Here is a 57671-nt window from a genome sequence, read left to right as displayed (position 1 = left end):
TATTAGATTTGGGCGTTTCTAAATTATATTTGTCATTTTCTCTTGATCTTTATAATGAAATTTCATCATTTGCATTTAATAAAAAATCAAGTTTAAGATTTAATAAGGGTAATAAGAGCTTTATAGTTGAAATATATAACTTTGAAACTTTAGCTTTTGATGAAGATCAAGGTGAAGAAGATAATGAAGACTGGGGAGAAAAAACATATAAATTTGGTTATGAATTCCGAGCTTATTTGTCATCTGAATATAATAATCAAAAGCTAAACTTAAAAAATATTGATGAGTATTTTAACACAAGAAGAGATATAAGGCTGTTCTAGTGAACCTACTCTGATGATACTCAAGTATTACGCAGGGTCTTCACGTGATGATTTATATCTGACTTATACTCATTGACCACCTTCAATCAGCGGTCTAGCTTTATTGGATTCACTCAAGGATGAGGAATCTCACATGTCAAAACTATCTAATCGCCAAGCTCCAGTGTCGTCTTTCTTTAGATATTTCTCCTTTCCCTATCGTGACCTTTAGATCGAATTCATGTGCCTAAAAGAGGTAAATGACGAATCTATTCCCAAATTGGGAAATATTTATTGACGAATAAATGATTGTTTCCCATAATGGGAAAAGGAGTTTCTATGAGAGTCATATCCAGAGCCCATTTGCGAGACTTCTGGTTACACGCTAATTACCAAGATGCGGAACAGCCTCTGAAGTCATGGTATGACGAGGTTAAGAAGGCTCATTGGAAAACACCGCAGGATATAAAAGCACTTTATCGAAATGCGAGCTTAGTGGGAAATAAGCGTGTGGTTTTTAATATCCATGGCAATAAATATCGGCTAATCGTGGCAGTTAATTATGATTTTTCCATGGTTTATATCCGTTTTGTGGGAACTCATGCTCAATATGACAAGATAGATGCAGCGACCATCTAGCCCTAATTAAGGGGGTAAATTATGAGAAGCCAGATCACAACAGGTCAGATACTAATGTCCAGAACAAGCAGAGCCAAGCTATAAAAAGTTAAAATAGAGAAGGTTAGAGGAGGAATAGAATATGCACATTAAACCGATCAAAACAGCCGAAGACCATAAAGCCGCCCTAGCCCGCATAGAAGAATTGTGGGATGCAGAGCTAAATACACCAGAAGGTGATGAGCTAGAAATACTAGGTACACTGGTCCATGTCTTTGAAGAAGTTCACTTCCCCATTGATCCGCCCAACCCTATTGAAGCCATTCGATTTCGTATGGAACAACAAGGCCTTGAAGATAAAGACCTAGTACCTTTTTTAGGTACCCGTAGCCGCGTCACAGAGATTCTAAAATTTCAGCGTCGTTTATCTTTAAATATGATTCGAAAGTTGCATAAAGGCTTGAATATTCCTCTGGATATTCTCGTAAAGGATTATTGAATTGCCTGAAACTCTGTACTTTAACTCTGCATTTTAACTCAGTAATGTAAAAACAGCTCTTTGAGCCCTTGTTTCATTCTATGCACTATTTTATTAAGACGATAAATAGTCCTTTCTTATCGCAGTTCAAATATAAATATTTATCACTTCATTCATAACAGACAGTTCTTAGATCTCACTATTTTAAAATTTATTCTTGTACATTTAATATTTATGTACAAGAATAAACTTATACAAATTTTCTTGTTGTATAGATAACTCTGTTTTGTACAGCTTGATGAGTCTAGTGGAGAGGGCTATGTCTTTAGAAAGTGAAGTACCTGTCGCAGAAGAAGCGGTAAGCCGTGAAACCGCGGCGGAATGTGTTGATGTGGCGATTGTTGGCGCAGGGACAGCTGGATGTTTGATGGCAAATCTGTTGCAAGAAGCAGGTGCTAACTGTGTTTTGATCGAAAAAAGTCGTGGTCTAGGGGGGCGTTGTAGCCGCCGACGTGTGAGCATTGCTGCGCCTTCTTCAGGTCAGTTGTCTCGCAAGCGAAACAAAAATAGCCTTAGCAATAGTCAGAATGAAACGACTCAACTCAGCATTGATCTTGGAGCGGCGTCATTTTCTCCAGAGTCCATTAAGCACAAAACCCTTGAAGATCGTATTCATAATTGGCAAGAAGCGGGTATTTTAACCTCTTGGCGCTATCAAACGTGTCATTTTGGCTTTGAGGTGTTTGAACCTTTTGAAGAGCCTACTCATGGGCTGACGGCGCTCCCTTCTATGAATACCTGGCACAAACATATGGCGGCTGGAGTGAAGCAAATTACCGCATGTAGGGTGTGTCAAATCGAGAAAGTGAGTTCAGTATGGTACTTGTACGATGAAGAAGGTGAACTCATTGTGATGGCAAATAAGGTGGTTATCACAAGCCCTGCTGAGCAAACCTTAGGCTTGTTAACTGCTTCTGGATTATTCGAAGAATCTCTCGAATATCAAAGAGTTAAAGCAGCGTCAGAGATGAGTTTAGGCCAGTATGTTTGTGCCATAGAAACACCTTCTTTGCTTGATCACAGGGTAGGTGTATATCAAGGAGGGCATGGCATTTTAGCTAAAGCAACTCGACTATCTCATAAAGGCATTCTGCATGAGACGGCCAACCATAACATTGATAAAGACATCTGGATGTTAGAGAGCAACTATCAATGGGCCAAAGCGCAAGAACAAGAAGGAGTCTCCCAAGAAGAGGCCGCGTTAGAGCTGGTTCAAGCTTTTTGTTCGCAGTTTGCTATTCATGATCCTGTTCGCATTTTAACCTCCCATTATTGGCGCTTAGCGAGACACAAGATGGGTTCAGATACAGGTCCATCTTATATTTTAGATACAGATTCAAACTTAGGGATCTGTGGAGACTGGTTAGATTCAGGTGATATTGCGGGAGCGCTCAACAGTGCTCAAAGCCTTTTTAATGTTATGAATCAAAAGTTTATAAGTGATGAGCTAAACCAACAAGAGGAAAGGGCATGAGCATATTCGAAGTAAGAGCTGAGCTAGCTAATCTGAAAAATATCGCCGTTATTGGTTGCTCTGGTGCTATAGGTAAAGCTTTAGTCGAGGTGCTTATTAGTCGCTTTCCCGATGCGCGTATTTATGGTTTTTCTCGCGCGGCTTCACTCCACTCTTTAGAAGATAAAACAGATAAATATCAAGAGGCTAGGATTGATTATGATGATGAAGAGTCAATTGCGAAATGTGCTGACTTAGCCGCTCACACTGGTCCTCTTGATCTCGTCATAGTGGCGACAGGCATATTGCATCAAGGGGAGATAACGCCAGAGAAGTCATTGAGAGAGTTATCTGCCGAAAAGATGATGGCGCTTTATCAAGCCAATTGCATTACCCCTAGCCTATTAGCGAAACACTTCATCCCGCAGTTAAATAAGCAGTCGACCTCAGGATTTGCTGCTTTGTCCGCCAGAGTAGGTAGTATTTCTGATAATGGGTTAGGCGGTTGGTATGCCTATCGTGCTTCTAAGGCCGCCCTTAATATGGTGATTAAAAATGCGGGTATAGAAACCGCAAGGCGAAATAAGAGCGCCATTATAGTGGGTTTGCACCCAGGCACGGTCGACAGTGATTTATCTAAGCCGTTTCAGGCCAATGTCCCCGCAGGAAAGCTCTTTTGTCCTCTAGATTCAGCTAACTATCTTTTGGACACCTTATTAACGTTAACCCCCAATCAAACCGGCAAGTGCTTTGCTTGGGACGGTCAGGAGATAGCCCCATGAACAAACCTTTAGTGATTCATTGGTTTCGACAAGATTTACGCTTATCTGATAACCCTGCATTAAGTGCTGCTGTCAGCCAAGGCGATGTGCTGCCAATTTATATTTTGGATGATAAAAATGCGAATGAATTTGCCATGGGAGGAGCTAGCCGCTGGTGGTTGCATCATTCTTTAACGGCGTTAGATGCCTCATTAACAGCTTGTTTAAATCTGTATAAGGGTGAGCCGCTTGAGGTGTTGCTAGAGCTTATTGAGCGATTGGATGTGACCCATGTGGTTTGGAATCGATGTTATGAGCCTTGGCGCATGCAGCGGGATGAGAAGATAAAGCAAACGTTGAAAGAAATAGGTATTCAAGTGCAAAGCTATAATGCCTCGCTTTTATGGGAGCCTTGGCAGATTAAAAAGCCAGACGGCACAGCTTACAAAGTCTTCACCCCTTTTTATCGTAAGGGCTGTTTAAAAGCCGAAATGCCAAGGCAGCCTTTACCAAGGCCAGATAATCAAGCGGTTTATCTTAAGGATGATAAGGGGCAGGCGTTAGATGGGTTAAACCTCTTGCCGACCATTGCTTGGGATGAGCCCTTTAAAGATCTGTGGCAGATAGGTGAAGACAAGGCGCAAAGCCAGTTTTTCAAGTTCTTAGAAGAAGGATTAGCTAGCTATAAAGAAGGGCGTAATATACCTTCAAAGCCCTTTGTAACACGCCTTTCTCCGCATATTCACTTTGGTGAAATCTCACCTAATCAGCTTTGGTATGGGGTGCAAAGTGTGGCAGATAATGAGCATGTGGATCATTTTTGTAGCGAGCTTGGTTGGCGAGAGTTTTCCTATAGTCAGTTGTTTGTTAATCCAAGTTTACCCACACACAACCTGCAATCTAAGTTTGATGCTTTCCCTTGGCGAGAGGAAGATACTTCGTCTAAAGATTCTTTATTAAGGGCCTGGCAACAAGGTAAGACTGGTATTCCTATGGTAGATGCCGGCATGCGAGAGCTGTGGCAAACCGGTTATATGCATAACCGAGTACGCATGATAGTCGCGTCTTTTTTGGTTAAAAATTTGCGTATTCATTGGCATCAGGGTGAGCGTTGGTTTTGGGATACCTTATTAGATGCAGACCTTGCTAACAACAGTGCCAGTTGGCAGTGGGTCGCAGGTTGTGGCGCCGATGCAGCACCGTATTTCAGAATATTTAATCCTGTGGTTCAAGGGCAACGTTTTGATGCTGAAGGGGACTATATTAAAAAATTTGTACCTGAAATTTCTCTATTACCAAAAAAGTACCTGTTTTCGCCTTGGGAAGCGCCTGAATTAGTGCTGCAAGAGGCCGGAGTCAAATTGGGTGAGACTTACCCTCAGCCTATTATTGATTTAAAAGCCTCCCGCGAAGCCGCACTAGAGGCCTTTAAATCACTTAAATAAGCACTTTTTACTCGGTTTTAACTACCAAGTATCTTCATAGGAAGTGAAAGGGCTTCGTTATCGCCTTGGCCCAGTACATAAATAATGCTGGCCAGGGCAATCATGGTACCCAGATACCAGACGATGGAGAAGATCTGACCATATCTATCTAGTGGCAATAGCTGATTATGCTTGCGCATTTTCCATTCCATCATGATTTCACTACTCCCAATGGCCAACATCAAGGCTAATAAGGCTAGGCCAAAGTAATAACTCGTCAGTACACCTAACGCGGCCCCCAAAATACATAGCACCAAGCCCACCACAGAGTGCATGGAGAAGGTGATACTCTTCATAATATGTCCCCCATCTAAGGGCAGAATAGGTAATAAATTGAAGAGGTTAAGTAGGGCGTTATACACCGCGAGGCCGGCAAACATTTCTATGCCAGTGAACCAATACACAACCAAACTGGCTAAGGATAAAAGCAGGCCAAAGAAAGGCCCCATGATGGCTATGACTACTTCTTGCCAGCGGGTATTTATCTTGTTTTCTGAAAGTGCCAAACCACCGACAAAAGGAATTAAATAAATGCCTTTGGTTTTCATGCCAAAGTATTTCATGGCTCTAACATGACCGTATTCATGGACAACAAGACACAGAATTAGGCCTAAAGCGAAAGGCAGTGAAAAAAGCCAAGAATAAGCGGCTAGGCTACCAGCAACTAATAAGGCCTTGATGACCTTAACACTCTTAAATAATTTAAAGGCTAAGGACATTAAACCAAAGGGGCTAATCTTCTCTTTCGGCCCTTGCCTTTCTACAGGTACCTGTTTTTCGATATCGGACTGTTGTACACGATTAGAGCTCACTGTTTCTTGGTTTATTTTGAGCTCATACTCTAAACCAAAGGGTTGCCAATCGAGCTGGCAATTGAGCTCACATAAATACTCTGTCTCTCCCCTATTTAAACTGAAAGAATGTTGAGACATAGGGTCTGGATCTGCACTGGCATTCTTCTCTGATACAAGCTGATTATCCCAAAATAAAGCCTGCCAGCCAGATAAAGTGCCTTCTAGTCTGAGCTCTCGGCCTAGACAATCAATACTGAGTAATTGCAATGCAAACGTCCTAATTTAAAGAGGTGATGGCTCATTATCATTAAAAAATGGGATGTGACAAGGCATGGCATAAAACATTTGTTTCACAATTGTGGATTTATGTGAATTTCCCATTATTCGGTGTTCAGTTTTTTGCACTCTTGTTACTATGATTAAGTGAAATGGATTCAACACAAACAATAAAAATTTAGCCTGTTATGAAAAACCCTTTAGTAAAGCTCAAAACAGCCGTATGGATATACGACATTGATAATTTCTGTATTTCTTGGGCAAATGATAAAGCATTAGATCTTTGGGAAGCGGATAGCCTTAAAGAGCTGCAAACGCGTGACTTTAAAAAAGGGTCTTCTGATGCTGTACGTTCTAGTTTATTAGATTATCAACAGGCCTTTAAAAAAGGTGAAACTCGTGGTGAGTTTTGGACCTTTACCCCTAAGGATATTGTCAAAAAAGCCTTATTAATTATGAGTGGTTACAAACTCGAAGACGGGCGCATGGCAATGTTATGTGAGGCACTGACTTTGGACTTAATTCCCGATATGGAGCTAGTAGGTTCGACCGTGATGATGTCGAGTTATAATGTCGATGGCACATTTATTAGTGGCAATCCGCCTTTTAAAGAAGACATTGGCACTGATGATATTGGTTTAGATGAACTCATAGTCTTAAATAGCAAGTTGACTCAGATTTACGCTGAACTTAATAGTAAAGGCTCTTTTAAAGGGGATGTTTTATGTCGACGCCAAGGGTTAGAAGTCTGGTATCACTTAGAAGCCACACTTTCTTCTCAGGACAATGATAAAAAAATCCTGATTCATCAATACAATATCCATCATCGCAAGTTGCAAGAGCGCGCGTTGGAAAAAGATTCCCATACTGATCTGTTAACCGGCTTATTAAATCGCCGTGGTTTATTTGATCGTTTACAAAGTTATCGCGATAAGAAAAAGCCATTCGTCATCTTCTACCTAGACCTTGATGGTTTTAAAATGATCAATGACTCTTTTGGTCATGGTTGCGGTGATCAAGTGCTAAAGTCCGTATCTGCAAGACTATCAGCGACTCTTTTCTCAAAAGGTTATGCTTGTCGTTTTGGTGGTGATGAATTTATCTGGACCTGTGGTTTGGATGATCTGCCATTACCTATGGATGTGTTGAGTGAAAAACTACTCAATGCCGTATCTCACACCTTTTACGGTGACTTTGGGGTACCTATGGATGTTTCAGCCAGTATTGGTTATGCATCTTATCCAAAAGATGGCACCAATACACAAGAAATAATCAGTTGCGCCGATGCGGCCATGTACATTGCAAAACGTACGGGTAAACGACGTACAGTTTATTATCGTCCAGGCATGGAGAAAGAGAATAAACGTCTGGGTATTTTGGCGCAAAACCTCGCTCAAGCCATTAAAAACCGCGAACTGAGTCTACATTATCAACCTATTTATAATGTTGAAACGAATAGCATTGATTCTTATGAAGCCTTAATCAGGTGGCAGTGTGAATCCTTGGGCTATATTTCTGCTGATGAGACAATTCGTATTGCGGAGTCGACAGGCTTGATTCATAGCATTGAAAACTGGGTAATCAGACAAGCGCTGCAAGATCTAAAAGAGTTCCGTGAAGGGGCTGACCAGACAGTACGCATGTCTATCAACATCTCAGGATTACATTTGGCTCAGGTTGATTTTGTGAATAGTCTAGAGGAAAAGATTATCCAGGCAGGTCTTGTACCGCAAGATGTGATCCTAGAGCTGACCGAAACCACCTTACTAGATGGAATAGATGATGAAGACAGCAACCTTCATCAACTGCATAAATTAGGGGTGGGTATCAGTATTGATGATTTTGGTACGGGTTACTCTTCCTTGGCTTACTTGCATAAAATACCAGCGGATGTGGTCAAGATAGATAAGTCTTTTGTAGAGCAGGTAAGCAAGGACAAGCGAACCATCGACTATATCCATCGCCTGATTTCTTCATTAGGTAAAAAGACGCTAGTAGAAGGGGTTGAAACCCAAGAGCAAAAAGAGATAGTGCAATCTCTGGGTATTAATTTACATCAGGGTTATTGGTTCTCAAGGCCTCAATCTCTCATGTTCTTCAAGAGTAAACCTATTGAGCCGACTGTGATTGAAATCCGCTAGGCTTCCCTTTTTAATAGACTTGTTTCAAGTCGATATTGAAAACAACGACTACCCTATTGAAAGCCATCTCGCTTGATAATAGGGTAGGCTGTTGCCACTAATAATGAGCAAATACGCTGTAAATCTCGCAAAATATCCACATGAATCTGAGACGACTCTAAACTAGCTGATACCTGCTCCCGTAAGCGCTGAGTGTGTTGCTCACGACATAAAATAATTTTATTTCGGTACACATGTTTAGCATCCACTAACTCATTTGCCAGCCCCGGGTTTTGCGATACATAAACGGCCTGAGAGAGGCGGAAAATTTCAAACAACTCCTCAAATAAGGTTTCCAGCTCTTGCTGACCATTATCAGAAAAGGCTATGTCGGCCTTGTGCTTCTTCCTTGCTAATACCATTAAACTGGAATCGACTATATCGCCTACATGCTCAAGGTTAGTGGCAAAGTTAAACGCGTCTTGCCAGTTATTTTGCGCTTCTTTGGTGGTTTTTAAGTTCTCAATGGAAGAGAGGTAGTAGGTGACTTCTCGGTGGATATGATCGATATCGTCATCCAGATTTTTAATTCTTGCTATGTTCTTAGGGTTATTAAATGCATCTGGTATGCCTTCTAGCATTTGAAAGGCAATATCGGCAATACGCAGTGTTTCATTTCGAACATTAGCCATGGCCCTTACTGGATGGCTAATGTCATCCGGTGAAAGGTAAACAGCTCCTACAGATTTTGTATTTACGCTAGGAGTGGGTACAGGGAAGGTGTGTTCTAAAAATTTTGCCAGATAAGGAAGGCTAATTAAAAATATAATTGCATTTATCACATTGATAAATAAGTGAAAAATCATAGGTGAATTAAGGTTTAAGGCTGTTAAGGATATAAGATGATTAATTTCTAGCAGATAGATAATTAGGCCGATAACCACTACACCTGCTCTAATTGTCAGGTTCCCCAGAATAATTAAACGCCCCTTTTTATTTAAGCTCCAGCCAGAGCTAAGCGCGGGCAGTGCACCACCAACATTCGCACCTAATACCATCATAATGGACATTTCTAAGGGAATCGCGCCCGAACTTGCCAGCGAAGAGACAATGAGTATGACCGCTAGACTGGAATGGACTACCCAAGTAAAAAGCGCCAGTAGAAAAAGCGTGAGTGCCGCGTCATGGCCTAAAATACTGAGTAGTATGTCCATGCCATTACCGCTTCGCATCCCTTGGGTTGCTTGAGAAATTAAGCTTAGGGCCAATAACAGCAGGCCCAACCCCATACAAATTCGCCCCCAGTATTTAAAGCTACGCTTTTTGGCTCGTTGGAAAAAAACATAACCTGTCAGTAGTAGAAAAGGTGAAAACAAGGACAAATCATAACTTAGGATAAGTGCCATCAGGCTGGAGCCAATTTCAGCTCCGACAACTAAAGAAAGTGCGGGAATGATACCTAAGGCGCTGGTGGCAACAAAGCCAGCAGCAAGTAATACAACGGCTGTTCCTGACTGTAACGCGGCGGCCGAAACAAGGCCTAACATCATTGCTTGAGGTCGATTGCGTGTCATCACGCGAATGGTGTTTTCTAAGCGTCTTCCATAGGCTCGTTCGAAGCCTGTTTTAACCATGCGAATCGCCCAAAGAAGGAGAGCAATTGCGCCTGCCAGATGTATCAGTTCATTCATTTAAATTTTCCAGTCGTAAAAATCACTCCGAGTAACCACACATTAATCTTAAGTCGTGAGGGCGAAAATCCCCAAGTTTTTGTAATAAAAACAAGGTAAATCAAATAATTCAGTTTCAAATTTATGCTTTTTAAGGTTTTCATTCTTTCGAACGAAAATCAATTTAAATGTTACAGAAATGTTAAATTTTCGAAAATTAGACAGTTAAGTAAAATTAATTTTCAATCAAACGAAAATAAAATGGGTTTCAAATAGATGTTTTTGTGTATAAAAAAACAATAATAAGTGGTTTTTTTCATTCGAAAGTGAATTTTGGCTTTCATTTGAAATAAAAGTTAGGTAAAACTTAAGCCCGAATCAAATTATGCGCCATTTTTGAGCAATTTTATGCCTGCTCAGTTAAATAGAAATGTCATATTTGATTGTTAAATTTCGCCTCGAATTACAAAAAAAAGCTCATACGAGGAGCCTTGTTATGCAAAAACGTAAATTGTCTGCCCTAATCTTAGGTGCATCTATTGCTAGTTCTGGTTTTGCTGCGACTGAAATTGAATGGTGGCATGCCATGGGTGGTGCGCTTGGAGAAAAAGTAAATTTAATTGTTGCTGACTACAACGCATCTCAAGATGCCTTTAAAGTGAAAGCAACATACAAAGGAAACTATTCTGAAACCATGACTTCAGCGATTGCTGCATTTCGTGCGAAACAGCAACCTGAGCTAGTGCAAGTTTTTGAAGTAGGTACAGCAAGTATGATGGCGGCAGAGGGTGCTATCTATCCTGTGCACAAATTAATGCGTGATTCGGGGCAATCTTTTGATGGCTCTAAGTATTTAAGTGCAGTAACGGGTTATTACACAGACAATGATGGCAATATGCTATCTATGCCGTTTAATAGCTCTACACCTGTTTTGTATTACAACAAATCCATGTTGGCTAAGGCGGGAGTGACACCACCTAAAACATGGGAAGAAATGCAAAGCGTGGGTGAGAAGCTACTGGCGTCTGGCGCTAAATGCGGCTTTACCACTGCATGGCAGTCTTGGGTGCATCTCGAAAACATGAGCTCACGTCATAACCAGCCTTTCGCAACTCAAGCCAACGGCTTTGGTGGCATGGATACACGTTTAGCTTTTAACAGCCCCTTGCAAGTGAAACACGTGAGCAAGATGGGTGAATGGCAACAAAACGGCATTTTTAGCTACTCTGGTCGTCGTAACGATGGTGCTGCTAAGTTCTACAGCCAAGATTGTGCTATGTACACCGAGTCTTCAGCAGGCTATGCGGGTATTAAGAAAAATGCCAAGTTTGACTTTGGCGTTGTTGAATTACCTTACTGGGCAGGCGAAGTGAAACAACCTTCTAATACCATCATAGGTGGTGCTTCTTTATGGGTTCTTAAAGGCCATAAATCAGAAGAGTATAAAGGTGTTGCTTCCTTCCTAAATTACCTTTCATCTGCAGATGTTCAGGCAGATTGGCACCAATTCAGTGGTTACCTACCTATCACAACAGCGGCGTATAACTTGACCAAAGGTGAAGGCTTTTACGCTAAAAACCTAGGCACAGAAATTGCGGTGCAACAGATGACAACAGGGACACCAACAGAAAACACCAAAGGTTTACGTCTAGGTAACTTTATCCAGATCCGTGGTCTGATCGATGAAGCCCTAGAGTCTGTTTGGAATGGTGATGCTGATGCTCAATCTGCATTAGATAATGCGGTTGAACGTGGCAACCTGATGCTAAGTAAGTTTGAAAAAGCGAATAAATAGGAATCCATTCAACCCTCTTGAATAAGCTGGTTGAATGCCTTTTTTATTACATCTAGTCGCCTCAAATATGTGGGGTGGCTAGTCGCTTTAACTCAAATATTGGAACACTCATGACGGTAACTTTCCCGCATAAAACCTTGCCTTGGCTTTTGATCGCACCACAACTTCTGGTGACCTTGATCTTCTTTTTATGGCCAGCAGGACAAGCAATCGAACAAGCTTTTTATCAAGAAGATGCGTTTGGTCTAAGCCGAGAATTTGTCGCTTTAGAAAACTTTATCGAGCTTCTACAAGACCCTTATTATTACAACTCTATTGGCGTGACCTTAGTCTTTAGTATGGCTGTCGCGGTGAGTGGGTTATCTATCGCGCTTGTTTTGGCCACCATGGCGGATCGTATTATTCGCGGACAAATGGTGTATCAGACCCTGTTGATTTGGCCTTATGCGGTCGCGCCGGCATTAGCGGGTGTGCTTTGGTGGATACTGTTTGACCCAGCCCAAGGGCCGATTGCCCTGTGGCTTGAATATATGGGCATCGAGTGGGATCACTTTGTCAATGGGGGTGATGCCATGATCTTGGTCGTGATCGCCGCTACTTGGAAACAAATAAGTTATAACTTCTTGTTTTTCTTAGCGGGTTTGCAGGCTATTCCGCGCTCTTTGATTGAGGCGGCGGCAATAGATGGCGCCGGCCCTGTCAGACGCTTCTGGGATATCGTTTTTCCCTTGTTATCTCCAACTGCTTTCTTCTTATTAGTGATGAATATTGTATATGCCTTCTTCGAAACCTTTGGTGTGATCGATGCCACCACAGCTGGTGGCCCGGGACAAAGCACTAAGATATTGGTTTATAAGGTTTATGAAGATGGTTTTGTCGGCTTAGATCTAGGTGGCTCGGCTGCTCAGTCCGTTATTTTGATGATGATAGTTGGCTTGATGACAGTGGTTCAATTCCGTTTTATTGAACGTAAGGTACAGTATTAATGAGAAGTATAATATTGGTAACAGTACTAATGAAAAACCGAGTAAGTACCGCTTGGAGAGTCGCATGATAGAAAACCGCCCTTGGCTAACCTTTATTAGCCACAGTGTACTTATTTTGGGGATTATCGCTGTCGCCCTACCTATTTGGGTTGCGATAGTTGCTTCTACTCATCCCGCTGAAGCATTTGGGCAAGGCAGTGTGCCCCTATGGTTTGGTAATTATGCCACTGAGACTTGGCAAACTGTGCTCTTTAGCGCAGCAGGTAATGGGGTCGATGTGCCGGTATGGCAGATGATGTTTAACTCACTTGTGATGGCACTGGGAATTGCCTTTGGCAAGATCGTCATCTCTTTGATTTCAGCCTATGCCATTGTTTTCTTTCGCTTTCCATTCAGGTCTTTATGTTTCTGGCTTATTTTTATGACTCTCATGTTGCCAGTGGAAGTGCGTATTCTGCCAACTTATGAAGTCGTGGCTAAGCTTAACCTGCTTAACTCATATACGGGTTTGGCTTTGCCATTAATTGCCAGTGCGACAGCGACCTTCTTGTTTAGGCAAGCGTTTATGGCCATGCCTGGGGAGTTGGTGGAAGCGGCACGTATGGATGGTGCCGGTCCGATTCGCTTCTTCTTTGATATTTTATTACCGCTCACTCGAACGAATATCGCGGCTTTATTTGTCATCCTATTTATCTATGGTTGGAATCAATACTTGTGGCCCCTTTTGATCACCACAGATGATGCTTATTACACCTTGGTGATGAGTATTAAACGTATGGTGTCGGTTGCCGATGGGGCAATCGAATGGAATAGCATAATGGCCACCACAATTTTAGCCATGTTGCCCCCAGTTGCTGTCGTTATCGGCATGCAAAAAATATTTGTTAAAGGTCTAGTTGATTCGGAGAAGTAAATATCATGGCTGCAGTAGTTTTAAATAAAGTAGGTAAAAAATACCCTAATGGCTTCCATGCAATTCCGTCAATTGACCTGGATATTAAGGATGGGGAGTTTATTGTTTTAGTGGGCCCCTCTGGCTGTGGTAAGTCGACCTTATTACGTATGGTGGCTGGCTTGGAAACCATTAGTGACGGAGAGTTAAGCATTAATGGCACACGTATGAACGAGCGTGAACCCGCTGAACGTGACATCGCCATGGTGTTTCAAAGTTATGCGCTTTATCCCCATATGAGCGTAGCGGGCAATATGGGTTATGGCCTTAAAAACCGAGGCGTCGATAAAGAGGTTATAGAGCAAAAAGTCAATGATGTAGCGGCTATGTTGGATCTTTCTCATTTATTGGATCGAAAGCCAAAGCAGTTATCTGGCGGTCAAAGACAAAGGGTGGCCATGGGACGTGCTATGGTGCGAGATCCTCAAGTCTTCTTGTTTGACGAGCCTTTGTCTAATTTGGACGCCAAACTTAGGGTTCAGATGCGAGTGGAAATTCGTCAATTACAGCGCAAATTGGGAACAACGACCTTGTATGTTACCCATGATCAAGTGGAAGCCATGACGCTGGCGGATAGGCTGGTGGTGCTCAATCAGGGGCATGCGGAGCAAGTTGGCTCACCGCTAGATTTATATGAACGACCTGCAACACCTTTTGTCGCTGCTTTTATTGGATCACCCGCGATGAATTTATTTAGTGCTCATCTACAGCAAAATAAACTCATTTTAGGCCAAAACGAATCCATTATGCTTGAATGTGATCATTCATTTGAAGGCCAAGTGGTGTGGGGGATTCGCCCAGAGCATCTGGAAGTGACTGAAACTGAAGGGGATTTCAAAATGCGTGTAAAAGCAGTTGAATCTTTAGGCGCAGAAACCCTAATATATGGCGCCATTGAAGGGGTCAATGAAGAAGTGGTTTTACGTTTATCTGGCCCTCATCAACCGGAAATTAATTCTAATATTGAGTTAAACGCACCACAGGATAAATGGCACCTGTTTGATGCCAATACACAACAAAGGCTTTAGTCTCGCCTTTGTGGTTTTAGGAAAATAGTAATGACATTTGAAACAAAAGTAATGGGACACAGGGGCGCTGCTAAAATTGCCCCTGAAAATACCTTAGCGGCAATGACTGCAGCGGCAAAAACAGGCGTCAAATGGGTTGAGATAGATGTGACTTTGGCAGCCGATGGACTTGTTATCTTTCATGATGACACCTTGGATCGTTGTTCAAACGGCACGGGCTTAGTCAAAGAAAAAACCTTAGCTGAGTTAAAATCCTTAGATACTGGCCTTTGGTTTGATGAAGCGTTCGCGAATGAAAGGATTCCGACTTTAGTTGAAGCCTTAGAACATATCCAAGCGCTAGGTTTGTCGTTAAATCTTGAAATCAAATATGAGCAAGAAGACATCGACAGCATAGTCCCCGCTGTTATGGCGACTTTGGCTGAACATTGGCAAGATAAATCCAAGCTCTGTATTTCAAGTTTTAATGAAGCGGTGTTGGTGCGCGTACGCAGTTTAGACAGTGAGCTAAGATTGGGGCAGTTGTATGAAGAGATCCCAGCTAACTGGCGCGAAACACTGGCTAACATCCAAGCCTTTAGTCTTAACTGTGATCACACATTACTGAAAGAAGAGACAGCGTTAGCGGTTAAAGAAGCAGGCTATTTACTGTTTTGTTATACCGCGAATGACCCTGAACTTGTGACCCATCATTGGTCTTGGGGAATGGATGCAGTTATTACGGATGATCCAAGTATTTTCTTTAATAGCGGATTAAAATAATGAGCTTAAGTGAACGTCAAAATCAAATTCTCAACTGGGTACAACAGGTTGATTACTTATCGATTGAAACCTTAGTGACGCGTTTTGATGTTTCTTCTCAAACCATACGTAAAGATGTGAATCATCTGGCTGAGTTGCATTTAATTCGACGCCAGCATGGTGGCATTACTTTGATGTCTACGGCGGAAAATCTACCCTTTGATAATCGCCAATACCTAAATGGCGGTGCCAAGCAAAAAATCGCAGAAATATTGGTAGCTCAAATACCGGACGGTGCTTCGCTGATTTTAGGTGTCGGAACCACAGTGGAATATGTCGCTAAGGCCCTAGAGCATCATAAAGACCTGCAAGTCTTCACGAATAACTTAACTGTGGCGGGTATTTTGTGTGCTTTTCCTGGAATTCAAGTGCGAATGACGGGAGGTAAGCTTAGGCACTCCCATCGTGATCTTGTGGGCGAAGGGGCAGTAGAACAGCTTAGAAAGTACTATTTTGATTTTGGCATTATTGGCTGTGGTGGCCTAGACGAAACCATGGGAGTACTGGATTTTGATCCAGAGGAAGCGGCCATAAGTCGTGTCATTATCGAGCAAAGCCGTACCAGTGTCCTTGTCTGTGACCAACACAAATGGGGACGCAAAGCCATGGCGAGAGTTAGCCCTTTTAGCCATATAAATCAATTCTTTACTGATGTTCTTAGTGAGCAGCAAAGCGCGCTTTTACAGCAACATAATGTACAACTAAACCTGATAGATTAGATTATTCATGCCAGATACCAAGATTCCAGAACTGCAACAACTCAAGGCTAATCAGCACGGGAGTGTAAAATATATTCTGACCGATGTGGATGATACGCTGACTTGGGAATCTAACCTACCTGTCGCAACCTATCAGGCGATGAGTGACTTACTTGCTGCAGGTTATGTGGTCATCCCTGTAACAGGAGGGTGTGCAGGCTGGTCTGATCTGATGGCACGTTTATGGCCTGTCTCTGGTGTGATTACAGAAGGTGGCGCCTGTTTTTTACAAAAACAATCTAATGGCAAACTGCAATACCATTATTGGACAAGTGCCAATGACATGCAGGCAAAGAAGCTCGAACTTTTACAGAAGGTACAGGACCTATTGCCTGAGTATGCGCCTTTGCAACTTGCTCAAGACCAAGCTTATCGTTTAACCGATGTGGCGGTAGATTATGCCCAAGATCAAGTGCCAGCCTTGCCCGAACTAAGAGACAGCCTGCTAGAGAAGCTAAAGACCTTGGGGATTCAAGCCAAAGCGAGCTCGATTCATATTAATATTTGGCATGGGGATTATGATAAATTTGCCATGGCTGAACGCGTGCTTAAGCAGCAATATGGTTTGAGTGATGAGCAAATTTTGCAACAGGTAATCTATGTGGGCGATGCACCCAATGATGAGAGTATGTTTGCAAAATTTCCTTTGAGTATTGGGGTTGCCAATATCGAAAAACACCTTAAAGGCATGCAACATAAACCCAATTGGCTCACTCAAAGCCCAGGTGGTCACGGCTTTGCAGAACTTGCCAACAAATTATTAGCAAAATAGCCTTTAAAACCTATTCTACTCAAAAAAACAAAAAGCCCTATCGCAAGGGGAACGAAGGGCTTTTTGCTTTCTATTTCAATGGTCTTGCTCTTCTATGCGGCTTTTGTGTCTAAGCTCGCATTCAAATCATCAAAACCACCCACATACTCCTTACCTTTAAATATCTGTGGCACAGTGCGTACGTCTTTACCAACGAGAGCGGATAGAGCATCTTGGGTAATGCCTTCATCGTGAATATTTACATAACGATAGGGTAAACCTTGCTCGTCTAAAAGTTGCTTAGCACGACGGCAAAAACCACAGTTATCATGACCAAAAATAGTATAACGAGACATAATCTATTCCTCTTAATCTGCTAAAAACTAATGTTTAATTTGAGTGCTTGGCAGTGCATTTGGCCAGTGCCTAAGCGATGTAGTCATAATAGGGAATGAGACTTGTTAGGTGAAATTAATTAAAACTAATTGAATGTTAGTTTTTTGCTATTAGCTTTAAATACAAAGTGAAAGAACGTCTAACAAGCACAAAAAACCGTCTGACAAGAACAAAAAAATAAAGATTAAAACGTTATATTTTCTTTCTCATATTTGTAGCCATTTGGCAAAGGGGAAGAGAAATGTCATTGAGAACCGATAAGTTAAGCCCATCTATATTGCCATTTTTAGCCCCTTTTCTTTTTTTACTTATGTGGAGCAGTGGGGCTGTTATGGTAAAGGTTGGTTTACAATATGCCTCAGTATGGAGTTTCTTAACCGTCCGATCAGCCATCTCACTTGTCGCAATAATATGTTTGTATTGGCTGATGAAACGGGTTTATCAGGTTGAATTTAGAAAACCTAGGGCGCTTGATTGGCAGGTATTGCTCTTTGTTGGCCTCATGGTGCAGGTGCTTTATCTAGCCTTTTACTTCCTTGCCATTGGCAGTGGTATTTCTCCGGGGTTGGTGACTTTAATTTTAGGATTACAACCCCTGCTTACTCCGCTTTTTATGGGTCAAAAAGTCTCCGCTACCAAATTGGCTTTATTGATGTTGGGCTTTGTTGGGTTAGGGCTTGCGGTAGCTGGGTCTAAAGCCTTAAATGAATTAGCGTTATCTGGTTTTATGTTTGCCATTTTCGCAGTCACTGCGATTACCTTAGGGACGATTCAGCAGGCAAAAATTAGACTCAACCCTGTGCAAGCCATGCTGTATCAAAACAGCCTATCATTGATTATCTTTAGTCTAATTATGGGGTTGAACGACTGGCAAGTTACTTGGAGTGGCGACTTTATTCTGGCAGCGCTATGGATGGGGCTGGTCGTGTCGATAGGAGCGCTTTTGCTATTAATGTATATGGTTCAACAAGAAAGTGCTCATCAGGTGAGTGTCCTTTTTTATGGTATTCCCATGCTAGCTTATTTGTTTGATTATCTTATATTTGGCGAAACACTGGGCCAGCTCACCTTTATCGGCATGATACTCGTGGCTATTTCCATTATGTTTTATCGACGTACAAGCGCTCGTTAAAGCAAAGTAAAACAAGTTGAGGTGTTATGCCAAACTGGTGTTTTGTCGATAAAGCTTGGGTGTTTGCCCTAACGATTGGGTAAAGCTACGCGTAAATGAAGACTGGTTAGCAAAGCCGACTTCTTGAGCAATCTGGCTAATAGGCAAATCGGTATTTTGTAGCAGGGTTTTTGCTTTCTCAATGCGAAGCTTAGCTAAATATTGTAGGGGAGGCATTTTCATATTCTTACTAAAGACATGCTTAAACTGGGTGGGGCTCAAGCAAGCGATATTAGCAAGCTCTTCAATCGAATGGGGTCTCGCAATATCTTGTGCTAAAAAGTTGAGGCAGGCCTGCACTCTTTCATCTATTTTCTCCCTAAAATCCTGCTGTATTAAGAGGTCGAATAAAAGCTTAATTAAGCTCTTTTCAAAGTCGGGTTCAAGTGGGTTTTGTAGCTGCTTTTCAATAAACTGAATATAGTGAATCGCCGCTTCATTCAAGCTCACCCTGCTTGTCTCTAGTTGCATCAATTCAGGTGGCATCTCGCTGACATCAATCACAATAAAGCGAAACTCTTCATGGGCCTTAAACTCATGAAAACATCCCGCCTTAATCACAACACAATGACCTGAAGACGCCTTACTCTCAATGCCATCGAGCTTCAAATCGATAAAGCCTTGTGTCGGTATCAGGATTTGATGAAAGTCGTGACTATGAGCCCTAGAATGCGGGTTATAGGTGCGTATGGTTATCTTGCCTAACACAATGTGCTCCTAGATTTACAATGCCGCACAAGTTTGTGGGTAAACGCCCTTAATGGCAATAAGTGAGTAAAGCGAAAACATCATTTTGTCTAATATAGGCTGACAGACTTTACAGAAGTATGTCAAAGCCTGTGGTTTTCGGTTGAGTGTAGCGATTGAGGAGTTGGGTTAGCTGTTTTCAAATTGAGCTTCTATGACTTCGAAATTTTTATCATAAAGTTCGAATTGGTTTACATAGACAGTGAACGCTTCATCGCTTTGTTCTACTTTTTCTCTTTCTTCTATGTTTTTAGGTTTCTCCATAAAGAGAGAGACGGCATTTTCTTTATCATTGACACTCTTGATACGCCAATATTTGTCAAAAATTTCATCGATTCTGGCTTGAAATGAAAATTTATAATATTGGTTATTTGGGATTAATAATAAGTCAATGGGTTCAATGACAAGGTAATAATGATAGCTAGGCTCATTAGCCAACTCTTCTTTATCAGGTTTAGGGTTTTGCATGGTCCAGTTGGTAAATTTGAAGCGCATTTTATTAAGACCATGCGTTAACTTTGTCTCGAAACTTAGGTAGTCTTTATTTTCAATTCCCTCGGTATCCTTTTGCTCGTGGAGATCAATTGGTATTGTTAATCTTGATTTCACATATTTGTAAGCACCTGTCTTTCGAATATCGATAACTCCATTTTTATCAAAAGCGCTGTCCCATGTTTCTGGGATATAAAAATCATTAATACCAAAGGCATCCCAAGTACTTTCGGCGGTATTACAGTCCTCAATTATTTTCTTGATAAAGTTACTAAGATATTGAGGTTTATAAACGAATAAATACAGAATTGATATAGCATCTGGAGGGATATAGGAGTTGCTTTGAAGTTTGGATTTTAAAATCTCCTTATCATGTGCAGAGCTAGTTAAGTGGTAGAAGAAGTTACAATCTAGATTGCAAATCAATTTACGGAATTCTTGCTGCCAAGTTAACTCGTGGCCGCTGGCTAACGCTATATAATCTTTATGAGTTAAATTTACTTCTACTTCTTTGGCCTTAAGTATCCTTTTAGCAGCGTTTATCCACGACATATTATCATTTGTTGCTGTTATTTCGTTATCAGTTCTCAAAGCAACGAAAGCACGTTCATAGTAGGAGTTGATTTGATCTGTAGATATTTTGTTAGAGTTGATTTTTTTATTTTCATCAAATACCTTGCGTGCAATATAAGCTGAATAAAAGGCTGCAATTACAGAAACAGCGGCTATGAATGAAAATACTACTAAAGCTTTATCTGCCCAATTTGGCTCCGCCAACGCCTCAACAGCTTGAACTAAGTTTATTAAATCTGCTTCATTCATTTCTGGGCTCCATATTGGCCATAAGAGGCTTTGTAAATAATGGGCGAGCTGGATATCGAGGTAGGATAAAAAGAGGCCAGTCGTGACGCCAAAACCAAATGCATGTTTTTCAAAATCCATCCTTAGACTCTTTTTTAAAAATAATTAAACCAATGAGTTAGCGAGTTTAGAGGAAAAGAGATTTAAGGGCAAAACCAGAAATAAGGGAGGGTTAGTAGTGGTATCTAAGCTGGGCAATTAAGATTGTGTAATCTTGCTGTTTGTAAACAATGCGATGTTCATCATTGATTCGACGAGACCAATACCCTGCCAGACCGTGTTTTAGAGGCTCAGGCTTTCCTATGCCTTCATAAGGTTGTCTTTGAATATCTTTGATTAATGTATTGATCCGCTTGAGTATTTTTTTATCAGTTGCTTGCCAATAGAAATATTGCTCCCAAGCGGCTGTAGAGAAGGTTAACTTCATTCAATGAGCTCTCTTTCCGTGCCATTTCCTGACTCTAATTCAGCAATTGATTCTAACAGAGATCTAGCATTCGCCGGAGACCTCAATAGGTAGGTTGTCTCTTGCATCGCTTCATAATCTTCCAAAGATATCATGACAACAGGACGCTCACTTTTACGAGTAATGATGACAGGTGAGTGATCGTCACATACTTTTTCCATTGTTTTCGCTAGATTTGCTCGGGCAGCGGTGTAGCTCATAGCATCCATTATCTTATCCTGTACGTAATTCTGTACCAATCATTTTAGGTAAAGGTTAAAATTAAATCAACAGAGACTCTGTCTAGTTTAGTTTTCGGTTGGCAGAGCCTATCAGCCTAGTTATTATGCCTTTTTCGTTTTTTGAGAATCATTCCCAGTTTCTCTTTATTTATCATGCTTCATGATCACAAGGATTTTGCTTTGCCCGACTCTTCACATCTCTCCTCTCAACTTAATGTGTTTTTAAAGACGGTCTTACCGCAAGATGTGTTTGCTTATGCGATGCCGCTTGAGGTTTCTGATGAGTTTAGAGGTGAGTTACTAAAACAAGGCATTGCGCTCAAAGTAGCGGATGGTGCCGTGCTCAAGCGCCAATGTGAGTATTTAGCTGGGCGTTATTGTGCTCAACAGAGCTTGCTAAAAATAGAAGAAAAGGATGCCATTAAGCTAGCAAATAAAGAGGTGGGAACAGGAGAAAGTCGAGAGCCAATCTGGCCTGAAGGCATTATCGGTGCGATTACCCATTCTAACCGTTTTGCCATGGCTATCTTGACTCAAGCCCAAGGCGCTTATCTTGGCATAGGCTTAGATATAGAAGAGGAAATGAGTGAATCTTTGGCGCAAGAGTTATCGGGGCAAATCTTGTCAGAAGCTGAAAACCGACTCAACAAAAGCAATGAGATTTTTGACAATAAAACTATTGTCACTTTGGTTTTTTCGGCTAAGGAGTCGATTTTTAAGGCGATTTTCCCAAGTGTTGGGGAGTATTTTGGTTTTGACGCCTGCGAATTGATAGAGCTCGACCCACTTGAGCAAAGCTTGAGTTTTCGCCTTGTCTCTACTTTAAGTCCTGACTGGCAAGCAGGAAAACGATTAAAAGTTAAATACTTCGCATTACCTTCTTTACCTTTATCTCTAGATAAGAAAGCAAGCGAGCCAGCCCAAGCAAGTTGGCTGACATTGGCTTTTATTGCTTGATTAGTCTTTCTTTTTAAACGCTGAACCAAGTTGTCTAGGGAACCTGCGAATAAGTCCTCCCGCCTCAGCGTGTGGATAAAAGCCGCTAGATTTATGGCGAGGAGCGCAATTTAATAGTTATTCTATTGATAAGCTCTTCAACGTAAAGATAGGGCTTTTAGACCACGCCCTTCGGGTCTTTGAAGAATACCTAAACGGCATTTCAGAAAAAGTAACACCCTGTGTTGTCACTTCTCGAAAGGTACCTACATTACGTCAAAGTAACGCCTTGTGTGATACTTTTTCTGATAAGACTGAGAAGAGGTGACTTAATCGCAGGTTCCCTAGGTTATCGAAACGAGAGTGTTAGAAGGTGGCGATATTCAATTTTTAGTTTAGAAGCGCCTAAAAGCGTATTGGAATTTGTGACAGGTCGCTTTGGTGTGATTAAAGGTCTTGAGCAAGCAGTCTTAAAAAATGGCTAGGAAGGGTGACAGGCTTACTGCGTGCGCGCCACCTTTCCTAGCAAGTGCTGCTCTTTGATGGCAGCTTGGTGTTTTCCCCTTTCTTCTTATGCGTTAAATCTTAAGCTTTAATGCTATTTACCCTAATAGCAGTTTCTCTAGCGTTGTTTTACTTGCGAATAATTAGTCTAAATATAATTCTCTAGCCTCTTGAACGGCATTGATCAAAAGGGGTAAGGCTTCAGAGAGTTCTGTTGGCCTAGCGAGTTTTTCATCTAATTGAGTGCTGGATAGCTGAGGTTTGATAGCAAGAAAAGTATGATACAAGGGTAAGAACTGGGCTTTTAAATGAGTATTATCTGCCTCATCAGAAAATATTGCCTGATCTAAAAACTGCCAATTCCCATTGGCGATAAAAACAAGCAAAAGCTCCATCAACCATGCATCTTCTATCCCCCATTCTGTTTCTATGACAAGGGGCGCGTTAATTTCTTTTTTGGCTCTGTAGTTTAGATAGCTTCTTAATAAGGATTGTGACTCTGGTGCATGTCCTGCGATTAAAGAAGCAAAGCTTGCTTGTAATAACAATAGGGGCTCCGTCTTCTGTCCGCGAATAATCACCAGTTGCATGGATAATTGATAAGCCAGTTTGAGCTCTTTAGCCTGACTTAAATAAAGTGAAATTAGCTTATCTTCAAAGTCAAAACCCTTAGCTTGAGCCAGTTGGCAAATCGCTAGCTTGATTCGATAAGCAAGGTTTGCTTCTAGCTCAGTATTGGCTAAATCAAATAGGCTTAATAAGCCTAAATAGGCTTGCTCGTAGCCTCTACTTGCTGCCGTGAGCAGAAAGCTTAGGCGCTCTCCTGGAAGATGCGTTTTAAAATACTGACTGGCACTTTCACAATAGGCTTGGCCATCAACCTCTTCTTCACCTTGGTGTAAAAATGCATGGTGGAATAAGGCGTCTAATTCAGTATGGCTCACATCTTCATTTGCTGTTAACGCGGCTTGATAGGCGAGAGAATCTAAACGAGAGCGTGTTTTAGCGGCTTCTTGCTGGACCTTGTACTCATCCATAAAGGGAATACCTAAGCTGAAATAACTCAAGGTATTAAGACTATGGGCAATCAAGGTCTGTGTAGAAGGAAGAGAGAAGCGGGTTAAATAACTAATATGAAAGCGTTTATCTGAAATACGATAGAAGTGATTTTTATTTTGACTTGAGACCTTCTCCACCCAGGACTGCTTTTCTAATTGGGTAAGTTGAGCTGAGATGGTCTTACTTGCTAGGTCACACTCTTGTGTCAATTGAGCGACTTTAATTGCTTGCCAGTGACTTCCTAGGGTATGGACAATGAGTTGCTGCTGAGAGGAAAGGTGCTGCATTTTAAAATCATATTGCGCTTGATAGCGACCTAGTACATAACCTAAATACTGATAGCTGGTTTGTACGGAATTATTTAGAAAACCTTGGTAAAAATACTCTAATGTCTGGGCGTTGGCATGACTGAAGCGTCTGATGGCTTCTAATTTATGGGCTGTGAAGTTAAGGCAAATATATTCGCTTGTTTGTATTTTCTTTTCATGATGGCTTTGGCTATTAGGCTTGTCACTTTGTAATAGGGTGTGTTGCAACATGTCCTTGTGCAGCAGACTGATCAATAGCTTGTAGGCTAAGGCTTTGTCTAATGGTGGAATATCAAAGCTAATGAAAGGTTGTGCTAAAACGCTGTCGTTCTGGCAACTGGCAATTAATCGATAATAGGGTTGCTCTACGGTAAGAATGTTTTTGACAAAAAATAAATTGTCAGATTTATCTAATTGTTTTAAAAGGGTATCTAGGTTGTCTATTAAGAGAATGAGCCGGCTGTTAGCGTTTTGAATTTCTTCAATTAAGTTAGGCCAACTAATGTCTGCGCTGGTGTGAAAGTCTTGGGGTAAATCTTTAGCGTGTACCGTCTTTAATTTACTGAGGATACGTAGACAAAGGTCTTTAATGGAGCGAATTCCATATTCATACTCGTTCAGCCTCACGATGAGGGAAGGCTTCTTCTTGGCTTCTGTGTTTGGTGCCTGATCAAGATTGTCAGCTAAGTGTTTGGCGATCTGCTTAATTAATAGACTCTTTCCTGAGCCTTTTTCTCCTCGTATTAGCAGGTGCTCTTGTTCAACTTTTTGTTGTTTCTTGTGCGTGCTTAAATTCGTTAAATAAGCATGTGTCTTGTTATAAATCCTTGAAAATAAAGAAGAATAAAGACTGGTTTTTGACTGTCTGTGTGTGGCTAGTGTCTTCTCTTTATCTTGCTCATTTAATAATGACATGCCTCATCCCTGATCTGGACTTTGAGTACCCAATACAGCTTTCAAGTTTTGCTACAACGCCAAACTTGAAAAGGAATACAGATGAGATAAAGCTAGTTGGCAAAATATTTATTGTCAAAAAATAAACGGAATTTTTGACAATAAATATTTTGTTAGTGGTGTGGATGTACGTTTTATGAGTGGTTTATAGATGTTTAGAGCTTAAAGGCATTAACCAAGGACTTTTGTTTTCCTGCAAGTGTTTCAAGGTCTTGGCTACGTTGATTGTTGGTTTTAGAAGATTGGGCAATATCATCTGCTACCGTCACTATGCGACTAATGTTCTCATTCAGAGAATCGACTTGGGTGTTTTGAGTCAGTACGGCTTCTCGAATGGATTGGTTCGATTCATTTACTGCGTCAATCGCTTGGCTGAGCTCGCCATAAGAGGCATCAATTTGTTCGGCAATGCTGACCATGGACTCTGTTTCTGATTGGCTGGTGGCCATGGCTTTAAGTACCTGGTCGGCACTGAGTCTAAGTTGTTCAACAATATTCTCAATATCATGGGTCGCATTCTGTGTACTACTGGCCAGTGTTCTAACTTCATCGGCGACGACCGCAAAGCCTCGACCATGCTCTCCTGCTCGAGCTGCTTCGATTGATGCGTTGAGAGCGAGTAGGTTTGTTTGTGAGGTAATGTCTTGGATGCTGCTAACAATGGCACCAATGCCTGCAATTTCTTTAACGAGAGAATCAATGGATTGATTGGCAATGCCCATTTCAATCCCCATCTTATCGGCTGAAGCTTTATTCTGATTGATGCTGCGGCTGTTTTCTTGGGCGAGTTGATAGAGGTTTTGCACCTCTTGATTTGAGGTCTGAGTATGACTCGCTACCTGAGTTGCACTGTTATGAAGTTGCTCAATAGAGGTTTTCATATCATTGGTTTCTTGGTGCTGATAGGTAATTTGTTTGTCTGTTTTCTCATTACTTGAGCAGGTCTGTTGGCTCACACCTGCAACTTGCTCTGAAACATTGGCTAGCTGTTGAATAATATCAATAAGCTTATTGCGTAAGGTGTTAATCTGGTTAGCAATTTGGCCAAACTCATCGGCCTTATTTAAGCTAATGCTGGTGGTCAGATCACCCTGTGTCATTTTAGACAGGTTTTTCATTATCAAGGATAAAGGGCGTCTAATACTGTTAACCGTTGAGTAACCAATAAAGAGGGCAACACTAAAGGATATAAAGAGAAACACGGCTTGTATCTGGCTGTATTCCTGATTGCTGCTGACGGTGGATTCGTAGGTGTGTTGAGATAATGCTGAAATGGCTTGGCTTAATTTAGAAAAATGGGAGTCAGCTAGGTTTACTTCTTCGGCTAAGGATTTTTGCAAACTCACGCTGCGGTTTTGCTGAGCAACAACAGGGGCTAATTTGGCATACACACCTTCTTCTGCAGTTAATGTTAACGCCATAAAATCAATGTAAAACTGCATCCTGTCTAAAATGATGCCGCCAAAGCTGCCAAGCTCTTCAACGGTTTTTAGCATGGCGGCATATCTATCTGTTTGAAGGGCGAGAATACGTTCGTGCTCGAATTGATCTTTAATGGCTAAAGAGAGATTAATATCACCAACAAATTCCTTATTGATTTGATCCATAAATTGGAAACTATAACGATCTGATAACGCGTCATCAGGGCTTAGATCTAGCGTTAACTCTTCCACATCGGAATTATAAAACTCCCACTCTTCTTTGAAATTTTCTAAAGCGCTAACTAGGGCTGCTCCTTGGCTGCTTTTAAGGTTGTTGTCTGTTTGTAGAGCAAGGCCCAAAGTGAAAGTTTGCTCGCTGGCAGGTAGTGCTTGGGCAAGTTGTCGAGCCAGTTCTGGGTAATCAATAAGCTGCTTTTCTAGCTGAGATTTGGTGCTCCCAAAATGTGTCTGTATTTGCTCAAATTCGGTTTGAATTGCCTCTCTTTGCTCAGCTTCTGTCGTAGAAAGGTGTTGCATAGTGAGCTTATTTGCTTGTAATAGCTGTTTAGACAACTGATTAATATTGTTACTAATGGGTACTAATGTATCGATTTGGAATGCCTGTTGAGATAGGAGGCTGGCTTGGCTCATAAAGCCAGCAAGCGCTTGAGATAGCATGAGTATTAATAAAGCAGCAAAGCCAATAATGGTTTTTTGGACAACAGTCACTCTCATCTTAGGACCTACCTATCGACAATTAGAAGTAAAAACGTTGATTAACGAATATGAGTTATAAGGGATAAAAAAAGGCGCAATCCAGAGAATTACGCCTTCTTAGTTAACTGCGACTAGGCACTGGCCTGTCGAGAATAGATTGGCCTTTCTCATTGAATAAGTAGCACTGGGAGAGTTGAGCACCGACATCTATTAGGTCGCCGTGGCGGCTCAAGTTATTGCCTGACACTTCAAGGGTTAAGCTTTTGCCTTGGTAGCTGGCATATAGGAAGCTCACACCACCTAGATGCTCTGCTACATCGACAGAAACTTGAATTTTAAAGCACGCGTTTTCGTCATGGGCAATGAGATGTTCAGGTCGGACACCGACCTTAACATTGTCACCTACGCGACAAGTATTCGCGATAGCAGGTAAGGTAATGTTTTGATCGCCAATACTCACTGTGAGGTCTTGTGCATTGACTGAGCTTACTTTTGCTTCTAAGAAGTTCATTTTAGGTGAGCCAATAAAGCCTGCGACAAACTCATTCACTGGGTTGTGGTAAAGGGCCATAGGCGAGCCTACTTGCTCAACATTACCATCTTTAAGCACGACAATTTTGTCGGCCAGGGTCATGGCTTCAACTTGGTCGTGGGTAACATAGACCATGGTTGCGCTAAGTTGTTGGTGTAACTTAGCAATTTGAATACGCATGTCGACACGTAATTCAGCATCAAGGTTAGAAAGTGGCTCATCAAACAAGAAAACTTTTGGCTCACGAACAATGGCACGACCAATGGCCACCCTTTGTCTTTGACCGCCCGAAAGTTGTTTCGGTTTACGGTCTAGCATGGCGTTTAGCTGCAAGATGTTGGCAGCATGGCTCACCCTTTCTTTTATTAGGGCAGGGTCAGCACCATTCATACGAAGGCCAAAACTCATATTTTCTTCAACAGTCATATGAGGGTATAGGGCATAGGATTGGAAAACCATGGCAACACCGCGATCTGCAGGAGCGACTTGGTTCATATTGATATCATCGATGAGTAGGTCTCCGTCGGTAATATCTTCAAGTCCTGCAATAAGCCTTAAAAGTGTTGATTTACCACAGCCTGAAGGCCCAACAAAAACAACAAATTCGCCGTCTTGTAAGTCCAGATCAACACCGTGTATGGTTTCAACTTCATTAAAACGCTTGATGACATTTTTTAATTTTATGGTTGCCATTTTCTGTTAAACCCTAATTGTTTGCATGATTAAAGCGTGACGCCTTTAGCTCAACATCACGCGGAGGCCATGGCCCCCATACGTTTGGATACTTCTTGGCAGGCTTCTTTTATGCGTTTTTGAAATAATTCAAAACGCTCATCATCTACCCTAAAAACAGGAGCTGTGATACTTAGCGCTGCAATCGGTTCGTTGCGATAATTAAAAATCACAGAAGCCGCACATTGGATGCCTTCTTCGTGTTCTTGCATATCGAGAGACACGCCAGTTTGGCGAATCTTTTCTAATTCATTTCTGAGTTTCTCTTCGGTATCAAGAGTGGTTTCAGTGTGTTTAATAAAGCTTTGTTTGCTGATCGCATCAGCCAGCTCTTCTTCTGCAAGGTAGGCAATCATGGCCTTGCCTACACCCGTGCAATAAGCAGGGCCTTTTTTACCAACTGCCGAGAATAAGCGTAGGCTTTTTTGGCTTTCCATCTTATCGATATAGATCACTTCGCCTCTGTCTAGTACCGCAAGGTGAATGGTTTCGCCGGTTTCTTGCCAAAGGGCTTTCATTTGGTCTGCAGCAAGATCACGAATATCCATGCTAGACCAGGCTTTATGGGCAAGCTCAAGTAGGCCATAACCTGGATGATAAAGTTGAGAGTGATCTTCAAGGCGAACTAGGCCTTCATCAACTAAGGTATTGAGTATGCGATGAGCCGTTGCCTTGGGTAATTCAGAGCGTTCAACTAGGTCTGCAAAGCGCATTGGATCTTGAGCACAACACACTTCTTTTAAAACCATAAGGGCCTTGCTAAGTGATGAACCGCCTGATTTAGCGTCGTTCTCAGCCATTCTTTTCTCCTTAAATTTAGGTTTATGAAAGTGGTGCTTAGTATCTACTCTTGTGCTGAATATGACTAGCGAACCGAATTAATAAAAGTGACATATTTTAGTAAATTATAAAAAATGAAACTCCATTCCATTATTTGCACGAAACTTTAGAATGTCAAGGTTGTAGGGGGAATTTTAAAACTTGCAAAAATTGAAACTATGTTCCATTATTTGATTTGAAGTGATGTCAGACGTCTTTTAATGGCATCAAATAATGATAAAAATAAGAGGTGATTTCTTCATGCAGAAGCTCCACAGCAGACAGCAGCAATGGATGCCTGTGCTATTTTTAGCACCCGCACTCATAATGTTTGTGGTTTATGTGATTTTGCCCATCAGTCAAAGCGTATTATTAAGCTTTTATGAATGGGACGGTTTGGGTGATAAGACCTTTGTTGGTTTAGATAACTATTTTGAATTGTTCGAAGATGAACAGTTCTGGTTAGCTTTAAAAAACAACATCTATTGGATGGTGTTTTACATGTTAGCACCGCCTTTGGGGCTTGCCGTAGCCTTATTTTTGAACCAGAAAGTCTTAGGCATTCGACTGGTTAAATCCCTCTTTTTCTTCCCTTTTGTTATCTCTCAAGTGGTTGTTGGTCTTGTTTTCGCTTGGTTCTACGACCCAAGTTATGGCCTGTTCAATATCGCCCTTACGAGTCTAGGTTTTGAGCCTATTGCCGTGTTATCTGATGAGAACTGGGTAACCTTCGGCATTATCGCAGCGGGTCTTTGGCCGCAAATCGCTTACTGCATGATTCTTTATCTCACAGGCTTAAATAACCTCAGCCCTGATCAGCTAGAAGCCGCTCGTCTTGATGGCGCGCACGGTTGGAAAATGCTTTGGCACGTTATCTTGCCTCAGTTAAAACCCGCGTCTTTTATCGCAATCGTTGTCACTGTGATTGGTGCTTTGCGTAGTTTCGACTTGGTGGCAACCATGACGGCAGGTGGACCATTTGGTACCTCGAATGTACTTGCCTATTTCATGTATGAGCAATCTATTTTCAATTATCGCGTCGGTTACGGTGCTGCTATTGCAACTGTCTTGTTCCTAATTATGGATGTTTATATTGCCTACTTCCTATGGCGCATGCTGAAGAGTGAGAAAGCCTAATGTTTCCAACTCCAATAGAAAAATTATCAAAATCGGTCAATATCAGCTATCGCGTAGCGATTTGGATTGCCCTTATTCTGTGGCTGTTACCTTTAATTGCAGTAATGATGACATCAGCTCGCTCTGTTGCTGATATTAATATGGGTAACTACTGGGGCATTCCCGAGCAGTGGATGATTCTTGAGAACTACACTAAAGTTTTCACCTCAACCCCCATGGCCCGCTACCTTTTTAACTCCATCATGATTACTGTGCCTGCCGTTATTGGTGCCGTTGCTATCTCAACCTTGGCGGGTTATGCCTTAGCTAAGTTTAAGTTTCGTGGCAATGTGCTTTTGTTCGCGACCTTTATTGGCGGTAACTTTGTACCTTTTCAAATTCTGATGATTCCTGTACGTGACCTGACTATCTCTATGGGTCTGTACGATACGGCAACAGGTTTGATCTTATTCCATGTGGCTTTCCAAGCGGGTTTTTGTACCCTCTTTATGCGTAACTTTATTGTTGGTTTACCTGATGAACTGATAGAAGCGGCGCGTGTGGAAGGGGTGAGCGAATGGAAGATTTTCTGGCATGTGGTGTTACCGCTAGTACGTCCTGCTATTGCCGCCTTGTCTGTGCTCATCTTTACCTTTATTTGGAATGATTATTTCTGGGCGTTAGTGCTAGTACAGAGTGATGAAGTGCGACCAGTAACCGCCGGTATTAGTGCCTTGATGGGACAATGGTTAGCCTCTTGGCAGCTGATTTCAGCAGGCTCAATAGTCGCGGCATTACCGCCTGTTATTCTTTTCTTCGCTATGCAAAAACACTTTATCGCAGGCCTGACACTCGGCGCGACTAAGGGTTAATGCTATGACAAATACACAAACAAATTTGCCGTCTGATTTTCTTCGACAAGATGTGGCGGATAAAACCTTAGTGCTTTATTGCCCTAAGGTGGGTGCGCCTGAGCTGGTCTATTTTGCAACAAACTTGCCGCTTGATACTGATCTTGCTGCGTTAAGATTGAGCCAGCAAAGCAGTATTCCACAGGCTATGTTGGATGAACCTGCGCCTTTGTCTTTATTGCCAGAAGCGGGCAAGGGCTGGCAAGGCTCTCCTGCTATGGAGATTGCAGCGAGTGACAGACCAACTTGGGCTCCTCGTTGGTCTTTAGATAAAGTATTAAGCTGTGATGTGGGTTATCAGCTTTTCTTGTCTGACAATATTGCTCAATTAAGTGTCTGCCTAAGTTTAGGCTTAACTCAAGAAGGTATGTTTAAACAAAGCCTGAGAGTGACTAATTTAGGTGAAGGTGAGCTGGACGTGCAGCGTCTGGCTTTGACCATGCCGGTTCCCGCTCACTTTACCAAGCGTATGAGCTTTTATGGCCGCTGGTGTCAGGAGTTTCAGCAACAGATTTCGCCATGGTTTGATACCTGGGTACAGGAAAACCGTGCGGGGCGTAATTCTCACGCAAACTTTCCTTCGCTGATAGTCGGAGAGGAGTTTTTCTCTGAGCTTTCAGGGGATGTTTATGGCTTGCACCTTGCTATAAGTGGTAATCACAGATTAAAAGCGGATTACACCTTGGAAGGCCATAGATATGTGCAGGCAGAAGCTCTCTATCTAGCGGGTGAAATTAAGCTTAAAAAAGGCGAGTCTATCTCGACGCCAGACCTTTTGGTTAGTAACAGTGATGCTGGCTTAAATCAAATGAGTCAGGCCTTTCATCAACATGCTCGTAGCATTCTAAAGCTTGAAAAGCCAAGGCCTGTTCACCTAAATACTTGGGAAGCTTTTTACTTTGACCATGATATGACACAGCTAAAAGCTTTGGCTGATGCGGCGGCTGAGGTTGGGGTAGAGCGCTATATTCTAGATGATGGTTGGTTTAAAGGTCGTAATGGCGAAAGGGCTGCCCTAGGTGATTGGTATGTAGATGAAGCGAAATATCCGCAAGGGTTAACGCCTCTCATTGAGCATGTGAACAAGCTAGGAATGGAGTTTGGTCTTTGGTTTGAGCCAGAAATGCTGAACCCAGATTCAGACCTATATCGAGCACATCCGGACTGGGCTCTGCAATTAAGTGACTACGCCAATGTCATGGGCCGTTATCAAATGGTTTTGGATCTTGCTAACCCTGAGGCTTACCAATATATTCGTGAAAGACTTTTCAGCTTACTAGGCGATCATAATATTGCCTATGTGAAGTGGGATATGAACCGTGATTATAGTCAAGCGGGAACAGACCTTGCGCCCAAAGCTCATGCTCAAGTGCAGGCTCTATATCGTTTATTTGGCGAGCTAAATGAGGCTTTTCCACAGGTTGAGTTTGAGTCTTGCTCCTCAGGTGGTGCTCGGGTTGATTTTGGTATCTTGGCTTACTGTAAGCGCTTTTGGGCATCAGACTGTAATGATGCTTTAGAGAGACAATCTATTCAGCGTGGTTTTAGTTATTTCTTCCCACCAGAAGTCATGGGGTCCCATATTGGACCTGATAAGAGTCACACAACCAGCCGTATTCATGATGTTAATTTTAGAGCAGGCACCGCCATGCTTGGCCATTTGGGTATTGAGTGGAACCTGTTAGAAGCCAACTCAGAACAGAAGGCGAATATTGCCAGTTGGATAGGCCATTATAAGTCGAACCGTGACTTGCTGCATAAGGGCAACAATTGGCGTTTACCCAGTGCTGATGGTTGTGCTCAAGCAAGCTGGGCCTTGAATGATGCTGCGACTCAAGGTGTGCTGGTGTATTGCCAAATGACCATGCCGAAACAAGCGCAACCTTTACCGCTTAAGTTGCCTAATTTAATCCCTACCCAAAATTATAGGGTCAAGGTGCTAGAGCATAGTCCTATCCCTAATCATTTAATGAAAGCTATGCCAGCTTGGTGGGGGCAAGACCTGATTCTCAATGGCGCCAGCTTAACCAAGCTAGGCCTGCAATTACCCATTTTAGACCCAGAATCTCTGCTATTGCTGGCAATAGAAGCATGCTGAGTACGCTGCTTTAAGTATTCACGAGGAAAGATCAAATGACTGATAACAAGAAGCCATCCACGCCAGAAGAGTTAAATCTGGTTAACCTTGATGATGAGAAACCTAGCTCAGGTAAAGCATTAAGAAGTCAGCAATGGTATGGCAAGTTAGATAAAGATGGCTTTATTCACCGTAGTTGGATGAAGAATCAAGGTTTACCTGATCATAGTTTTGACGGCAGACCGATTATCGGTATCTGTAACTCTTGGAGCGAGCTTACGCCTTGTAATGCCCATTTGCGAGAGCTGGCTGAATATGTAAAGCGAGGTGTATGGGAAGCAGGTGGTGTGCCACTTGAGTTCCCTGTGATGTCTTTGGGTGAAACTCAAATGAAACCAACCGCCATGTTATTCCGTAACTTGATGAGCATGGATGTGGAAGAGTCCATGCGAGCTTACGGTATTGATGGTGTGGTGCTATTAGGTGGTTGTGACAAGACAACGCCGGCACAACTGATGGGTGCCTGCTCGGTCGACTTACCTACCATCATAGTGTCTTCTGGCCCTATGCTAAATGGTAAGTATCGTGGCCAAGATGTTGGCTCTGGTACCGATGTTTGGAAATTCAGTGAAGCAGTGCGTGGCGGACACATGAGCTTGGACGAGTTTATGCGTGCTGAGTCTGGAATGTCCCGTTCTCGCGGTACTTGTATGACCATGGGGACAGCTTCGACCATGTCTTGTTTGGTTGAAGCCTTGGGCATGTCTTTGCCAGAAAACGGCACCTTGCCAGCGGTGGATGCAAGGCGACAAGCGCTTTCTCATCTTACCGGTCGACGTATTGTTGAGATGGTAAAAGAAGACCTAAAACCGTCTGATATTTTGACCAAGTCTGCGTTTGAAAATGCGATCCGAGCCAATGCCGCTGTGGGTGGTTCAACCAATGCTGTGATGCATTTATTAGCCATTGCTGGTCGTGTTGGTGTGGATTTAAGCCTAGATGATTGGGACAGAATAGGGGCTGAAATTCCTTGTCTTGTTGATCTAATGCCATCGGGTAAATATCTCATGGAAGATTTCCATTATGCCGGCGGCTTCCCTGCTTTGATCGAACGAATGCGTCATCTATTTGATATGGATGCTAAGAGTGTCACAGGTGTGAGCTTGGGTGAATCTATGCAAGGGGCTGAGTGCTTCAATGACGATGTGATTAGAACCTTAGATAACCCATTGCGAGAAAAAGCAGGTATTGCTGTGTTACGCGGTAACTTGTCACCATTGGGTGCCATTATCAAACCCAGTGCTGCTACACCAGCTTTGTTACAGCACAAGGGTAAAGCCGTGGTGTTTGAAAATATTGAAGACTATAAAGCCCGCATTGATGACCCTGAGTTAGACATAGATGCGAACTCAATCATGGTGCTTAAAGGCTGCGGTCCTAAGGGCTATCCGGGTATGCCAGAAGTGGGCAACATGGCATTACCAAGCAAGCTATTAGAGCAAGGTGTGACTGATATGGTACGTATCAGTGATGCCCGTATGAGCGGAACGGCATTTGGTACTGTGGTGTTACATGTTGCACCAGAATCAACTATTGGCGGTCCATTAGCCTTAGTCGAAAACGGTGACGAAATCTCCTTAGATGTGTCGGGGCGCAGTCTACATTTGCATATCTCAGATGAAGAAATGCAAGCCCGTAAAGCCAAATGGCAACCGGAAGAAAGTGAATATCATAGGGGTTACGCCAAACTGTACATCGATCACGTATTGCAGGCTGATCAAGGGGCTGATCTTGATTTCTTGGTAGGTAAAAGCGGTTCTGTTGTTAAAAGGGAGTCTCACTAATGTCCCAAGCTCAAATAGAAAACTTAACCAACTACCCTAGTTTAAATGCACGTCATGTCTTAGTGACAGGTGGCGCATCTGGCATAGGGGAAGCCTTAGTAAAAGCCTTGGCACAACAAGGCTGTGCCGTGAGCTTTTTTGATATTGATGAAGAGGCGGGTGAGCAACTTGCTCAAAACCTTAACTCCCATGGTATGAAAGCTCATTTTGAATTGGTGGATCTTACTGATATTGAGATGCTAAAAGACAAGATTCAAGCAAGGCTTGAAGCTTGGGGAGCAATTCGCGCCTTAGTCAATAATGCGGCTAATGATCATAGACATACGTTAGCAGAGCTAAGTTCGGATGAATTCGATCAGTGTATGGCGGTGAACCTAAAGCACCATTTCTTTGCTGCGCAAAAAGTCGCACCACTTATGGCAGAAGCGGGTGGTGGCAGCATTATTAATATGAGTTCTAACTCTTGGATGTTGGGCCTAAGTGGTTATCCAGGTTATGTCACCGCAAAAGCCGGCATTAGTGGACTGACCAAGGCCTTAGCGCGAGAGTTAGGGCCGACTAAAGTGCGAGTGAATACCGTGCTACCTGGTTGGGTCATGACAGAGAAACAAAAAGCGCTTTGGCTGACGCCAGAGGCAGAAGTTGAGTTAATGCAGCAACAAGCATTACAAGAAAAGATTCAACCTGAAGATGTGGCGGATCTCGTACTCTTCTTGGCTGCAGACGATAGTCGCATGATTACTGGGCAAAGCCTGGTGGTAGATGGTGGCCGTTTATGAGTAAAGCGTCTCAAGAGTCAGCGCGAGAGCAGGATTATCTCTGCATAGCTGTTGATTGGGGAACGTCAAATCTGCGTGCTTATTTGCTTGATCAAGAGGGTAACTCGCTTGATCAAAGGGAAAGTAATAAGGGCATTTTAAATGTTGTACCGGGCCAGTTTGAAACCGTGCTGACTAATTTAGTGGGCGATTGGCTACAGCAAGGCTTGCCTATTTTAATGGCAGGTATGGTTGGCAGTCGCACTGGTTGGCAAGAAGTGGACTATCAAACTTGCCCGCTTAGCCTAGATAGCTTGGGTGAAAAACTGCATTGGTTAGAGACGAATCTAGAATGTCCTGTGGCCATCGTGCCTGGCCTACAAGGGCGTGGCATCAGTGGCTGTAATGACATTATGCGCGGAGAAGAAACTCAGTTATTAGGTGTACTGGATTGGTTGCAAAGCCAGCAATCTGATGAAGATGTCTTGTGCTGCATGCCAGGTACTCACTGTAAGTGGGTACGTATTGAACAAGGTCACATTAAGCAATTCTCTACTACTTTTTCAGGCGAGTTATTTGCCAATATTAATCGTGACTCTAGCTTAGTGAGAGGTTTACCTAGCGCTGATGAATTAGACGTAGATGCCTTTAAATTAGGCTTGGCGACCAGCCAGCAGCAGGGTGGACTGTTGCACCATTTATTTAGTGTGCGCAGTAATTACATCAGTAATGAACTTAGTCCAGAACAGGTACGAGACTATCTGTCTGGCGTTGTCATAGGTCATGATGTGATGGATATGTTAAAGGCTATTTCTGTTCAGGTTTCAACAGAAGAAAAGGCTGAAAAAGTCCATCTCATTGGTAGTCGCGGTCTGTGTGATCGATATGGCATTGCCTTGACGTCTATGGGTGTAGAGCATCTCTTTATTGAGGCTGGAGAGGCCAGTATACGTGGTCTTAAGCGCTTAGCTGAACAAAATCAATCTCGTTTTCAGACCTTTAATCAAGCACAGAGTGCAGTAACAGGGGAGTGTACAAAATGAATGACTTTTCAACCTTAATGGCTCAATTACCTATGGTTGCAATTTTGAGGGGAATTAAACCTGAAGAAGTGTTAGATCATGCAGAGGCATTAATTGAAGCAGGTTTTAGTATTTTAGAAGTCCCCCTTAACTCTCCTGAACCTTTTAAAAGTATTGAAATGCTACAACAAAAATATGGTGATAAAGCTTTGATTGGCGCGGGTACTGTGATGCGTAAAGATCAAGTTGATAAGCTGGTCGAAATCGGTGCGGGACTGATGGTGTGCCCTCATACAGATGTTGAACTGATTCGAGCGGCAAAAGCGGCGGGCTTATATGCTTTCCCTGGTTTCTTTACTGCTAGCGAAGCCTTTGCGGCCATGGAAGCGGGAGCCGATGCGATCAAGCTTTTCCCTGCAGAGGCGATGACGTCACCGAAAGTGATTTCTGCCTTATGTGCGGTTGTTCCAAAAAGTATGCGTATTTGTCCTGTCGGTGGCGTGACACCTGACAATATGAGCTCATACATTGATGCGGGGGCTCAGGGGTTTGGCTTAGGTTCAGCGCTTTATAAAGCCGGTCAAAATGTAGAAGTAACCGCTAAGAATGCAAAAGCCTTTGTCACAGGCTGGAAGGCGATTTCAGAGGCAGCAAACTAATGTTATCCATGGCCTCGGTGAGCATTAAACAACACCAACTATCCGAAGGCCCTTTTTGGTGTAACAGAAGCAATGCCTTATATTGGGTCGATATTCCAGGGCAAGAAGTGTGGTGTTGGCATCAAGCAAGCGGACTGAGAAAAAGCTGGCGCTTTGATAAAAAAGTCTCAGCAGTATTTACCACTCAAAGTTATCGTTTATTACTTTGTCTAGCTGACGGCGTCGCTTACTTTGACCCTGAATCAGAAGCCTTAGAGTATCTCTGCAAGCTTGATGAAGATAGGCCTAACAATCGTCTTAATGATGCAAAATGCGATCAAGACGGTGTGCTTTATGTTGGCTCTATGGATGATGATGAAACACTAAAAACGGGCCGTCTTTGGCAGGTTGATCAAACGGGTCAAGCGACTTGTTTATTGGATGATATTGGCATTTCCAATACCCTCGCTTGGGATTACTCTCGCGATCGCTTCTATTTTGCTGATTCAATGAAAGGGGAAATTCATGCTTTCCCTTGGTCTAACTTTCGAGATGTGAGACGTGACGCTGCTTTTGTCAAAACCCCTGAAGGCTTTGGCCCTGACGGCTCTTGTTTAGATAATGATGGCAATCTGTGGAATGCCATGTGGGGTGCTGGAAAAGTGGTGTGTTATTCCCCAGAAGGGGCGACAAAGCATGTTATTGATCTGCCTTTTAAGTGCCCAACAAGTTGTGCCTTTGGCGGAGAGAAGGGTGATATTTTATTTGTCACTTCTGCCAGTGTAGGCGAGACAAACCCTGCGAATAAACCCTTTGCTGGGCAAGTCATCGCCATTAACTTGTTTAAAACCTTAGGCATAAACGTGAGTGGCGCCCCAAGCCAAGCGTTTGCTGGAGCATAAAGTATGAAGTTAGGTGTTTGTTATTATCCTGAGCATTGGCCTAAGTCTCGTTGGCAGGCTGACGTTAAAGCCATGGTTGAGATAGGCATTGAGTATGTGCGCATAGGTGAATTTAGTTGGAGTCGCCTTGAAGGGGTTGAAGGTGAATATACTTGGGGTTGGCTAGATGATGCCTTGGAAGTCTTGGCTAATGCTGGGCTTAAAGTGATTTTAGGGACACCAACAGCCACACCGCCTAAGTGGCTGGTGGATAAGCACCCTAGTATGCTGGCCCGAGATGAAGCAGGCCAAATAAGAGGCTTTGGTTCTCGTCGTCATTATAGCTTTGCTAGCCTTGATTACCGTGAAGAATGTCGTCGAATTGTCACGGATATGGCTAAGCGTTACGGTGCTCATGATGCGATTGTCGCTTGGCAAACGGATAATGAATACGGTTGTCACGATACTATTTTAAGTTATGCGGAAGTGGATCTTGCGGCCTTTAAAGTTTGGTTAGCAGAGAAATATTCAAATATTGAAGCCCTCAATCAGGCTTGGGGTAATGTTTTCTGGAGTATGGAATACGCAAGTTTTGACGAGATTGAGCTGCCTAACCTGACAGTTACCGAGGCCAACCCTGCCCATCGACTCGACTTTCATCGCTGTTGCTCTGATCAGGTTGTTGCTTATAACAAGCTACAAGCAGATATCTTGCGCGAGTATTCACCTGGACGAGACCTTGTGCATAACTATATGGGCTTCTTCACTGCGTTTGACCATCACAAGGTGGGGCAAGATCTAGATGTCGCAAGTTGGGACACTTATCCTCTTGGCTTTCTTGATCAAGAAGCGATTTACCAAGATGAAGAAAAACAAACCTATTTACGAACAGGTCATCCTGACTTTGGTGCTTTCCATCACGATTTATACCGTGGCTGTGGTAAAGGACGCCTTTGGATTATGGAGCAACAGCCGGGGCCCGTTAATTGGGCGCCACATAACCCGTCACCTGCCGATGGCGCGGTAAGGCTTTGGACTTGGGAAGCCTTTTCCCATGGGGCTGAATTAGTCTCTTATTTCCGTTGGCGACAAGCCCCATTTGCTCAAGAGCAAATGCACTCAGGTTTGTTAAGACCTGATGCTAGCAAGGCCGAAGCCGCTTTCGAAGCACAACAAGTGTCTGATGAAGTGAACCAGTTAAGTCAACAATTGGGCCTAGATAAGGATGAGCTAGAAGCTTTACCGAGTGCTGGCAGTGTCGCACTGATGTTTGATTACGATGCCTGTTGGGCATTGGATATACAGCCACAGTCTCAGGCGTACCGTTACTTGTTCTGGTGTTACCGTGTTTATGAATCCTTAAGAGAGCTTGGTTTAAGTATCGATATTATCTCACCTAAGAGTGATCTCAGTGCTTATAAAATGTTGGTGTTACCAGCGCAAGTCGTAATTGATGACACTCTGCAGCAAGCATTAGATAAATTTGAAGGTGTCTTACTGGCTGGGCCGCGCTCTGGTAGTAAAACCTCTGATTATCAGATCCCTGATGAATTAGCGCCAGGTAAGCTGCAAGCATTAATGCCGCTTCAAGTTGAGCGTGTTGATGCCTTACCAGAGCATACTCAGCCTTTGGTTAATGGTGCTTGGGGAGAAGGCCAGCTAAAGCATTGGCGAGAGCAGATAAATACTGAGTTAGCGGTTCATTTAGAAGATGAACAAGGTAAGCCTGTTCTAGTGGGTGAGGATAAGCGTTTTTATCTTGCTGCTTGCTTAGACAAACCTCTGTTAAAAGCCTGTTTTGAAAAGCTTGCTTTGCTTGCTGACATTCCAAGTTTTTATCTGCCTAAAGGTGTCAGGGTTCGCCATAGAGGTAAGCTGATATTTGTTTTTAACTACGGACAAAATTCAGCGAACTATACACCTCCAGCTGCAACTTGTTTGATTGGCCAAGCTCAGATTGCACCAGCAGGTGTCAGTATCTGGCTGAAATCTTAAAAATGTACAAAAAATAAACTGAAACTAGGTTTCATTTATTGACGAAACCAAAGAATTGCTTAATACTGAAACTGTGTTCCGTTTTATAAAAATAAAAGTGAGGATCTACTCAACATGAAAACCATTAAGTCTTTAATCGCTGGTACAGCTATGGCAGCTGCCGCTTGGTCAGTACAAGCAGGCACGCTTGTAATTAACTCAGACCAAGCAGACCCGGCTCCTAAAAAAGCTTTTGCTGAAATCGTTGAAAAATTTACCGCTGAAAACCCTGATGTCGAAATTAAGTACAACCTATACGACAAAGAAGGTTATAAAACGGCAATACGAAACTGGTTAGCAACATCACCACCGGATCTAGTTTTCTGGTATGCGGGTAACCGTATGAAGACCTTTGTTGAACGTGGTATGTTCGAAGATGTGAGCGATATTTGGGATAGTGAAGATCTTCATTCAAGCATGAGCACAGCCGAAGCTGCCATGACAATTGATGATAAACAGTGGGGTATTCCATACACTTATTACCAATGGGGTGTTTACTATCGTAAAGACATCTTTGAAGCGCGCGGTCTAAGTGAACCAAAAACTTGGGATGAGTTTTTAGCCGTATCTGCCGCATTGAAAGCAGATAAGATTGCGCCGATTGCGATCGGTACAAAATACCTTTGGACAGCTGCGGGTTGGTTCGATTACCTGAACTTGCGTACCAACGGATTGCAATTTCACATTGATCTAATGGATGGCAAAATCCCTTACACAGACGAGCGTGTACGTAAAACTTTCGAGAACTGGAAACAGTTGGTTGAGCCAGGTTACTTCTTAGAAAACCATGCATCATACTCTTGGCAAGAAGCGCAGCCATTTATGTATAACGGTGATGCCGCTATGTACTTAATTGGTAACTTCATTACGCCTAACTTCCCGAAAGAGTTGGATGGCAAAATGGGATTCTTCCAGTTCCCACAAATCGATCCAAGTGTACCTATGGCAGAAGATGCGCCAATGGATACAATACACATTCCTAGTAAGGCGAAAAACAAAGAAGATGCTCGTAAGTTCTTGAAATTTATGGCGCGTGCTGACAACCAAACTTTGGTTAATGCGGCTTTGTTACAGATTCCACCGCATAAAGATGCACAAGCTGTTGATAACTACTTCCTGAATAAAGGGGTAAACATGTTGTCAAATGCAGCGGGTACTGCTCAGTTTTATGATAGAGATACCGCACCAAGTATGGCGAAAGAAGGCATGAAAGGTTTTCAAGAGTTTATGGTAAAACCAGAACGATTGGATGCAATTCTTAAACGTCTTGAGAAAGTGCGTAAAAGGACTTTTAAAGTTAAATAAATAACTTTATTACTGATTAAAAAGCAGTGCTCTTAGTAGGGCGCTGCTTTTTTCGTTTTAGCTTATTGATCTTAAGTGGTATTTTAAATATTAATTAGTAATGAAAAAGAAGATTTTTTGTCAGATTACGCGATTTATACAAAATAAGCATAGTTGAATCAGCTATTTTGATAAATACTTAGAGTCTGCATAAATGTAAGGTTAAGGTTATGAAAAAGCGTGTGATATTGACTGCCTCGCTTATTTTATCAAGTGTATTTCTTCCACTAAAAAGTTTAGCTGCGACGCTGGTTTTTTCTTCGAATCTCCCTGACATCTTGATTAGTGCTGACCAACCAAACTTGAGTCGCTTATCTGGTTTTGTTAACCAGCTTAAGAAAGAGCATAAAGATAGTGTGTTATTTATACATGGAGGTGATAGCTTGTTCCCTAATGCCTTATCTAACTATGATTCTGGGGCGCATATGATTGATGTGTTAAATCACATGCATGTTGATTTGTTTGCGGTTAACCAGAGAGAGTTTGCTAATGGTGTTGATCAGTTAACGCTACGTTCTAATGAAGCCAGTTTTCCTATGGTTTTATCTAATTTCAAAGATAGTCGTACCCATGAATTAGTTGAAGGTTTATTGCCTAGTTATCAGCTTATGGTCGAGGGAATAAATTTTGGCTTTATCGTTATCTTAGATGAGTCTATTAATAGAACCTACCTTCAAGGAGAGGTGGAAGTTGAAGGGGTTGCCTTATCTGTACAAAAATTAGCAAAAGAGTTGCGCGAAACTGGCTCTGACAAGGTTATTCTCATCACCGAAAGTGATGTGCTAGAAAGTGAGCCCAATGAGAGCTTTAACAGTTTAGATTTAATCCTGGTTGCCAAAGAAGGGGCCGATAGACTCGATGCATCCGTCACACCTATAAGGGTCTATAGCGGAGGGCATGACGGAGACCTTGCTCTGGTTGAGTTTAAAGATATAAACAGTGAACCTGAAGTTCGTATTGCTAGTTATCGGGAAAGTCAGGAAAGTGTGCAGGTATCCCAAACCCTACAAAGGTATTTAGACCGACTCAATATCATTCTTGAGTACGAGTTAGGTGTATTAGTAAAACCCCTAAGTTCAATTCGTTCTCATATTCGAACACAAGAAGCGGCGATAGGTAATTTATTTGCAGATAGTATGCGTGAATATACGTCAGCCGATTTAGCCATTATCAATAGCGGTAGTATTCGTGGCTATCAAGAATATAGTGTGGGACAAACGGTCAAACGTGCTGATATTAACCGTGAACTGCCTTTTGGAGACCATATTTTCACGATTAAAGTCAATAAGGATGAAATTCTGGCTATGATGGAGAATTCACTTAGTCAGGTTGAAGACCTATCGGGTAGGTTCTTACAAATATCAGGCTTCAAAGTGAGTTATGACCTGTCTCGTGACCCTTTTGATCGAGTACTTGAGATTAGTGTTGACGACAGGCCGTTGGAAAATAGAGATTACTCGTTAGTCTTATCTGGTTACCTCCTTAAAGGCGGGGATGAATATCAAGTGTTTAAAGATAAAAGTGAGTCCTATACTTTGAAAGAAACTCGCTTACTCTGGACAATTGTGTCGGACTATATTGAAAAGCGAAAAGGGGTCGACATAGTTACTGATGGTCGACTTGAAGATTTAACGCCTTAATTCACAAGGCATAAAACTGGAGATTGAATGAAGTTCGAATCATTACCAAAGCATTTTTTCCATTCTTTGAAATTTAAGATGTTGGTTGGCTTTGCTCTCATGCTTGCATGTATTGGTATGATGAACTGGATCTCAGTTGATAGGTTACAAGCCTTTGAAGACACTGCTCTTCATAATTCACAAGTCCAGTTACCTTCTTTGGAAGCTGCGGCGTTAATTCAAACGCAAGTGGCAAAATTGTCTGGATTAATTACGGAAATCACTGCGGTAAACTCACAAGCTAAAGTTCGTATTCTTGCTAGCGAGATTAAATCGCTTTTAACAGGCATTAATCATCAGCTCATTCGTCTGGAAGAGAGTAAAGCGGTTTCTCAATTGGTTGAAATCCTAAAAAGATTAGATGTGAGCCTAGAAGCAACCGCCTTTACTCAAAATCAGCAAATCATACAGAATAAGCAGTTAGTAAGAAGCTTGAATACGATTATTCAAGGAGGCTTAAAGCGTATGGAAACGGGGAGTCTAGAACAGCGCAAACTATGGATGCCGATTATTCAAGAGATGACTTTGCTGACAAATCAGACCCGTCTTTTTGAGGTTGTTGCGTCAGAGCGAAAAATTAAAAAAATGTTACTTGAGAATAAAGCCTCATCGACCCTATCAGACCCTGATAATGAATTGCTATTGAAGCAAATAATGGGAGGTGTTGGCCTTTTTTATCAATTAAAAGAAAAGGATGCGAGGCGAAATCAGCTGGCGAGCATAACAACACAAAACCAAATTCTTTTGGACAGTATTACAGAAAACATTTTGCGTTTGTTTGATCAAAAGAGCCAAGAGGTTAAAGCTGACGCTGGGGTGTTAATTGATAGTATGGATCAGGCGCGCTTTAACTATTTTGTGATTATTGCCTTTGGTTTGATCTTAATTGTTCTTTTATTGCTTTATCTAAAAGAAATTCTGTTTAGCCGTTTAATTTTATTAAGTGATCTCATTCGCTCCGGCTCTTTAACTAGAGAAAGCTTGAAAGACTTTGATTTGAAAAATGAGATTGGGGATATTGCGTTTCAGTTAAGTAACTATTTAACGACGATTGATGAGCAAAGGGATCAACTGACGCAAGCCAGTGAGCAACTGACTAATGTGATTAAGTTCTCTAAATTGCGTATCGCAATTGTTGATGATGAGAAAATCGTTTATCACAATCAGTCTTTTCCTCGTTTATTTGATCGAGCTTCTATGACAAACATTCAGGAGCTGCCTGCTGAAATTGCAAACGCTATTATGAAAGGCAAGCCGGTAAATAATATCGGCAGCGTGATTCTTCGTAATTATCACAGTGAAGTTTGGCAAAGATGGTTTGATATCTCTTTGGTGAAAATACTATGGGAGGGTAAAGATTCAAACCTGATCAGTTTAGTTGATGTAACCGATAGAGAGAATGCCGCTAAAGAGTTTAAAGAGACGATTTCATTGGTTGAGAAAGAATCTCAAAAAGATCCTTTGACAGGACTTTATAATCGTAAAGTTTACTCGCAAACATTAGATCAATTATCGTCTCAACCCAAAGGCGAATCTTTTGCCATGATAGTTTGTGATATTGATAACTTTAAGTCTTTCAATGATTGTTATGGACATCAAAAGGGTGATGAAGCCCTTAAGGCTGTTGCTCAAGTGGTCGCTAGTGTATGTCAGCAAAGTGATGTGGCAATTCGATATGGTGGTGAAGAGTTTTTATTGGTTTTATTTAACCGTAGCGAAGATGAAATTAGAGAGCTTGGCTTAGGTTTAGTTGCGCAAGTGCAAGGCCTAAATATCCCCCACAAAGGATCTGACTTTAAGTGTGTGACTATGAGCATTGGAGTGGCACTTAAAGAAGAAGTCTCTGTTTTCCAGCCAAGGGCCTGTTTTGAATTAGCTGATCAAAGGTTATATATAGCAAAACGAAATGGTCGTAATCAGCTTATTGACCAAAGTAAATCAATGGAATTAGAAGGTTAGGCCCTATGCCAAGCATTTGGCGAAAGATAATTATCCCGGATGCAATTCGTATCGGGCGAAGTCAAAAAATGCCCGAATTAGGGCCTCGCATACTTTTTTTCAGTGGCGGTTCAGCGTTGAATAAAATGAGTCGCCATCTCAAACGTTATACTCACAACTCAATTCACCTCGTGACACCCTTTGATTCGGGTGGCAGTTCGGCAAAGCTAAGAGCTGAATTTAATATGCCTGCAGTGGGTGACTTGAGAAGTCGCTTGATGGCCTTGGCTGATGAAACAGTCTTAGGTCAACCTGATGTATATGATTTGTTTAATTACCGCTTAAACCCGGAGCTGGATAACGACACTTTACGGTTAGAACTTAAAGCTCTTGAGATTGGTGAACATCCTCTTATTTCCAAAATTACACCGCCTTTAAGAGAGCTGATTCAAACCCAGTTGACGATCACAAATCAAAGCATTAGTGCCGACTTTAACTTGGCTGGTGCAAGTATCGGCAACTTAATTATTGCTGGTGGATATTTGAATAATGGGCAAAAAATAGACCCCATTGTTTTTTTATTCTCTCGTTTGGTAAAAGTGTTGGGTGAAGTAAAAACTATTACCGATACCTCACATCATTTAGTCGCTAAGTTAGAAAATGGGCATGTTTTGGTTGGTCAGCATAAGATGACAGGAAAAGAATGCTCGCCTATTAGCTCTAAAATTAAAGAGGTTTATTTAACAGATAATCAACATGAGCCTCGACCTGTTATTACAAGAGTGAGTGAAGACAGGCGAAGTATGATCCGTGAAGCCGATTTAATCTGCTATCCCCCTGGTAGCTTTTATAGCAGTGTGCTGATAAATCTAGTTCCAGACGGCGTAACTCAAGCTATTTTAGAAAACCCAAACCCTAAAGTTTACATCCCTAATTTAGGTCATGATCCTGAGCAGTTCGAGATGAGCTTATTAGAGCAAGTTAATCGCTTAATTCAATGTGTGAATAAGGCGTGTCCAGAGAATGGATCGTTAGGTGCGCTAGACTTTTTGTTGATAGATGAAAAGCAAAGTTATCAAGGCTTAGAAGAGATTGAAGCACTAGGGATTAGTATCATCAGAGCAGATATCGCCGAAGAAAATGTGAATAAATACCATGATCAGAAGCTTGCAGAGGCTTTAATCTCTCTACTTTGATTATTTTTGTAGTTTTATTGCAAATATTTGACTTTATTAGAGTTTGTTGACTAGTTTTTATACAGGAAATGAGCATAATAGCGGCCACTAAAAAGGGAATGCCGAAATGTGTAAGCCCTATCGATTTTCCCTAAAGCTTTATCGTTACAAATGATAACCCAGTGTACTTTCAATTACTGTTTATTGCCGCTTGTAACCGTTAAAGTTTAAATTAAATATGAATAACCGTGCAAATCAGGTACTTCAATATATAGTTTAATTATTCATATGATAATGGTCTAAACCTAATAGATTTAAGCCTTAAGTGAGATTTCATGAGCACCAAAGTTCTTATCTGTGATGATTCTAGTGTAGCGAGAAAACAGCTTTCAAAATTGCTGCCAGCAGATTGGACGGTCACCGTTTTGTTTGCTGAGCATGGTGCACAAGCATTAGAAATATTAGAAGCAGAAGATGTAAGTTTAATGTTCTTAGACTTAAACATGCCTGTTCTAGATGGATATCATACCCTAGAAAGAATGAAAGCTTCTGGGATTGATACCAAGGTCATCGTTGTTTCTGGTGATGTGCAAGCCCAAGCGCTTGAAAGGGTAAAATCCCTTGGCGCGATAGACTTTTTAAAGAAACCCGCCACTAAAGATATTATAAAGACCACATTAGAGGGCCATGGCTTTTTATCTGAAGACGACTCGGCTAAAGAGTCCCTTGCTTTAGCGGATGAAGGCATAGAGTTTTCATTAAATGACTGCTTACAAGAAGTGTCTAACGTTGCTATGGGTCGTGCTGCCAGTGTATTGGCAGATATGTTGGGTGTTTTTATTAAGCTGCCTGTGCCGAATGTAAACATGCTGGAGGTGAGCGAGCTACAAATGGCCTTAGGCTATAACGGAGAAAGTAACCGTTACTCTGCTGTCTCACAAGGGTTTGTAGCTACTGGGATAGCGTTAGAAGCCTTATTAGTTTTTTCTGACTCAAGCTTTCCTGATATGGCAAAACTTTTAGGTTATGAAGACGAGTTAGATAAGAGCTCTGAAGTCGAGTTGTTGATGGATGTTTCCTCTGCATTAGTGGGGCCTTTTATTCTTGCGCTAGCAAGACAGCTTAATATTGACTTCAGCGACAGTCATCCGGTTGTTTTGGGTCAACACGTTAAGAATGATCACCTGATTAATGCGAAAAAAGCGGCCTGGAAGCAAACCCTAGCCGTTGAAATTACCTATGAAGTTGAAAATTACCAAGTGAGCTGTGATTTGATCTTATTGTTTACAGAAGATTCCGTTGCCACGCTTGAGAATCTACTCTCTTACTTATCGGAGGACGAATAATGTCGAGTGCAGTAGATGAAATGTTAGAGCTACATTGGCTCTTTGATATGATTCAAACTATTGATGTTGGTCTTGTTGTGCTTAACACTGATTTTGAAGTAGAGCTATGGAATGGCTTTATGGAGAATCACTCAGGCATCACATCATCAAGCGCTAAAGGTAAATCTTTGTTTTCTATGTTTGAAAACATCCCTGCTGATTGGCTTAAAAATAAGCTTAATAATGTTAAATCCCTTAAGACGCCTTTCTATATTTCTTGGGAACAGATGCCACACCTTTTCCCATTTACCTCTTATCGTCCGATTACCAGCTTGGCCGATAAAATGTACCAGAATGTGACCCTAAGGCCTATTTCTCATGTTGATGGCTCGATCAAGCACCTTTGTATGGTGATTTATGATGTGTCTGATATCGCCACTAGTAAGGTTTCCCTGTCTACTGTGAATGTGAAGCTAGATTATGTGAAGCGTAATGACATGGTGACAGGGCTGAAAAATCGATCCAGTCTAGAGCAGATGATGGGGGCGAGTTTTGAAGCTTTTCAAGCGGATAATAAAATTAATAACTCACTGATTTTGATGGAAATTGATGACCTAAGAAAGTTTCATTTGGAACATGGTTATAGCATAGGCGATGAAGTATTTGAAAAGGTTGCTGAGCTGCTGGGAGAGTCAGTGCGAGTGGGTGACTTTGTGAGCCGATTTACCAGTGGGATGTTTGCTATTTTATTGCCTAATGTGTCTCAAGTTAAGGCTGAGCAATATTGCCAAGGTTTAGCTAAGCGTGTTGCTTCCACTAAGTTTCCAACCTCTAAAGGGGATATTCAACTGAGTATGAGTTTTGGTGTTGCCCAAGCAGCAGCAAAAGATACCAGCCTTGAAGATTGGTTAGGACGTGCAGACCAAGCCCTTTTTGTTGCACAAACTAATGGTGGGAATTGTGCCGAAGGTGCGGTATAAATTACAAAAAATGATCGCCAAAGGCCCTGATTTTTCAGGGCCTTTTTTGTGAGCCTTAATTTAATAAAGCGTTAACCATTAATTAAGATGAGATTTCAGTCCGTCTTCACCTGAGATAAATTGATATCAAAAGTGTTGATTTAAGCCTGAGATTTCTCTGATAGTCGTATGTTACTTTTGATGGGTTGTCGCTAGTATATCGCTTCAAATAAAGGGGAGTGTGGAAATGGACAAGCAATTGATGGAAGACCTAGAACTAATAGGAGGTACTTTAAAGCCTTCAAGTCTTCGCGGTTGTGATGAAATCTTAATTGAACAACCTGGCTTTAGTTCACGAATTGCCCTATGGGGTGGTCACCTTATGAGCTTTATTCCCTCAGGTGAAGACGATTTGTTATTTCAATCTGAAAACTTTGCTGGTGATTCTCGCTTCTCAAGAATTCATATGGGCGTTCCTGTGTGTTGGCCTTGGTTCGGTGCTCATGAAAAAAATACAGATTTACCTGCACATGGTTTAGCCAGATACTTTCGTTGGCAACTTGCTGAAGCTGGTCACTTTAAAAATGGCGATGTCAAAATACAACTTAAACTTGCTTCAGAACAACACCCTCTTATTGAAGAAATGTGGACAAACTCATTTGAGCTAAGACTTGTATTGCGTTTGGGAGATGGTTTTGAAGTGAATTTTTCGGCGGCTAATTTATCAGATAACAGCGTTACTATCTCAGAAGCTCTTCATACCTATTTTAAAGTTGGAAACAGTGAAGAGACACAAATTACAGGGTTAGATGGGGTAAGTTATCAGGATAAGTTTGCTGGTGTTGAAGCTAAGCAGCGTGGAAGTATTCAACCTTGTACCGAATTAGATCGCGTTTATCTGGATGCACCAAAAACTAGCTTAATTCTAGATCCTGTACTCAATCGTCAGTTAACAGTGTACCAAGAAGGCGCAGCCAGCACTGTGGTGTGGAATCCTGGAGAAAAAAGAGCTAAAGCGCGAACCGATTTAAATGATGAAGAGTATTTAGACTTTGTTTGTGTTGAGAGTGCGAATGCATTGAGTAATGCTTATTTACTGGAGCCTGGCTCAATTCATCAACTTAAAATGAAAGTCAGCTGGGAAAAATTAACCACTTGATTTGAGAGTGTTTGGATATCTTTAAGGAGGATAAAGACTTTATCCTCCTCTGATATTGACGTGAGTTAATCTAAATCATATTCCATGATTAATGGTGCATGATCAGCAAAACGTTGATCTTTATATACACTCCCTGCACGAATGACTTGCTTCAAACCTGGCGTCGCAATTTGATAATCCAAGCGACCACCTTCGTCTAACTTCCATGCTCTTTCATAATCAGGCCACCAAGTATATTGCTTATCTTGCTTATTAATTTGGCGAAAGGCATCTATGTATTCATGCTCATTGAATATTTCATTGATCCATTGGCGTTCTTCGGGCAAGAAACCTGAATTTCTTTGGTTTACAAACCAACTACTAACATCAATGGGCGAGCGTGCGACATTTGCTGTTCCACAGAAAATAAACTCACGACGCTTGCGTCGAGTTTTTATTAGGTGGTTTTTAAAGCCTTCCATAAATGCATATTTTTGATCTTGTAGCTCTTGTTCATGGTTTGATCCATGGGGTGTTAAGAAAGAGGCAATGCTCACTTTATCAAAATCGGCTTGGATAAATCTGCCTTCAAAATCGCCATCGCTAAAGCCAATGCCTGTCATAATGGCTTTTGGCATTTTCTTACTATAGATAGCAACCCCGGCAACATCTGGGTTGGTTAAAGAGTCAAAAAAGTAAGAATTGTACCCCGGAGGGAAAAAAACGTTATCGTTTAGGCTTGTTTCTTCTGCTTGTATATCCTGCAGACAGACAACGTCTGCATCTTGTTCTATCATCCACTCAAAAAAGCCGCGGTCGGCTGCTTGTCTTATACCGTTTACATTAAGGCTTATGACCTTCATTTCTGGTCCCTACAATTCAATGCCATGTGTTATATTAGCGCCTATCTTATTAAGGCTTACTGCACGCGCCTACTATAAAGCACGTTTTTTTGTTTTTACTGCAATTTTGGAGCCAGGTATGAAACCTTACCAAAAAGAATTTATTGAGTTTGCCATTTCTCAGGAAGTACTGAAGTTTGGCGAATTCACCCTTAAATCTGGTCGAGTTAGTCCGTATTTCTTCAATGCAGGACTATTTAGCTCTGGTCAGGCTTTAGCCAAGTTAGGCCGCTTTTATGCTGCTGCCTTGGTAGAAGCTGACGTTCCTTACGATGTACTGTTTGGACCCGCTTATAAAGGTATTCCTTTGGCGACAACTACCGCTGTGGCCCTTTATGATCATCATAACGTAGACACACCTTATGTTTTCAACCGTAAAGAGAAAAAAGCACACGGTGAAGGTGGAAGTCTAGTTGGTGCTAACCTTGAAGGCCGCATCATGATCATTGATGATGTTATTACTGCTGGTACCGCTATTCGTGAAGTAATGGAAATTATTTCTCAAGCTAATGCATCTCCAGCTGGCGTCTTAATTGCACTTGATCGTCAAGAAAGGGGTCAAGGTGAGTTGTCCGCAATTCAAGAAGTCGAACGTGACTTTAAAATGCCTGTCATAAGTATCGTTTCTCTTCATGACATTATGACGTATTTGTCAGAACAAGACTCAGCAGATTTTGCTAAACATCTTGATGCGGTTAAAGCTTATCGTGACCAGTACGGTATCGAATAGGTTTAAACCCGCATTTTCTGCTTATGGGCGCAGCTTTTCTGCGCCCTATTGTAATTTCTATTCTAGTTTATTAACAGCTAACGATTAAGTTCTGGGAAAGCAATTGCCATTGCTCAGCCCAGTGACTGCTTGCTTTGTGCTTAAATTCGCTTCTAACATATTGACGAATTTTGCCTTCAGCAGTGGCAACCAAGATATTCGCGCTGGCAGCAACACTGATGCTGGTACGTAGCCCTTGCTTTAGTTCTGCTTCACGCAAGATTTGCTTTATTTGCGTTTCAATACGTTCAAATAATTGGCTAATACGTTTGCGTAATCGCTCTGTTTCTCCGGCAAGAGCATCACCTGTGAGTAAGCGGCACATGCCCGGATTTTGGTCAGCAAAGCCTAAGGTTAATTGTAAAATCAATTTTACCTTTTCTTGGACATCGCTTTCTTCCTGAATAATACGATTAATCCTGCTAAATAAGCTTTCTTCAATAAACTCAATTAAGCCCTCAAACATCTTGGCTTTACTGGGAAAATGACGATATAAAGCGGCTTCAGAAACGCCAACTTCTTTTGCTAATGCTGCTGTAGTGATCCGTGCTCCTGGGCTAGTTTCAAGCATTTGGGCTAATGCTTGAAGTATCTGGGTGCGACGGTCAATCTTCTTATTGCTCATATGTTTATCCAGTATCAAAATAGTGCTTTAGGCGGGCATCCCTTGCACAGTCCTAATCTTTAATAGCCTAATTTAATGATTTGTTGGTAATTAAGGTACCAACCCCTTCATCAGTGAAAATTTCTAATAAGGTAGAATGTGGTACACGGCCATCGACAATATGGGCACTGGTTACACCAGCATTCACGGCAGATAATGCGCAACTGATTTTTGGTAGCATGCCACCATAAATCGTGCCATCTGCGATGAGTGCATCAACTTGGGCTGTGCTTAAGCCGGTTAATACATTACCTTCTTTATCTTGAACACCTGAAATGTTGGTCAGTAGCATGAGTTTTTCAGCATTGACTGCTTCTGCCACTTTTCCTGCAACTAAGTCAGCGTTGATATTGTATGAATTACCTTTCGCATCGACGCCAATTGGCGCAATAACAGGGATAAAATCACTGTTTTCAAGCATCTCTAAAACGCTAGTATCAATCGATTCTACTTCGCCTACATGACCTATATCGACAATTTCAGGCGCTGCATCAGCACTGGCTTGAGTTTTAACAAATAACTTTTTAGCTTGAATAAAGCCACTGTCCTTACCTGTTAAGCCAATTGCCTTACCGCCGGCATTATTAATCAAATTCACAATGCTTTTATTGACCTGACCGCCTAAAACCATCTCAACCACGTCCATAGTGCGAGTATCTGTGACACGCATACCGTTAATGAACTTGGATTCGATGTTGAGTTCTTGCAAAAGTTGACCGATTTGAGGGCCGCCACCATGAACAACAATCGGATTAATACCAATTAACTTCATTAAAACGATATCACGTGCAAATCCAGCTTGAAGCGCTAAATCTGTCATTGCGTTACCGCCGTATTTGATGACTAAGGTTTTGCCTGAGAAACGTTGGATATAAGGTAGGGATTCACTTAAGACGCTGGCAATTTCTAATGCAGAATCACGCGTTAAAGGCATGAAGTTAGGGCTCCTCAAAGTTAAAGCTCATACAAGGTTAAGAACCTTATAGAGAATCAGATCGTTATTATATTTTTAAAGAATGCTTAAAAGAAATAATCTTGTTAAGTGCTAGATATTGGGGCTGAGCACGTAAGCGATTACTTATTGAATAATAGCGTGATCTGTATCGATAGACTACTGAAACTTTGGTATTGGCGCGTTTGCTTTTGTATCTAGATTAGAAAATTTTATGAAATGAGGGAGGTGAGCAAATTTAAATGTATACTTTTGCTCACCTAATGTAACTGTCTGTTACTTTGTGCCGGTTGAGCCAAAGCCCCCAGTACCACGATCACTGGCTTCAAATTCAGTGACAATATCGAACTCAGCCTGTACAACAGGCAGTAAAACAAGCTGAGCAATGCGCTCACCCGCTTCAATTGTAAATTCAGTTTGGCCACGATTCCAGCAAGATACCATGAGCTCGCCTTGGTAGTCTGAGTCAATCAAACCCACTAAATTACCCAAAACAATACCATGCTTATGACCAAGACCTGAACGTGGCAAAATAGTTGCCGCAAGGCTAGGGTCCTGAATATAAATGGACAGACCTGTTGGGATTAATTTGGTATCACCTGGCTTTAAAGTGATTGCCTCGTCTAGGCAGGCTCGTAAATCTAGACCAGCAGAGCCTTCTGTCGCATAACTAGGAAGAGGGATATCAGTGCCAATTTTGTTGTTAACAATTTTTAGTTGAATCGCTTGTTTCATGATCTTTATGTCTATGCCTAAATGAATGGGATTAATGTGCTTGGTACTGACTCTGAATCAGAGTAACTAGATATTTCGCTAGTTCAGTTTTGGCTGCTTGCTCTGGCGTCCATGTTTGATCTTTACCGACCACTGTGACCTGATTTTGATCTTGATTAAAGCCTATGTCAGAACGTGATACATCATTAGCGATAATGAGATCTAAGCCTTTGCGTGTGAGTTTGTCTTTTGCATAGGCTAGAAGGTTTTGGGTTTCGGCGGCAAAGCCAACGACAAACTTAGCCTGTTGCTCAGATACCATGGTGGCAATGATATCAGGATTCTTTACTAAGGTGAGCTGCATTTCATCTGAGTCTGCCTGCTTTTTCATTTTTTGCGAAGCCACTTCTTTTAATCTGAAATCGGCCACCGCTGCGGCGCCAATAAACACATCTGGCTGATGGTTTGCGGCAATCTCTCGACACTTATCTAACATATCTAAAGCAGATTTAACGGGATGAAGCTCGACACCCGTTGCGGCTGTCACTGCCACTGGTCCGCTTACTAAGGAAACTTTAGCGCCTAAAGAGCGGGCAACATCCGCTAGGGCATAGCCCATTTTGCCCGAGCTATGATTGCTAATGAAGCGCACAGGGTCTATGGCTTCCATGGTTGGCCCTGCTGTAATAAGCCAGTGTTGACCTAATAAGGGTTGTGCTTGTTCTTGGCTTTGTTCAAGCGCTTTAAAAATGGCAGCAGGTTCGCTCATTCGGCCATAACCCACATCGCCACAGGCTTGATCGCCGGAATCTGGGCCAATTAGCTTTACGCCTCTTAGAAGCAAGCGTTGAATATTATCTTGGGTGGCAGGGTGAGACCACATGGCTTGGTTCATTGCAGGTGCTAACCAAACATCTGCGGTGGTCGCTAGGCATAAAGTGCTGAGTAGGTCATTTGCCATGCCTTGGGTTTGACGCGCTATAAAGTCAGCTGAGGCTGGTGCAATAATAATGAGATCTGCCCATTTTGCTAATTCGATATGTCCCATGCCAGCTTCTGCGTCTACATCTAATAAGCTTGTGCGAACGGGTAAACCAGAAACAGCTTGTAATGTCATGGGTGTAACAAAGGCCTTGGCACCTTCTGTGAGAACAACCTGAACGTCTGCGCCTGCTTTTTTAAGTAAGCGAACTAACTCTATGCTTTTATAAGCAGCAATCCCGCCAGTGATTCCAAGTAAAACTCTTTTTTTTGCAAGTGCAGACATAAAACTATGCTTCTCAATTTGTTTATAGGCTATAAGTGAGTAGTTGAGACCAAATAAATTGGCATAGGTTCTCAAAGCAGCAAGATTATCATGGATCAAGGAGGACTTCATGGGTATCAAGCAATGGCCAGCGTCGCAGAGGCCGAGGGAGAAATTAATTAAGCAAGGGGCACAAGCATTATCGGATGCAGAATTATTAGCTATCTTCTTACGAACTGGCACGCAAGGGGTTGATGCGGTTGAGTTGGCGCGAAGAGTTGTTGTGCATTTTGGGAGCCTACAGGCGCTTATCAATGCAAGCAAAGCTGAATTTTGTGCTTGTTTAGGGTTAGGTGAGGCTAAGTTTGCTCAACTTCAGGCTGTCGTGGAAATGAGTAAACGTTATCTTGGTGAAACCCTAGAAAAGGAGGATGTGTTTACCTGTGTTGATAGTGTTCAGCACTTTTTGAAAGCCAAGTTACGTCTGTCCAGTAGAGAGGTCTTTGCTGTGATGTTTCTAGATAGTCAGCATCGGCTGATTCATTTTCAAGAAATGTTTTATGGCACTATAGATGCGGCCGCAGTTTACCCAAGAGAAGTGGTGAAGATGGCGCTTTCTTATAATGCCGCAGCTTGCATACTTGCTCACAACCATCCTTCAGGTGTTTCAGAGCCCAGTCAAGCGGATATCTATATCACGCAAAAACTGCAGCAAGCCTTGTCGTTGGTGGATATTAACTTATTAGATCATTTTGTGATCGGTGATGGTAAGCCTATTTCTTTAGCAGAAAGAGGTCATGTGTAGCCTGCTTTGCTGTTTTTTTAACCATTTTTTAACAAAATAATTGCGCAGTCACTGGTGTTGTGGGAGAATTCGCGCCGCTATTCCTCGGTACGGGATATTTTTGACTTATTTCAAGTCATGCTCCGCCTGAGGGAGTGAAGCACACTTCCAACAATTCTGGATAGCAATATAAGGTATTATATTATGTCTCGCGTATGTCAAGTTACAGGGAAACGCCCAGTTACGGGTAACAACGTTTCTCACTCAAAGCGTCGCACTAAGCGTCGTTTTTTGCCAAACCTTCACTGGCACCGTTTTTGGGTAGAAGGCGAAAATCGCTTTGTACGCCTACGTGTGTCTTCTAAAGGTATACGTATTATCGATAAAAAAGGCATTGAAGCAGTTCTTACTGATCTTCGTGCTAACGGCGAAAAAGTATAAGGAGCTGAACCATGGCATCTAAAGGCGCTCGCGATCTAATTCGCATGGTATCATCTGCTGGTACTGGCCATTTTTACACTACGGATAAAAACAAGCGAAATACTCCTGATAAATTGGAGTTTAAAAAATTCGATCCTGTTGTTCGTAAGCATGTAATGTACAAAGAAGCGAAAATTAAATAATTTTCAATTCTTTATACAAAAAAGACCGGCTTAGGCCGGTTTTTTTGTATAGGTAACAGCCCAGTATCTGGGATTACCAAGAGTTAATAGCTAAAAAATACCAAATCATGCCTGAATTACCCGAAGTCGAAACCACCAAACGTGGTATCCAGCCCCATTTGCAAAATCAGCAGATTCTTGATGTCGAAATACGTCAGGCACAACTACGTTGGCCAATTACAGCCGAGCTGGTTGAACAAGTATCGGGACAAGACGTTATTTCCTTATCCAGACGAGGTAAATACATAGGTATTCATACTTCAACTGGCACCGTCATTATCCACCTAGGTATGTCGGGAAGTTTGTACTTGGTTGCAGCCGATACACCGCCTCTTTTTCATGATCATGTGGACTTTAAATTGTCTTCTGGCCAATGGTTAAGGTATACAGATCCAAGACGATTTGGTGCAATTCTTTGGACAAAAGAGGATTGGCTGAACCATAGTCTAATTCAGCACCTAGGACCTGAACCTTTATCAGATGCTTTTAATGCCGCTTATTTGGCAGCAAAAGCCAAGGGTAAAACGCAAGCCATCAAGACCTTTATAATGGACAGTAAGCAGTTGGTAGGTGTGGGTAATATTTATGCAAATGAAGCCTTGTTCATGGCAGGTATTAAACCTAATCGACGAGCGGGCCTTGTGAGTGCAAAGCGCCTAACTGTGCTGGTTGACTGCATCAAATTGGTGCTTGCTCAGGCTATAGAGCAAGGTGGA

The 57671-nt window shown here is 42.0% G+C and carries 53 protein-coding genes (1 of these 53 running past the window's edge); 37 read left to right on the top strand and 16 right to left on the bottom strand.

Going from position 1 to position 57671, the window contains the following annotated elements; translation table 11 throughout:
* The 6 genes from MED121_RS13540 to MED121_RS13515 all read left to right on the top strand — a co-directional run.
* Positions 1-323, top strand: partial view of a hypothetical protein gene (locus MED121_RS13540; RefSeq protein ID WP_009834279.1) — the final stretch only. It extends 610 nt beyond the left edge of the window; 323 of the gene's 933 nt are visible here — the last part of the coding sequence; its start codon lies beyond the left edge, outside the window; the stop codon is at positions 321-323.
* A 318-nt stretch (positions 324-641) separates the two neighbouring features.
* A complete protein-coding gene (locus tag MED121_RS13535) occupies positions 642-941 on the top strand; it encodes a type II toxin-antitoxin system HigB family toxin (protein ID WP_036180487.1) in 300 nt (99 codons plus the stop codon).
* Positions 942-1062: 121 nt separating this feature from the next.
* Positions 1063-1419 carry a DNA-binding protein gene (locus MED121_RS13530; RefSeq protein ID WP_009834277.1) on the top strand — a complete coding sequence of 119 codons (357 nt, stop codon included), beginning with the start codon at positions 1063-1065 and terminating at the stop codon, positions 1417-1419.
* Between the two features lie 298 nt (positions 1420-1717).
* Positions 1718-2932 carry an FAD-dependent oxidoreductase gene (locus MED121_RS13525; protein WP_009834276.1) on the top strand — a complete coding sequence of 405 codons (1215 nt, stop codon included), beginning with the start codon at positions 1718-1720 and terminating at the stop codon, positions 2930-2932.
* Positions 2929-3693: an SDR family NAD(P)-dependent oxidoreductase gene (locus MED121_RS13520; protein WP_009834275.1), complete on the top strand. Its 765-nt coding sequence runs from the start codon at positions 2929-2931 to the stop codon at positions 3691-3693. Before MED121_RS13525 ends, MED121_RS13520 begins: the two co-directional genes overlap by 4 nt.
* A complete protein-coding gene (locus tag MED121_RS13515) occupies positions 3690-5117 on the top strand; it encodes a deoxyribodipyrimidine photo-lyase (RefSeq protein ID WP_009834274.1) in 1428 nt (475 codons plus the stop codon). The genes MED121_RS13520 and MED121_RS13515 overlap by 4 nt, the downstream gene beginning before the upstream one ends.
* Before the next feature lie 17 nt (positions 5118-5134).
* Here MED121_RS13515 and MED121_RS13510 read toward each other — a convergent pair whose 3' ends face one another.
* Positions 5135-6217 carry a site-2 protease family protein gene (locus MED121_RS13510; RefSeq protein ID WP_009834273.1) on the bottom strand — a complete coding sequence of 361 codons (1083 nt, stop codon included), beginning with the start codon at positions 6215-6217 and terminating at the stop codon, positions 5135-5137.
* A gap of 197 nt (positions 6218-6414) precedes the next feature.
* Between MED121_RS13510 and MED121_RS13505 the strand changes: the two genes are divergently transcribed.
* On the top strand, positions 6415-8367 hold the full coding sequence (locus tag MED121_RS13505) for a bifunctional diguanylate cyclase/phosphodiesterase (RefSeq protein WP_009834272.1): 1953 nt from the start codon (positions 6415-6417) through the stop codon (positions 8365-8367).
* Positions 8368-8420: 53 nt separating this feature from the next.
* On the opposite strand, the gene MED121_RS13500 is transcribed toward MED121_RS13505, so the two are convergent.
* Positions 8421-10037 (bottom strand): Na/Pi cotransporter family protein, encoded by a 1617-nt coding sequence (locus MED121_RS13500; protein ID WP_009834271.1) that lies wholly within the window; start codon positions 10035-10037, stop codon positions 8421-8423.
* 475 nt (positions 10038-10512) lie between these two features.
* On the opposite strand from MED121_RS13500, the gene ugpB reads away from it, so the two are divergent.
* The 7 genes from ugpB to MED121_RS13465 all read left to right on the top strand — a co-directional run bounded on the left by ugpB (position 10513) and on the right by MED121_RS13465 (position 17108).
* Complete coding sequence (gene ugpB / locus MED121_RS13495) at positions 10513-11811, top strand: sn-glycerol-3-phosphate ABC transporter substrate-binding protein UgpB (RefSeq protein ID WP_036180483.1); 1299 nt, start codon at positions 10513-10515, stop codon at positions 11809-11811.
* Between the two features lie 110 nt (positions 11812-11921).
* Positions 11922-12797 carry a sn-glycerol-3-phosphate ABC transporter permease UgpA gene (gene ugpA / locus MED121_RS13490; protein ID WP_009834269.1) on the top strand — a complete coding sequence of 292 codons (876 nt, stop codon included), beginning with the start codon at positions 11922-11924 and terminating at the stop codon, positions 12795-12797.
* A 64-nt stretch (positions 12798-12861) separates the two neighbouring features.
* Complete coding sequence (ugpE, locus tag MED121_RS13485) at positions 12862-13710, top strand: sn-glycerol-3-phosphate ABC transporter permease UgpE (protein WP_009834268.1); 849 nt, start codon at positions 12862-12864, stop codon at positions 13708-13710.
* Between the two features lie 5 nt (positions 13711-13715).
* Entirely contained in the window at positions 13716-14777 is a 1062-nt protein-coding gene (gene ugpC, locus MED121_RS13480) for a sn-glycerol-3-phosphate ABC transporter ATP-binding protein UgpC (protein WP_009834267.1), read from the top strand.
* A 30-nt stretch (positions 14778-14807) separates the two neighbouring features.
* Complete coding sequence (locus tag MED121_RS13475) at positions 14808-15539, top strand: glycerophosphoryl diester phosphodiesterase (RefSeq protein ID WP_009834266.1); 732 nt, start codon at positions 14808-14810, stop codon at positions 15537-15539.
* Positions 15539-16297: a DeoR/GlpR family DNA-binding transcription regulator gene (locus MED121_RS13470; RefSeq protein ID WP_009834265.1), complete on the top strand. Its 759-nt coding sequence runs from the start codon at positions 15539-15541 to the stop codon at positions 16295-16297. Before MED121_RS13475 ends, MED121_RS13470 begins: the two co-directional genes overlap by 1 nt.
* A gap of 7 nt (positions 16298-16304) precedes the next feature.
* The gene (locus tag MED121_RS13465) at positions 16305-17108 is read left to right on the top strand and encodes an HAD hydrolase family protein (protein ID WP_009834264.1); all 804 of its coding nucleotides are present in this window, start codon (positions 16305-16307) and stop codon (positions 17106-17108) included.
* A 92-nt stretch (positions 17109-17200) separates the two neighbouring features.
* Here the strand turns inward: MED121_RS13465 and MED121_RS13460 are convergent, their stop codons facing one another.
* A complete protein-coding gene (locus MED121_RS13460; protein WP_009834263.1) occupies positions 17201-17443 on the bottom strand; it encodes a glutaredoxin domain-containing protein in 243 nt (80 codons plus the stop codon).
* Positions 17444-17724: 281 nt separating this feature from the next.
* Between MED121_RS13460 and MED121_RS13455 the strand changes: the two genes are divergently transcribed.
* Positions 17725-18615 carry a DMT family transporter gene (locus tag MED121_RS13455; RefSeq protein WP_050764587.1) on the top strand — a complete coding sequence of 297 codons (891 nt, stop codon included), beginning with the start codon at positions 17725-17727 and terminating at the stop codon, positions 18613-18615.
* Positions 18616-18639: 24 nt separating this feature from the next.
* Here the strand turns inward: MED121_RS13455 and MED121_RS13450 are convergent, their stop codons facing one another.
* The 4 genes from MED121_RS13450 to MED121_RS13435 all read right to left on the bottom strand — a co-directional run bounded on the left by MED121_RS13450 (position 18640) and on the right by MED121_RS13435 (position 21429).
* Entirely contained in the window at positions 18640-19362 is a 723-nt protein-coding gene (locus MED121_RS13450) for an AraC family transcriptional regulator (protein ID WP_009834260.1), read from the bottom strand.
* 168 nt (positions 19363-19530) lie between these two features.
* Positions 19531-20835 (bottom strand): hypothetical protein, encoded by a 1305-nt coding sequence (locus MED121_RS13445; RefSeq protein WP_009834259.1) that lies wholly within the window; start codon positions 20833-20835, stop codon positions 19531-19533.
* Between the two features lie 91 nt (positions 20836-20926).
* Entirely contained in the window at positions 20927-21181 is a 255-nt protein-coding gene (locus MED121_RS13440; protein WP_009834258.1) for a Txe/YoeB family addiction module toxin, read from the bottom strand.
* Positions 21178-21429: a type II toxin-antitoxin system prevent-host-death family antitoxin gene (locus MED121_RS13435; RefSeq protein WP_009834257.1), complete on the bottom strand. Its 252-nt coding sequence runs from the start codon at positions 21427-21429 to the stop codon at positions 21178-21180. Before MED121_RS13435 ends, MED121_RS13440 begins: the two co-directional genes overlap by 4 nt.
* A 192-nt stretch (positions 21430-21621) precedes the next feature.
* On the opposite strand from MED121_RS13435, the gene MED121_RS13430 reads away from it, so the two are divergent.
* Positions 21622-22398 carry a 4'-phosphopantetheinyl transferase superfamily protein gene (locus tag MED121_RS13430; protein WP_050764586.1) on the top strand — a complete coding sequence of 259 codons (777 nt, stop codon included), beginning with the start codon at positions 21622-21624 and terminating at the stop codon, positions 22396-22398.
* Positions 22399-23024: 626 nt separating this feature from the next.
* Here MED121_RS13430 and MED121_RS13420 read toward each other — a convergent pair.
* From MED121_RS13420 to MED121_RS13405, 4 genes are all read right to left on the bottom strand, one after another.
* On the bottom strand, positions 23025-25163 hold the full coding sequence (locus MED121_RS13420; RefSeq protein ID WP_009834254.1) for an AAA family ATPase: 2139 nt from the start codon (positions 25161-25163) through the stop codon (positions 23025-23027).
* Positions 25164-25357: 194 nt separating this feature from the next.
* The gene (locus MED121_RS13415) at positions 25358-27358 is read right to left on the bottom strand and encodes a methyl-accepting chemotaxis protein (RefSeq protein ID WP_009834253.1); all 2001 of its coding nucleotides are present in this window, start codon (positions 27356-27358) and stop codon (positions 25358-25360) included.
* 103 nt (positions 27359-27461) lie between these two features.
* On the bottom strand, positions 27462-28565 hold the full coding sequence (gene ugpC / locus MED121_RS13410; protein ID WP_009834252.1) for a sn-glycerol-3-phosphate ABC transporter ATP-binding protein UgpC: 1104 nt from the start codon (positions 28563-28565) through the stop codon (positions 27462-27464).
* Between the two features lie 56 nt (positions 28566-28621).
* Positions 28622-29404: an IclR family transcriptional regulator gene (locus MED121_RS13405; protein WP_009834251.1), complete on the bottom strand. Its 783-nt coding sequence runs from the start codon at positions 29402-29404 to the stop codon at positions 28622-28624.
* 280 nt (positions 29405-29684) lie between these two features.
* On the opposite strand from MED121_RS13405, the gene MED121_RS13400 reads away from it, so the two are divergent.
* The 16 genes from MED121_RS13400 (at position 29685) to MED121_RS13325 (ending at position 50283) form a co-directional block, all read left to right on the top strand.
* Entirely contained in the window at positions 29685-30560 is an 876-nt protein-coding gene (locus tag MED121_RS13400) for a sugar ABC transporter permease (protein ID WP_009834250.1), read from the top strand.
* Entirely contained in the window at positions 30560-31411 is an 852-nt protein-coding gene (locus MED121_RS13395; RefSeq protein ID WP_009834249.1) for a carbohydrate ABC transporter permease, read from the top strand. The genes MED121_RS13400 and MED121_RS13395 overlap by 1 nt, the downstream gene beginning before the upstream one ends.
* 4 nt (positions 31412-31415) lie before the next feature.
* On the top strand, positions 31416-33548 hold the full coding sequence (locus tag MED121_RS13390; RefSeq protein ID WP_009834248.1) for an alpha-galactosidase: 2133 nt from the start codon (positions 31416-31418) through the stop codon (positions 33546-33548).
* Positions 33549-33583: 35 nt separating this feature from the next.
* Entirely contained in the window at positions 33584-35371 is a 1788-nt protein-coding gene (locus tag MED121_RS13385; protein WP_009834247.1) for an IlvD/Edd family dehydratase, read from the top strand.
* Positions 35371-36150, top strand: coding sequence for an SDR family oxidoreductase (locus MED121_RS13380; RefSeq protein WP_009834246.1), 780 nt, complete (start codon positions 35371-35373; stop codon positions 36148-36150). The genes MED121_RS13385 and MED121_RS13380 overlap by 1 nt, the downstream gene beginning before the upstream one ends.
* Positions 36147-37172, top strand: a complete 1026-nt coding sequence (locus MED121_RS13375; protein ID WP_009834245.1) for a 2-dehydro-3-deoxygalactonokinase — start codon at positions 36147-36149, stop codon at positions 37170-37172. Before MED121_RS13380 ends, MED121_RS13375 begins: the two co-directional genes overlap by 4 nt.
* Positions 37169-37810 (top strand): 2-dehydro-3-deoxy-6-phosphogalactonate aldolase, encoded by a 642-nt coding sequence (locus tag MED121_RS13370; RefSeq protein WP_009834244.1) that lies wholly within the window; start codon positions 37169-37171, stop codon positions 37808-37810. The genes MED121_RS13375 and MED121_RS13370 overlap by 4 nt, the downstream gene beginning before the upstream one ends.
* Positions 37810-38691 (top strand): SMP-30/gluconolactonase/LRE family protein, encoded by an 882-nt coding sequence (locus tag MED121_RS13365; protein WP_009834243.1) that lies wholly within the window; start codon positions 37810-37812, stop codon positions 38689-38691. Before MED121_RS13370 ends, MED121_RS13365 begins: the two co-directional genes overlap by 1 nt.
* A gap of 3 nt (positions 38692-38694) precedes the next feature.
* Positions 38695-40665 carry a beta-galactosidase gene (locus MED121_RS13360; protein ID WP_009834242.1) on the top strand — a complete coding sequence of 657 codons (1971 nt, stop codon included), beginning with the start codon at positions 38695-38697 and terminating at the stop codon, positions 40663-40665.
* A 114-nt stretch (positions 40666-40779) separates the two neighbouring features.
* On the top strand, positions 40780-42009 hold the full coding sequence (locus MED121_RS13355; protein ID WP_009834241.1) for an extracellular solute-binding protein: 1230 nt from the start codon (positions 40780-40782) through the stop codon (positions 42007-42009).
* Positions 42010-42218: 209 nt separating this feature from the next.
* Positions 42219-43688 carry a 5'-nucleotidase C-terminal domain-containing protein gene (locus tag MED121_RS13350; protein ID WP_009834240.1) on the top strand — a complete coding sequence of 490 codons (1470 nt, stop codon included), beginning with the start codon at positions 42219-42221 and terminating at the stop codon, positions 43686-43688.
* Positions 43689-43715: 27 nt separating this feature from the next.
* Positions 43716-45686 (top strand): GGDEF domain-containing protein, encoded by a 1971-nt coding sequence (locus tag MED121_RS23760; RefSeq protein WP_050764585.1) that lies wholly within the window; start codon positions 43716-43718, stop codon positions 45684-45686.
* A gap of 5 nt (positions 45687-45691) precedes the next feature.
* Complete coding sequence (locus MED121_RS13340; RefSeq protein WP_009834238.1) at positions 45692-46861, top strand: GAK system CofD-like protein; 1170 nt, start codon at positions 45692-45694, stop codon at positions 46859-46861.
* A gap of 314 nt (positions 46862-47175) precedes the next feature.
* Entirely contained in the window at positions 47176-48186 is a 1011-nt protein-coding gene (locus MED121_RS13335) for a response regulator (RefSeq protein WP_009834237.1), read from the top strand.
* Entirely contained in the window at positions 48186-49145 is a 960-nt protein-coding gene (locus MED121_RS13330) for a diguanylate cyclase (RefSeq protein ID WP_009834236.1), read from the top strand. The genes MED121_RS13335 and MED121_RS13330 overlap by 1 nt, the downstream gene beginning before the upstream one ends.
* A 226-nt stretch (positions 49146-49371) precedes the next feature.
* Positions 49372-50283 (top strand): D-hexose-6-phosphate mutarotase, encoded by a 912-nt coding sequence (locus tag MED121_RS13325; RefSeq protein ID WP_009834235.1) that lies wholly within the window; start codon positions 49372-49374, stop codon positions 50281-50283.
* 65 nt (positions 50284-50348) lie between these two features.
* Here MED121_RS13325 and MED121_RS13320 read toward each other — a convergent pair whose 3' ends face one another.
* Complete coding sequence (locus MED121_RS13320) at positions 50349-51125, bottom strand: exodeoxyribonuclease III (protein ID WP_009834234.1); 777 nt, start codon at positions 51123-51125, stop codon at positions 50349-50351.
* A 118-nt stretch (positions 51126-51243) separates the two neighbouring features.
* Here MED121_RS13320 and pyrE point away from each other — a divergent pair, with 118 nt between their 5' ends.
* On the top strand, positions 51244-51894 hold the full coding sequence (pyrE, locus tag MED121_RS13315) for an orotate phosphoribosyltransferase (RefSeq protein WP_009834233.1): 651 nt from the start codon (positions 51244-51246) through the stop codon (positions 51892-51894).
* 70 nt (positions 51895-51964) lie between these two features.
* Here the strand turns inward: pyrE and slmA are convergent, their stop codons facing one another.
* The 4 genes from slmA to coaBC all read right to left on the bottom strand — a co-directional run bounded on the left by slmA (position 51965) and on the right by coaBC (position 55530).
* A complete protein-coding gene (gene slmA, locus MED121_RS13310; protein WP_009834232.1) occupies positions 51965-52558 on the bottom strand; it encodes a nucleoid occlusion factor SlmA in 594 nt (197 codons plus the stop codon).
* 67 nt (positions 52559-52625) lie between these two features.
* Positions 52626-53531, bottom strand: a complete 906-nt coding sequence (argB, locus tag MED121_RS13305) for an acetylglutamate kinase (protein WP_009834231.1) — start codon at positions 53529-53531, stop codon at positions 52626-52628.
* A gap of 294 nt (positions 53532-53825) precedes the next feature.
* A complete protein-coding gene (gene dut / locus MED121_RS13300; RefSeq protein WP_009834230.1) occupies positions 53826-54284 on the bottom strand; it encodes a dUTP diphosphatase in 459 nt (152 codons plus the stop codon).
* A 31-nt stretch (positions 54285-54315) separates the two neighbouring features.
* A complete protein-coding gene (gene coaBC / locus MED121_RS13295; RefSeq protein WP_036180733.1) occupies positions 54316-55530 on the bottom strand; it encodes a bifunctional phosphopantothenoylcysteine decarboxylase/phosphopantothenate--cysteine ligase CoaBC in 1215 nt (404 codons plus the stop codon).
* A 109-nt stretch (positions 55531-55639) separates the two neighbouring features.
* On the opposite strand from coaBC, the gene radC reads away from it, so the two are divergent.
* The 4 genes from radC to mutM form a co-directional block, all read left to right on the top strand.
* Positions 55640-56314 (top strand): DNA repair protein RadC, encoded by a 675-nt coding sequence (gene radC / locus MED121_RS13290; RefSeq protein ID WP_009834228.1) that lies wholly within the window; start codon positions 55640-55642, stop codon positions 56312-56314.
* A gap of 183 nt (positions 56315-56497) precedes the next feature.
* Complete coding sequence (rpmB, locus tag MED121_RS13285) at positions 56498-56734, top strand: 50S ribosomal protein L28 (RefSeq protein ID WP_009834227.1); 237 nt, start codon at positions 56498-56500, stop codon at positions 56732-56734.
* 11 nt (positions 56735-56745) lie between these two features.
* On the top strand, positions 56746-56916 hold the full coding sequence (gene rpmG / locus MED121_RS13280) for a 50S ribosomal protein L33 (RefSeq protein ID WP_009834226.1): 171 nt from the start codon (positions 56746-56748) through the stop codon (positions 56914-56916).
* Positions 56917-57023: 107 nt separating this feature from the next.
* Positions 57024-57671: bifunctional DNA-formamidopyrimidine glycosylase/DNA-(apurinic or apyrimidinic site) lyase (gene mutM / locus MED121_RS13275; protein WP_009834225.1), on the top strand; the 648-nt coding region annotated here is incomplete at its 3' end.

It is taken from the genome of Marinomonas sp. MED121, from assembly GCF_000153025.1.
Lineage (GTDB): Bacteria > Pseudomonadota > Gammaproteobacteria > Pseudomonadales > Marinomonadaceae > Marinomonas.
Note: the sequence above shows the minus strand (reverse complement) of the source record. Positions and strands in the feature narration are given on the sequence as shown.

Coding starts and splice junctions, on each gene's coding strand:
- rpmB (WP_009834227.1), top strand. CDS start 56,498: ATGTCTCGCGTATGTCAAGTTACAGGGAAACGCCCAGTTACGGGTAAC.
- MED121_RS13440 (WP_009834258.1), bottom strand. CDS start 21,181: ATGAAGTTAACCTTCTCTACAGCCGCTTGGGAGCAATATTTCTATTGG.
- MED121_RS13525 (WP_009834276.1), top strand. CDS start 1,718: ATGTCTTTAGAAAGTGAAGTACCTGTCGCAGAAGAAGCGGTAAGCCGT.
- MED121_RS13535 (WP_036180487.1), top strand. CDS start 642: ATGAGAGTCATATCCAGAGCCCATTTGCGAGACTTCTGGTTACACGCT.
- MED121_RS13435 (WP_009834257.1), bottom strand. CDS start 21,429: ATGGATGCTATGAGCTACACCGCTGCCCGAGCAAATCTAGCGAAAACA.
- MED121_RS13365 (WP_009834243.1), top strand. CDS start 37,810: ATGTTATCCATGGCCTCGGTGAGCATTAAACAACACCAACTATCCGAA.
- MED121_RS13320 (WP_009834234.1), bottom strand. CDS start 51,125: ATGAAGGTCATAAGCCTTAATGTAAACGGTATAAGACAAGCAGCCGAC.
- coaBC (WP_036180733.1), bottom strand. CDS start 55,530: ATGTCTGCACTTGCAAAAAAAAGAGTTTTACTTGGAATCACTGGCGGG.
- MED121_RS13515 (WP_009834274.1), top strand. CDS start 3,690: ATGAACAAACCTTTAGTGATTCATTGGTTTCGACAAGATTTACGCTTA.
- radC (WP_009834228.1), top strand. CDS start 55,640: ATGGGTATCAAGCAATGGCCAGCGTCGCAGAGGCCGAGGGAGAAATTA.
- MED121_RS13390 (WP_009834248.1), top strand. CDS start 31,416: ATGACAAATACACAAACAAATTTGCCGTCTGATTTTCTTCGACAAGAT.
- MED121_RS13475 (WP_009834266.1), top strand. CDS start 14,808: ATGACATTTGAAACAAAAGTAATGGGACACAGGGGCGCTGCTAAAATT.
- MED121_RS13460 (WP_009834263.1), bottom strand. CDS start 17,443: ATGTCTCGTTATACTATTTTTGGTCATGATAACTGTGGTTTTTGCCGT.
- MED121_RS13360 (WP_009834242.1), top strand. CDS start 38,695: ATGAAGTTAGGTGTTTGTTATTATCCTGAGCATTGGCCTAAGTCTCGT.
- MED121_RS13340 (WP_009834238.1), top strand. CDS start 45,692: ATGCCAAGCATTTGGCGAAAGATAATTATCCCGGATGCAATTCGTATC.
- MED121_RS13530 (WP_009834277.1), top strand. CDS start 1,063: ATGCACATTAAACCGATCAAAACAGCCGAAGACCATAAAGCCGCCCTA.
- MED121_RS13505 (WP_009834272.1), top strand. CDS start 6,415: ATGAAAAACCCTTTAGTAAAGCTCAAAACAGCCGTATGGATATACGAC.
- MED121_RS13400 (WP_009834250.1), top strand. CDS start 29,685: ATGCAGAAGCTCCACAGCAGACAGCAGCAATGGATGCCTGTGCTATTT.
- MED121_RS13500 (WP_009834271.1), bottom strand. CDS start 10,037: ATGAATGAACTGATACATCTGGCAGGCGCAATTGCTCTCCTTCTTTGG.
- ugpE (WP_009834268.1), top strand. CDS start 12,862: ATGATAGAAAACCGCCCTTGGCTAACCTTTATTAGCCACAGTGTACTT.
- MED121_RS13455 (WP_050764587.1), top strand. CDS start 17,725: ATGTCATTGAGAACCGATAAGTTAAGCCCATCTATATTGCCATTTTTA.
- MED121_RS13330 (WP_009834236.1), top strand. CDS start 48,186: ATGTCGAGTGCAGTAGATGAAATGTTAGAGCTACATTGGCTCTTTGAT.
- MED121_RS13465 (WP_009834264.1), top strand. CDS start 16,305: ATGCCAGATACCAAGATTCCAGAACTGCAACAACTCAAGGCTAATCAG.
- MED121_RS13325 (WP_009834235.1), top strand. CDS start 49,372: ATGGACAAGCAATTGATGGAAGACCTAGAACTAATAGGAGGTACTTTA.
- ugpB (WP_036180483.1), top strand. CDS start 10,513: ATGCAAAAACGTAAATTGTCTGCCCTAATCTTAGGTGCATCTATTGCT.
- MED121_RS13370 (WP_009834244.1), top strand. CDS start 37,169: ATGAATGACTTTTCAACCTTAATGGCTCAATTACCTATGGTTGCAATT.
- MED121_RS13375 (WP_009834245.1), top strand. CDS start 36,147: ATGAGTAAAGCGTCTCAAGAGTCAGCGCGAGAGCAGGATTATCTCTGC.
- MED121_RS13405 (WP_009834251.1), bottom strand. CDS start 29,404: ATGGCTGAGAACGACGCTAAATCAGGCGGTTCATCACTTAGCAAGGCC.
- MED121_RS13385 (WP_009834247.1), top strand. CDS start 33,584: ATGACTGATAACAAGAAGCCATCCACGCCAGAAGAGTTAAATCTGGTT.
- MED121_RS13380 (WP_009834246.1), top strand. CDS start 35,371: ATGTCCCAAGCTCAAATAGAAAACTTAACCAACTACCCTAGTTTAAAT.
- MED121_RS13445 (WP_009834259.1), bottom strand. CDS start 20,835: ATGGATTTTGAAAAACATGCATTTGGTTTTGGCGTCACGACTGGCCTC.
- MED121_RS13415 (WP_009834253.1), bottom strand. CDS start 27,358: ATGAGAGTGACTGTTGTCCAAAAAACCATTATTGGCTTTGCTGCTTTA.
- MED121_RS13520 (WP_009834275.1), top strand. CDS start 2,929: ATGAGCATATTCGAAGTAAGAGCTGAGCTAGCTAATCTGAAAAATATC.
- slmA (WP_009834232.1), bottom strand. CDS start 52,558: ATGAGCAATAAGAAGATTGACCGTCGCACCCAGATACTTCAAGCATTA.
- MED121_RS13350 (WP_009834240.1), top strand. CDS start 42,219: ATGAAAAAGCGTGTGATATTGACTGCCTCGCTTATTTTATCAAGTGTA.
- rpmG (WP_009834226.1), top strand. CDS start 56,746: ATGGCATCTAAAGGCGCTCGCGATCTAATTCGCATGGTATCATCTGCT.
- MED121_RS23760 (WP_050764585.1), top strand. CDS start 43,716: ATGAAGTTCGAATCATTACCAAAGCATTTTTTCCATTCTTTGAAATTT.
- ugpC (WP_009834267.1), top strand. CDS start 13,716: ATGGCTGCAGTAGTTTTAAATAAAGTAGGTAAAAAATACCCTAATGGC.
- ugpA (WP_009834269.1), top strand. CDS start 11,922: ATGACGGTAACTTTCCCGCATAAAACCTTGCCTTGGCTTTTGATCGCA.
- dut (WP_009834230.1), bottom strand. CDS start 54,284: ATGAAACAAGCGATTCAACTAAAAATTGTTAACAACAAAATTGGCACT.
- MED121_RS13420 (WP_009834254.1), bottom strand. CDS start 25,163: ATGTCATTATTAAATGAGCAAGATAAAGAGAAGACACTAGCCACACAC.
- argB (WP_009834231.1), bottom strand. CDS start 53,531: ATGCCTTTAACGCGTGATTCTGCATTAGAAATTGCCAGCGTCTTAAGT.
- MED121_RS13395 (WP_009834249.1), top strand. CDS start 30,560: ATGTTTCCAACTCCAATAGAAAAATTATCAAAATCGGTCAATATCAGC.
- MED121_RS13355 (WP_009834241.1), top strand. CDS start 40,780: ATGAAAACCATTAAGTCTTTAATCGCTGGTACAGCTATGGCAGCTGCC.
- MED121_RS13335 (WP_009834237.1), top strand. CDS start 47,176: ATGAGCACCAAAGTTCTTATCTGTGATGATTCTAGTGTAGCGAGAAAA.
- ugpC (WP_009834252.1), bottom strand. CDS start 28,565: ATGGCAACCATAAAATTAAAAAATGTCATCAAGCGTTTTAATGAAGTT.
- pyrE (WP_009834233.1), top strand. CDS start 51,244: ATGAAACCTTACCAAAAAGAATTTATTGAGTTTGCCATTTCTCAGGAA.
- MED121_RS13470 (WP_009834265.1), top strand. CDS start 15,539: ATGAGCTTAAGTGAACGTCAAAATCAAATTCTCAACTGGGTACAACAG.